This window comes from Aquimarina megaterium XH134 (assembly GCF_000520975.1).
Lineage (GTDB): Bacteria > Bacteroidota > Bacteroidia > Flavobacteriales > Flavobacteriaceae > Aquimarina > Aquimarina megaterium.
Genome location: NZ_JACB01000003.1, coordinates 1 through 57,671 on the forward strand (window position 1 = coordinate 1; position 57,671 = coordinate 57,671).

Sequence of the window (57,671 nt, forward strand, 5' to 3'; positions counted from 1 at the left end):
CTTAGACATAAAAGCGATTTGCTTGCCATTAGGTCAAACTGCAGGATCCACTCACCAGCTTCATTATTTGGTCCTGGCTAACGTAGAAATGTCGCTTTTCTACCATGAGAGAGAATCTTTTTTACTGAAGAACCATCGTTATTCATAATATAAATATGTGATTTTTTATCCTTGTTGGTTGATGAAAAAATTATTTTAGAACCATCAGGGGACCAGGATGGGTGCCAATCATCAACATCATTATTTGTTATTCGTTTTTGATTAGAACCATCTATATTCATCACATAAATTTCAAAATTTCCATCTCTATTAGACATAAAAACGATTTGCTTACCATCAGTAGAAACCTCAGGATGCCATTCTTCAGCTTCATTATCTGTCAAATGGATAATGTTGGTACCATCAATATCTGCTATGCTTATCTCACCTTTTTTATCTTTGTATTCTGAAGTAAATACTATTCTTCCATCTGGAGTAAAATAAGGATTACTACCTTTTAATGATTTTATTTGAGTCCTTTCGCTACCATCTTGATTCATAATCCAAATTTCTGCCTGCCAAACGTCTTCCGAATCTTTATATTCTCTTGCAAAAGCAATTTTTTTTCCATCGGGAGTCCATTCAGGTGCACTATCCCATTTGTTTTTTGCATGAGTTAATCGTTTGCTATTCGTACCATCACTGTTCATTGTATGAATAGACCAAGTCTTTCCGTCATCATGATATACTCGAAAAGCAAATGTTTTTCCATCAGGAGACAACGCTAAGTAATCACCCTTCGTATTTATACTTTTAATATTTGATTTACCTTCTTTATCGCTTGAATAAATTTTTGCTACTCCCTTTGAAGTATAGGCAATTGTATGGGACGATGATTTAGATGTGTCATTTTCCTTATTTTCTTGAGCAAAGATTGTGTTTAGCGATAAAGCACATGTCAATATTAATAATTTCGTTGTTTTCATGTTTTCTTCTTTGTGTTTGCAATTTATAATTTCAACCCGCCAGCGGCTCGTTCACTAAAAAGGTCTATTTTGAATTGATGTTTATGAATTAAAAAGACAAACATACTTTTTGAGAGATTACCAGTCTTGTAAAATCTTGCTATTCTTTTTATAATTACCAGGAGTTACTCCAACGTATTTTTTGAAACTATGAGTAAAATGACTTTGGTCATAAAACCCTGATTCAAGCGCAATTTCTACCAAAGGAACATCACCATAAAAAAGCTTTTTTGAGTTTTCTATTCTAATGGTAGTTAGATATTCTAAAGGTGTTAAACCAATGTTCTTTTTAAAGCTTTTTTGTAGTTTAAATTTATTCACTTTAAACTTTTTTTGTAGTGTTTCTAAAGTGATTGATTCGTTATAATTTAGAGACAAGTAATTTAGGATATCGTCAAAAGATTCGTTAGCATATTTTTTAAAATAAGGTTGATGAACATCATTCAAAGTATCCAGAAAAAGGTTTTCAATGATTTTAAAAATTGATGCTTCGTTTATGTCAAACTCACTGTTACGATATGAGATAAAATATGGAAAGCTTGCCAGATAAGAATAATCGGCATTTATTTTTTTTGCAACATTTTTGATTACGTCATCGCTTATATAAAGTGCCTTATAGGCCCAGGCATTGTTTTTATTGCCCCAGTTTTTATGAATTGAGTAAGGGGGAATTAATTGCAAAGCATTCTTGCTAACCAAAAACTCCGAATTGTTAAACGCTATGTTTTCGCTTCCGTATTCTACATAAGCCAGACTCCAAGATTGATGAAAATGCGAAGGAAAATTTTTATCGATGAACACAGCAGACTTAAGCTCAATACCGTCTAACATTGATAGTTTTGTTGTCTTTACTTTGTTTATTTTGATCATTTAAATTTTCAATTAAGTATTTGTTTTCTTGAACAAAGACAATATTTAGCGATATAACAATTATTAATATTACTAATTTAGTAGTATTTATATTTCCTCCTTTTGTCTATATGTTTGGTAACGTCTCTTTTATGGTGCGTTTGCTTCCCAAAGGGTGCATATGCACTATACAAATTGTTAGCTATTGTTTTAATTCTTCAGTTATATTCTTTTCTACTTTTTCAATTACTTGTATAATCAAATCATATCTTCCTAATTTAAATTTTCTATTATTTCTAATTCTCCATAAATAACTAAGGATTTCCTTCTTTTGATTTGTGTCTAATTCATTCAAATTATTAATACTTATCAATTCTCCATTCTTATTAAATTCCATAAACGGATATATAATAGTATTAATTCTTGGAAAATAATTTTTATAGGATTTCATTTCGGGTACATCATATTCTAATTTCTCAATTATGCTGTAATAATAATCGTATAGTGAAATGATTTGAAGTCTTAAAGAGTCGGTTGAAATGATTTTTAAATTATTTGCTTTTAAAGATTCATAAGCAGATTTGTTAATGATTGGGATATAATCTCTAAATAAGATTGTGTAATAAATTCCTATTGAATCTTGTGAAACTTTTTTTCCATTGATTAGTTCCCTAAAAATAGAATCAGCTTTTAAGCTCATTTTATTTCCGTAAATGTTGTTGTTGAAATCTTTAATATCAATCTTAATACTATTCTTTATTTCAGTTAGTATTTTTTGCTCGGAATGTCTATTATTTCTATTATCATTCCAATTATTTAATGCGAATGCTGCAATTACTGCAATGAATATTGATAGAAATTCAAATGCATATTTTTTCCATTTTCTTTTTTTCATTCGACTTTATATTCTTTCTTTTTTTCGATTGCTTTTAAATAATAGCTAACGTCAAATATATGAATCGGAGCAAGGCAAGCAAGCCTGAACCAATCGATTTATCTGCGCATTTTATTTCTTATTCAATTTATAAAAATTTAGCACCATGGCAAAAGGGAAATAACCTTTTGATCTAGTACTAAATTGCTCTGATTTTATATATAATGTTAGGGCAAGTTTTTTTTCATTTCTTTTAGACTTATTTTGTCCTTAATTTTTTCTCTTTTTACTCTTCCTATTTTATCTCCTTGACCTATGATTTTAATGATTCTTTTTGGTTCTATAGAGTTGGATGTGACAATTTGTAAATGTTCCATACTCAAATTTATAAACTCAATATCAGTTAGTATATTACTTAATTTAATTGATTCTTTATCAATCTCTTTTTTAGCAATTTTAATCAAATCTTGAATTGTTAAATCTAAATAATCGTCTCTAGAATGAGCGAGATGTTGACCTAGTTTACATAAAAATACATTTTTGAATTCTTTCTTGAGAGTTTTTAAATCTCCAATTTCTTTTTCAAAAGTATCTTTATTAGTGGCTCCATACCAGTCACCAAAATATGCAGGCATATCAGATTCCGTCAATCTAAAAATAAATCCGTTATATTCTTTTTTATCGGAACCATTAAACATATCAACCCAGAATTTGTCAACATAATGATTACCTGTCAAAGGAAAACAATATAATCCATTTTTATTTTTACGGATTCCATTTTTCTTAATCCTTTTTGTATTATTTACAGGTGACCAATGAATTGCTAACATTTCTTGTTTTCTATTTGCCCTAACAACAGAATATAGGACATATGTCCTATATATTCCATGTATTTTTATTTACAAATCTAGAGGATTTATAATTAACTTAAAATTACCTATATCTATCTTGATATGATAAAAATAGACCTCTATGCTTTTGTTTTTGAACAATAGAACTAAGCAAGAAATTCAATTTAATTGTAATGCAAATCTATTTTTTCTCTAACCGTATCTAACAGGTTGATTAACTGGATGCTTTTTTCGAAACTCATAAGTGTACTTTCTGTACGGTTTTGTAGCAACATTTCCTGTACATGAATAGCTTCATAATTATAACCGTTTGTAGTAACGTTAAATTCTATATGTTCTGATTTTCCTTCTTTTTGAATAGTAATAGAAGAGGGCTCATGAAAACGACTATTAATGATGAGTACTCCTTTTTCAAATTCGAGAGTAGCAGTTGTATCGGTTTCTTGGGTAACGGCACTAAATAGGGAAGCTGTAGCTCCATTTTTATAATGAAGCTGAATACTACAATCTTCATCGACTCCTGTTTTTCCTATAGTAGCCTGGGCATTCACTTCTTCGGGATACCCTAAAATACTTAAAGCAGCAAACAACGGGTATATACCTACATCGAGCAAACTACCCCCTCCCAGTTTTTTGTTAAATACTCTTCCATCGGGATCAAAAGCAGTTGTGAAGCCAAAATCGGCTTTCAGTGTTTTTACTTTCCCAAGCGCATTAGATTTAACAACATCTAAAACATAGGTGTAATGCGGAAGAAAATACGTCCAAAGTGCTTCCATTAAGAATATCTTGTTCTTTTTAGCAACCGCGATCATTTCTTCTACTTGGGCAGTATCCATAGCAAACGGTTTTTCGCAAAGAACCGCTTTCTTATGGGTAAGGCACATCAACGTATTTTCATAGTGAAATACATGTGGCGTTGCAATATATATAACATCAATATCGGGATCCAGACTTAAGGCTTCATAGTTATCATAACAGGTCGAGGCGTGATGCTCCTTCCCAAACTCCTGAGCTTTTTTTAGACTCCTGCTTGCAACGGCATGAAGTTTTGCATTAGGAACCGATTTTAGGTCATCGGCAAACTTATGCGCTATTTTACCACAACCAATGATCCCCCATTTTATGATTTTTTCAACACTCATTAGGTTGTTATTTTGGGTTTAGATCCCATTAACGGTTGTATAAATATCGCGATGGTCATTACCAGAACACATCCAAATAAATTGAGCCATAGATATGGCATCCAGTCATAATACCAGCCAAGAATAACAATTACTTGGGTAATAAGTGCTGCTACAAAGGTAGCGTTGCTATGTACAAATTTTACAAAGAACGCTAATAAGAATATGCCTAGCACATTTCCGTAAAAAATAGAACCAATGATGTTTACTAATTGAATAAGATTGTCGAATAAATCGGCAAAGCATGCTACTATGATTGCTAAAATACCCCATCCCAGAGTGAAAAATTTGGAAGCTGATACATAATGTTGATCGCTTTTTTCTTCGGCTACATTTCGTTTATATAAATCAATTGCTGTAGTTGATGCTAAGGCATTTAATTCTGAAGCTGTAGAAGACATGGCGGCAGATAAGATAACAGCGAGAAGCAGGCCGATAAGCCCTCTGGGTAAATTATTTAGAATGAAATGGATAAATACATAATCCTTATCATTTGTCTCTACTGCGGTATCTGCTTTTTTGATTACTGTTTTTGCAGTTTCGCGGATTTCTTTTTCTTTTTTGTTTAGTTCCTGAATTCGACTTTTATTTTCTGGTTTTTGTTCAGCCAGATATCCTTTAATTATGGCATCTTTTGCATCATGAATTTCTGCAAGTTCGTTTTCTAATGCTGTATATTGCGCTGCATATTCTGTATTAAGTACAGCTTCTTTTCCCTTTGGATTAAAATTTAGAGGAGATGCATTAAATTGATAAAAAACAAATACCATCACTCCAACTAAGAGAATAAAAAACTGCATAGGTACTTTGAGCAATCCATTAAACAAAAGTCCTAGCTGACTTTCTTTTATAGATTTACCCGTTAAATACCGTTGTACCTGACTTTGATCTGTGCCAAAATAGGAGAGAGCCAAAAATGTTCCTCCAATGATTCCACTCCAGAACGTATACCGATTATCGAGATCAAACGAGAAGTCAAGTATTTCCATTTTTCCGCTGGCGCCTGCAATATCTAATGCTTTAGAAAAAGTAATTCCCTCTGGGAGATAACTTATGATAATAAAAAAGGCAACCAACATCCCAATAAAAATAATACCCATCTGTTGTTTCTGAGTAATATTAACTGCTTTTGTTCCTCCAGAAACAGTGTATATAATTACGAGTATACCTATGATAATATTTAATGTAATTAGATCCCAACCTAGTACAGACGATAATATTATAGCTGGCGCAAAAATAGTAATCCCAGCAGCTAATCCTCTTTGAACCAAAAATAGAATAGCGGTTAAACTTCTGGTCTTGAGATCGAATCGACTTTCGAGGTATTCATATGCTGTATAGACATTTAGCTTATGATACATTGGGATAAATACCATGCAAATAACAACCATAGCAATAGGAACCCCAAAATAAAATTGCACAAAGCCCATTCCGTCATGAAAGGCTTGCCCCGGTGCAGAAAGAAAAGTGATAGCACTTGCTTGTGTTGCCATTACCGATAGACCAATAGTCCACCAATGTGCATCGTTTCCTCCTCGAATATAATCTTTTACATTTTTACTGCCTTTGGTTTTCCAGGCACCATATAGTACTATAAATAGTAAGGTTCCTAGTAGTACGATCCAATCTATGGTTTGCATAAGTTGATTGATTAAATTAGTTTATTGATTGATGATTGAGGTTGTTTTCTGTACAGAAGAATTATGAATAGGAATTAGTGATAAAATAAAACAGTAGTATATAAACTGCATTAGCGATTAATACTGCACTATATAATTTTTTCCACTCTCTTTTTTCGTCTTTCTTTTCCATAATAAAAATTGCTAGATTAGATATATTTGATATTTATTTTCCTAAGGAAAGCATATTCGCAAAAAGTCGATATGCACCCGATACTCCTGCCGGAAACTCTCTAAAAAAACTAAGTCCGGTATATACATAATGTCCTTTACCATATTTGGCAATTAATAAGGGGCCTTTTTTTTCAGACTCTCCTTTATCATTGGCCGCCAAAATAGGGGTGTATTCTTTTGACCATTCATTAGGGAAATATAACCCTCTTTCCTGCACCCATCCTTTAAAATCATTAGCAGTGATTTTATTGGGTGAATTTAATACCTGATGCTCTGCTGCCAAAAAGGTAATTTTTGCATTTTCATCGGTTACCCGATCTCTGGATAATTTAATGGGGTATGGACCTAAGTTATCAGTCACTTTTAATCTATGACTGGTATTGTATTGAATGATAAGGTTTCCTCCGTTTTTTACATACTCTAATAAGTATTGTTGTTTAAATTTTAGCTGCTCTACAGTATTATAAGCCCTAATTCCTACCACGATAGCATCAAAAGGTTGCAAACTTTCTGTAGAAATAGATTCTGGATCAATTGTGGTTACTTTATACCCGATTTGCTGTAAACTTTCTGGTACTACATCTCCGGCACCCTCGATATATCCTATGTTTTCCCCTTTCTTTTTAATATCCAAACGCACAACTTTGGTCTCAGACGGTAATACTACAGTTTGGTATGGGATATGGTCATAATCAATAGTAATAACTTCTTTTGAATATAGATTTCCATTGATTTCTATTTTTGGTGAAATGTAACCTTCACTTTGAGTCTGGGGTGATGTAAGGGTAAAAATGATTGTTTTTTCTTCTCCTTTTTGAGAGAGATTAAAATTAATAGCAGCAGGAGTCACTTGCCAACCTTTTGGATGTGCTAATGTAACTTTTCCATTTAAGTTGGCTTTTCCGGCTTTTATAGTAACAGGAATTTGTTTTGAAGCGCCATTTGCATAGATAATTACTTTATCCTTGATACTTGCAGAAATAGTAGGGATGATCTCGAATGGCTTATATACTTCTCCTTTAACCGGGTCGTTTGTCTTGTAGACAACATCTTTAGAAAAAGGGATAGAAACCCCATCGATTACTACTGTAAACAAAGCTTTAATTTTATGATCTGTTTCTGGTTTTCCGATTAGTTTTTGATCACTAACATTATACATTCCCAGTGTACCTTTATTGGTAAGCCAATAAGGATTGGTAAAATCAAAATTGGATGAGATACTACCTTTAAATTCGAAGTTATTTCGGATATTATTTTTTAGAACTTTTTCAGAAACATCATTAATATTAACTGCAGCAATTTTGATAGATTGCAGAGTCATAGTATTTGTACTTCTATTAATTGCTTCTACTTTTAGTGTAATTTCACTCCCTTTAGTAGTGTTTGCTTCGGTTGCAACAGCTTCTAGGTAAAGACCAGCAGCAGCAGCAATGATTTCCTGAATCTCTTTAGTTTTAACTGCTTTCCAATGTTTATTTTCTAATTGTTGAATTAGTTGGTATGCTTTTACTAGTTGAGGAATACTAGCAGAAGGGACCTTGAAATCAAAATCTTTTTCTACCTGATATAGAATATCACCAATAGCTTTACCTCCTTTAACACGATTCCAAGAAGTGTCAATTCCTTCAAAAATATTGGTTTTATCTTTTGGTAAATCCCCTTTAATGAGTTCTATATATTCACTTTGTTGCCCACGACTACCTGTACTACCAAATCCCTGGGATTTGTGCTGGCTACGACTTAATGATGCTATTTCGGTGTTAGAAAGCCCCAGAGAAGGAAAATATATTCCTGTATCAAACGCTAATAAATTAGTTTTATCTGCTTTTGCGAAATTTTCTCTACTACCATAAAACCACCAAGAAGTATTAAAGAATAGTCTTTTTGGTTGCCAGGTTTCTGTATAGTTAAGCTGATCTGGGTATACTGCTTTATCTCCGGTTATATCAAAAGCTTCTACACTTAACATTGCCGAAGAAGTATGATGACCATGAGTACTACCGGGGGTCCTGTGATTAAAACGATTGATGATTACATCTGGTTTAAAATTTCGTATTGCCCAAACGACATCGCTCAATACTTCTTTTTTATCCCAGATAGAAAGTGTTTCGTTGGGGTGTTTAGAATATCCAAAATCATTAGCACGGGTAAACAATTGTTCCCCTCCATCGGTCCTACGGGCAGCTAATAATTCCTGGGTTCTAATTACTCCTAATAATTCTCTAATTTCGGGGCCTATCAAATTTTGCCCACCATCTCCTCGGGTAAGGGACAAATATGCTGTTCTTGCTTTTACCTGATTAGACATATAAGATATAAGTCGAGTATTTTCATCATCAGGATGAGCTGCAACATACAATACAGATCCTAAAAAATTAAGTTTTTTTATAGCTTGATGAATTTCTGCTGCATTGGGTTTATTAGGTTGTTGTCCTTGTATAACATATGGAAATAGTATACCAATACAGGCTATAAAAAATAATTTTCGCATAATTTCTCGGTGCAATTTTTAATTGAGTTTCTCCAAATATAAAAAGATAAAATTCTCAGAATTGTGGTTTAAGGATACTTTAACAGGATGTCCTTATCAATTATCTTTTGGGTAGACAATTTTATATAACTACACTTCTTTTGGGGTTTTGGATCTATAAATTAGCCCTAATAACGACCCTAAAAGCACAGTAATAGCAATGGTAGGAGTGGGGCCAAAGACAAGTATACCAACTATTAACCCTAACAGACCTCCTAAGGCACTGGCCAGAAATCTTCCACTATTTCTTTTTTGTTGGATAACATAGATCATCGCTATAGAAAGTGTCATTCGTAATGCAGCACCTACAATAGTTATATCTACAATACTTCTCCAAAACAAAGCTACTATAAAAGCAACTATAACTGTAATAATAGTAGCATATCGTAAAGATTTTACTTTTTGTTCTTTTTTGGTAGTAGAAACAATATGAGAAGCTACGGCAAAAACAGAGGTATCTGCAGTACTCATTAAACCTGCAAAAAAAAGGACTAGTAAAAGCGGTAGCCATGATTGTGCTATAAAGTTTTGCATAGCATAAACAAATACGGTATCGGGATCTAAATTAGGGTTTTGAATATAGGTGTACAATCCAATTAAAAGCAATAGAAAAACGATACATAAAACAGGGATAATGGCAAGACTCAATCCTCTCTTTAATGATTTTTCATCTTTAGCGGCATAACAAAGCTGGTATCGATCTGCTAATCCAAAAACAGATAAGCCTCCATATAAAACTAAACCTACAACACTACCTATAGTCACATTTTTGTCTGTAGTACTACTAAGGATCATACCAAAATCCTTACTATCAAACATGCCATAAATTAGTATGCAGAGAAATACTATTATTATTACTGCCTGAAAAATATCAGTAACAATTACAGCTTTAAAACCAGAAAATAAAACATATACCATAACTACAATTGCTGTAATCAATAATGCGGTTTCGTAAGGTAGAATTTCGAAGAATGCAATGATCTTTGCACCACCAGCCAGAGATAATAGTATCCAAAAAAACTGAACTGCTATAGTTATAAAATTGGTAACAGTTGCCGTATTTTTATTACTTGTAACAAAAGCAGGTAGATCTCCCTGTGTATAGAACTTACCTTGTTTAGATAACCTTTTTATTTTTGGCGCTGCCCAAAATGCAAATAAAAAATAACCAACTACTGACCCCAGAGACATGGCAAAAAGTCCCCAACCAAATTTATAGGCATAGCCAGTATATGTAATTAGAGTACTAACTCCAATTGCACCTGCGAATTTAGAGAATAAAATGGCGTAAGCACTTTTATTCCTTCCTCCGATAAGAAAATCTTCACTTGATGATGATCTGGATATATAGATCGACAAACCAATGATTAGGATGATGTAAGCACTTAGATAAAGATAGATTTCCATACAGAGTTTATTTTTTTCTTTCTACAAATTCTAATTGATCAATACTTACATTGGTAGTAAAAACTCCGTAATTTACAATAGCTTTTTCTTTTTCTATGGTGTCTATAGTACCTATAGATTTTCCATCAATCATTCGTACTCGATCACCAATTTTTAACGTTACTTTTGGTTTTGCAGCTTCGATTTTTTCTTCTTTCTTTTTTTCTTCCTTTTTCTTTTTACGAATTACCTGTACTTTTTCTATAACTTCTTTTACGACTTTTTTCTCTTTGGCTTTTTCTACTTTTCGTTGCTTAGGGCTTTGTTTTTTTCGTTTGGAGTTTTCTACCTCAACGATTTTTATGAACTCATTGATTAGCTCTCTTTTTTTCTTATTGTTAAAGTATTTTTCGCTAAGATCATCAATTTTTTGACCCAGATAGATCATTCTTTGATTGCTATCATATAACTCCTGGTAGCTTTCGAGCTTACGCTGAATACGCTGATTTGTCTTTTCTAAGCGTTCTTTTTCTTCTTCTGCTTTTTGCTCTTTGGTTTTGAGTCCAGCAGTAGTTTTTTGTAGTTTTGATCTTTCTTTTTGAAGATTAGCAATACTTTTATCAAAACGAATTTTACCGCGTTCTACTTTTTTCTTTGCTTTGTTAATAAGACTATACGGGATTCCGTTTTTTTGAGCTACTTCAAAAGTAAAAGAACTTCCTGCTTCACCTAAGTGTAATTTAAATAGAGGTTCTAGTGTTTTTGAATCGAATAGCATATTAGCATTACTCATATTTGGTAACTCATTAGCCAACATTTTTAAATTGGCATAATGTGTTGTGATAATCCCAAAAGACCCTCTTTCATAGAACACCTCTAGAAAGGCTTCAGCTAGAGCTCCACCAAGTTCGGGATCACTACCAGTTCCAAACTCATCAATTAGAAATAGTGTTTTGTTATTACATTTTCGTAAGAAATAATTCATGTTTTTCAAACGATAACTGTATGTACTTAAGTGGTTTTCTATAGATTGATTATCACCGATATCGGTAAGAATAACATCGAATAGACACATTCTACTGTATTCGTGTACCGGAATAAGCATTCCGCTTTGCAACATTATCTGTAGTAACCCAATAGTTTTTAAGGTAATACTTTTTCCACCGGCATTAGGGCCGGATATAACAATAATTTGATTCTTCTCATTTAATGTTATGGTCTGCGGGAAGGTTTTCTCTCCTTTTATTTTATTGGTATGATATAATAATGGGTGATATGCGTCTTTAAGTGTTAGCTCTCTATCTGTAGTGATTTTTGGTAACACTGCATTAAGTTGACCTGCGTATTTTGATTTTGCAGAAACAACATCAACATCACTTAAGTATTCTTGATAGTGCTCAAATAATTCGGTAAACGGACGCAATTTGTTAGTGAGTGCTTTTAGTATTTTTACGACTTCTTCTCGTTCTTCGTATTGAAGATTACTAAGCTCACGACTAAATTGTAAAGTAGCTTCGGGTTCTATATAAACAATACTTCCGGTCTTAGAATTACCCATAATGGCACCTTTTACTTTACGTCGGTACATGGCCGTTACTGCTAAAACTCTTCGGTTATCTACGACACTTTCTTTAATTTCATCCAGGTAGCCCAAGCTGTTATATCGAGATAAATCTTTTCCGAAACTTCCATTTAGTTTTCCTTGTACACTATGAATATCTTTTCGAAGACGTTGTAGCACAGGAGAAGCATTGTCTTTAACTTCTCCGAATTTATCAATTACCATTTCGATTAGATGAATAACCTCTTTGGTAAATGTTACTCTAGAAGATGTTTGATGTAATGTAGGGTATAGCTCTACGTTTTTTCTAAAAAAATATAATAAATCATTAGTAGTAGTACTAATAGAAATCAATCGTTTTAGATTTGAAGCTTCTAAAAATGTGTTTTCAATATTCAATAATTGAATTTCTTTATTAATACTATCAAATCCATGATTGGGTATACGAGCATCATTGAATAGTGAAGATTTATATTCGAATACTTCTTGTAAAGCAATATGAAGTTGCTCTTCGGTATGGAAGGGAGCAATTTGTAATGCTTTCAACTTACCAAAATCTGTATTGCACTGTTCTGCAATATGTTTCTGCACAGTATCAAATTCTAGATCGTCTAGTGTTTTTTTAGAAATACGAATCATACTTTTTTTTACCCTATTTTTGGGTTATATTCGGTCAGTTTTAGAACAGGGCAAAAGTACACAATTGCTATAATTTTTTGACATCTATATGAATGTAAATATTGAACCTACTTGGAATCAACAACTTAAAGATGAATTTGACAAGCCGTATTTTGCTTCATTAGTAGGTTTTGTGAAAACAGAATATAAAAATAACACATGTTATCCAAAAGGAAATGATATATTTTCTGCTTTTGATCATTGTAGTTTTGATGATGTTAAAGTAGTTGTGATTGGTCAGGATCCTTATCATGGAGTAGGGCAAGCCAATGGTTTGTGTTTTTCTGTTAATAATGGTATTGATATGCCTCCATCATTGATAAATATTTTTAAGGAAATTGAAACAGACTTGAAACTACCTTTTCCTTCAAATGGAAATTTAGAGCGTTGGGCAAAACAAGGTGTTTTATTATTGAATGCTACGCTTACCGTTAGAGCGCATCAAGCTGGATCTCATCAAAACAAAGGATGGGAACAATTTACGGATGCAGTTATCCAAACGATATCGGATACAAAAAAGAATGTTGTTTTTTTGTTGTGGGGTGGTTATGCTAAGAAAAAAGGAGCTAAAATAGATAGATCAAAACATCATGTTTTAACTAGTGGGCATCCTTCTCCGCTAAGTGCTAATAGAGGGTATTGGTTTGGGAATAAACATTTTAGTAAGACCAATTCATACTTGCTTGAAACGAATCAAACCGAAATAAATTGGTAAATATGCTTATGCCGCGTTAGGTATCTCAGAAGATTTCGACTTATCAGATACCGAGTTAATCTGAACTTTTTGTGTTTTTGATTTCTTTTTGTCTGTATCAACAGATCGCATACTTAATTTAAGCAGGACAAAATTGAAGACAATAAGACTTGCGAGAATTATTAGAAAAGTTACCATAATAGATTTGTTAGTTAATTATTAGATGCAATGCACTTAAAAAGGTTGCGTATGCGCTAATAATTAGTTCATTTTATTGGGGGTAGGCTCGGCAAATGTACAATTTTTTTTATTTGTATATACGCTTGCGTTATAGATATTTAAGAATTAATTATTTGCTAAGCGTTTTTCATGTGCATTTTATATATTATATTTTTGATCTTAATTTTTTAAAATATCCTTTATGAAGTAACGTTTTAGATTAAGATATCCCTACCTTAAATTTTCACTTTTTTTAACCTAATATGGGTATATGCAGATCCTAGATGTTATGAATTAGTTTTTCGGGAGCTATTTTTTTGTTAATGATTTGTAGGTTAAATAAATAATCCTGAACCTCTATAAGTGTTTCTTTTTTAATAAGAGACTGGCTCCATTCTGTATGTTGTAACCATTTCTGTATATCTTCTAATTGTTGATCATACCTATAAGCAAGAGTTCTATCTATACTAGGGATATGTTTAAAATCTGTTGTGGTGGTGTTTATAATGTCTAGAATAGCTTTTATTTCTTCTTTTTTGGTATCGAGTATATCTTCTCTTACGGCTATAACAAAACAAGGCCAGGGGGTAGGACAGTCTACAACTCGTCTAAAAACTCCATTATCGACCAATGGTTTTGTAGTAAAATGTTCCCACATAAAATAATCAGCTTTCCCATTAGTTAATGCTTCAACTGCTCCATCCAGGTTTTTTACAACTTCAAATTGTAGGTGGGAGGTATCCCAATTTTGGTTTTGAGCATTTACATAAGCCATTAAATGTGAACCAGATCCATATCTACTAATAGCAGCTTTTGTATTTTGAAGCTCAGAAAGATTAGTATAGTTAGAATGAACACTTACATGAATTCCCCATATAAGAGGTGTTTGAATATATGTTTGTACAATTTTACTAGGATTACCGGCAATAATATCTTTTACGATTCCTTCTGTAAGGATTATTGCCATGTCGATATCCCGATTTCTTAACGCTTCGCACATTGCTCCTGTACCACCAGGATATTCTGTCCACTCTAATTGTATATTGTTTTTTAGATAGCTTCCGTCTTCAATAGTTAAATGCCAGGGTAGATTGAAGTGCTCAGGAACACCACCTATTTTTATAGTATGCATGCTATCTGAAATTAATAAATGTGTATTTCATCGATTATTTGTGTTTTTTAACGATAAAAATAAATGATTTTTGTATATTTGAACCATTACTACTTTAAAGAATTTTATATTTAAAAAGTTTTAACCCCAAATAAAAACAATATTGCTATGAAAAAGAATTTTTTAAAAAATAAAAATACATATGTAAAGGTTGCGAAGTTAAAAAATAATTCTCTAGAGAATGGTATCGTAGTCTTTATTGCAGTATTGTTGCTTACTAATTTATTAATTAGTCTTAAAATATTATTTGGTTAATATGTTTAGAAATAGCTAATTATTAACCAAATAATAAAAAAAGAATGAGGACCTACTACTCATTCTTTTTTATTTTATATAATTATTATTTATGGGTGATAACTTGCTATTTTTTCTAAAGTATATTTGATAAGCTTCTCTACGGTTTCTTTTGGATTTTGACTAAACTCTCCGGTAGCACGATTAGCCACAATAGCATTCATAGATACAGCTTTATGCCCTAGTAATTTTGCCAATCCGTATATACCAGCAGTTTCCATTTCTAAATTGGTTATTTTTTTATTCTCATATACAAAAGAGGCTATTTTTGTATTGAGGTCATGATCTTGTAGTGGTAATCTCAAAATTCTTCCTTGCGGACCATAAAAACCTACATTGGTCACTGTATGTCCTTTTTGAACAATACTACTTAACATATGCTCTCCTAATTTTTTATCATATGCTACTGTATATGGCTTTGATTTATTTTGATCCAGATCTATATGTTTTGCCAAAGCCTCTGAGATTTCTGGTAATTGTACATGGTGACTTTTATAGAAATGTAAAAGGCTATCAAAACCAGTAGCAATTTCTGAAACCACAAAACTATCTATAGGAATATCTTGCTGTATGGATCCAGAGGTTCCTATGCGAATAATATGTAATGTGGTGTGCTCTGTTTTGTTTTTACGAGTGGTAAGATCAATATTTACTAAGGCATCTAGTTCATTACATACAATGTCTATGTTGTCTGTACCGATACCTGTAGAAATTACAGTAATTCTATGGCCTTTATAAATTCCTGTTTGTGTATGAAATTCTCGTTTACGAATTTTGCACTCGATAGTGTCAAAATATTGTGTTACCTGGTCAACCCGATCAGGATCCCCAACAGTTATTATAGTTTGAGCAAGATGCTCTGGTTTAAGGTTTAGATGGTAAATACTTCCATCTTTATTAAGAATAAGTTCAGATTCGGCTATAGCCATATTATAGTTTTAACAGTGTGTGTGTTTCATTATTATACAAGTAATCGTATTTCTTGACACCTCCATAATACCAATCTAATATTTGCGTATTATAAAAGTTTTTTTTGTGTTGTAACGCTAGCTTTCCTCTTTCGGATAATAAAAGTCTATCTTTTGTTTGATCTAAAAACTGAAAAAGTCTTGCAAGCACACGTTTCATTTGCATATCCCCATATCCATAATATCCTTGATACTCTAGAGCATATCCCATAAGTTGTTTGATATTCTTGATGTGATAATTATCTACCATTTCCAGAATATTATGTTCTAGGATATTAAGCCCAGTTAGCATATTAGGAAAACGCTGTAAATGCGCTCTTAGGCATATAGACATATATTCGAAAGAAGAATCTCGTTTAATCTGCCCCGCCATTTTCTGCGGTTTTGATTCGCAGTATAATGTCCAGATATGAGAAGCAAATTCAAGGTCATCTATGGTTAATAAAACCTTATTTTTATAATGTTCTTTTAGTTGTTTTTCAGATAATTCGCAAAGTCCAAATAGTTTTTTTTCGTGCTCAATTCTACCACTACAAACCAAATAAACGGGAATGTCTTTAATTCCTTTACGAAGTAATAAACTAATTGCGGCAATCATATTAATATGGCAGAATAAGTCATATTCAAACCATAGTATGATTTCGCTATAGTTTGTAAGGTGATCTACTTTTTTGAGTTGAGAAACAAATTTTTCTTCATAATCAGAAGAACCGATTCTATAGTATTTTTTCAGAAAAGCTTCTCGTGTTTTGATAGCATCTTCTGTTTCTACTTCAATTTTGGTAGGCCCCTCGCAAAGCATTTCACGCCAAGTCATAAATTCTCCTGTAGCAAGATCTAACTCTTTCATTCTATTAGTTAGACTATCCCCATTAGTGATATGTAATGTGTTTTTCCCCAAAATAGTTATTGATTTATTATCCTCCGACACGTTTTACTTTAAATCCTTTTTCTTTAAGAATATCCATAATTTGATCTCTATAATCACCTTGTATAATTATAGCATCATTTTTAAAACTCCCACCAACACTTAAACGAGTTTTTAATTCTTTAGCAAGTTTTTTAAAATCTTCATCGGCACCAGTATATCCCTCGAGTATAGTGATGGGTTTTCCTTTTCGCTTTTCGTATTTGCAAAGTATTGGATCATTCTGCATCCATATTTGATCCTGATCATCTTGTACATTTTCTTCTGTCTCTTCTGGTTGATGATCAGGAAATAATTTTTTTAATTGATCTTGTATATCCATACAGAGTTTATTTTTTTATTAATCCAATTTCTACAAGTCTTTGATGTAAGAATTCTCCAGCGGTAATATCCTCATAGTGCTTAGGATTACTCTCTGTAATACACTCTTCTAAGCAATTTAGCTTCATGTCACTTCTTGGATGCATAAAGAAAGGAATAGAATATCTTGGTTTTCCCCATTGATCTTTAGGAGGGTTTACCACTCGATGTATTGTAGATCGAAGTTTATTATTAGTATGTCGTTCTAGCATATCTCCAACATTAATAACTAGTTCATCCTCTTCAGGGAGGGCATCAATCCATTGTCCGTCTCTATGTTGTACCTGTAGTCCTCCTGTAGAAGCCCCCATTAGCAATGTAATAAGGTTAATATCTCCATGTGCTCCTGCTCTAACTGCACCTTTAGGTTCTTCTTTAATAGGAGGATAGTGAATAGGGCGCAGGATACTATTACCATTACTTGCCCAATGATCAAAATAATGTTCATCAAGACCTATGTATATAGCTAATGCTCTAAGGACATATATTCCTGTCTTTTCTAGCATTTTATAAGCTTCCATTCCTGTGGTGTTAAAGTCTTTCAATTCGTCAACAATAACATTGTCTGGATATTCTTCAATTAAGTTAGCATCTGCATCTGGTTCTTGTCCAAAATGCCAAAACTCTTTAAGGTCTCCTTCTTTTTTACCCTTGGCATGTTCTTTACCAAAAGAAGTATAGCCTCTTTGCCCGCCTAATCCTTCGATTTCATATTTTTCTTTAGTGTCTGTAGGTAATGCAAAAAAGTCTTTGATCTCCTTATATAAACCTTCTACAAGTTTGTCACTCAAAAAGTGATTTTTCAATGCTACAAAGCCTATTTCTTCATAAGCTTTTCCTATTTCGTTGACAAATTTTTGTTTTCGTGAAGGGTCATTTGATAAAAAATCTGCCAAATCTACGCTTGGTATATTATTCATTAGTCTATTCATTTGTGTATTGAAGAACTAAAATAGGTGTATTTGACCGAAAATTCCTAATAGGACTTCAAATTTATTTATAGCTGCAAAATATCGGTCAAATTTGTTAATTATGGACGTCTAATCCTTAATTCATGGTAAATTTAACTAATTCGTAGAATTGTTTAGGGTAAATTAACAACTACTTAATAATATTGTAATTGGGATGCGAGTTGTGAAGTAAAAATAAGTATTTTTACCTAACAAATTTTCTGCTATGGAGCACATTTCAAAGGAAAAAATAGAACTACATTTTGACCGAAAAGAATACAAAGACGATCAGCTGATCTCATTATATCTCAAAATGCTTAAACCCAGGCTTATTGAAGAGAAAATGCTTGTGTTGTTACGACAAGGAAAAATATCTAAATGGTTTAGTGGTATAGGGCAAGAAGCAATATCTGTGGGGATAACAGCTGCTTTAGAAAACGAAGAATACATTTTACCAATGCATCGTAATTTGGGAGTATTTACAACAAGAGACATTCCCTTATATCGATTGTTTAGTCAATGGCAAGGAAAAGCAAATGGGTTTACCAAAGGGCGTGATCGTTCTTTTCATTTCGGAACACAAGATTATAATATTGTAGGTATGATTTCTCACCTGGGACCGCAAATGGGTATAGCGTGTGGTATCGCTATGGGAAATCTTTTAAAAAAGAACAATAAAGTTACTGCGGTTTTTACAGGAGAAGGAGGAACCAGTGAAGGAGATTTTCATGAAGCACTTAATGTAGCTTCGGTATGGAACTTACCTGTGATGTTCTGTATAGAAAATAATGGTTACGGGTTATCTACTCCAACCAGCGAACAATATAATTGTAAACACCTTGCAGATCGAGGCTTAGGATATGGTATGGAGTCTCATATTATTGATGGAAATAATATATTAGAAGTATACGATAAGATAAGCAAACTAGCCAAAAGTATTAGGATCAATCCACGACCGGTTTTATTAGAGTTTAAAACTTTTAGAATGCGAGGACATGAAGAAGCAAGTGGAACGAAATATGTGCCTAAGGAATTGATGGAGCATTGGAGTGTTAAAGATCCTATTAAAAATTATAAGGACTACCTGATTGATCAGGGAATACTTTCTGATGAAGATGATAGAGAAAAAAAGTCCATTCTAAAAAAGGAAATAGAATCCAATTGGGAACGTGCAAATACTGAAGAAGCGATTGATGTTAATTTGGATAAAGAGTTAGATGATGTGTATACATCGTTTGATTATAAAGAAATAAAACCCAGTACCGATACAAAAGAACAAAGGTTGATCGATGCTATTTCTGATGGTCTAAAGGAAAGTATGCATCGGTATGATGAGCTTGTGATTATGGGGCAGGATATTGCAGAATATGGTGGGGTTTTTAAAATTACCGAAGGCTTTTTAGATGCATTCGGAAAAGAACGAGTGCGTAATACTCCAATTTGTGAATCAGGAATTGTCTCTGCAGGGTACGGTCTGTCTATTAATGATTATAAGGCTGTTGTCGAAATGCAATTTGCCGATTTTGTGTCTTCGGGATTTAATCCAATTGTTAATCTGTTAGCAAAATCAAATTATCGATGGAGTCAATCTGCAGATGTTGTGATTAGAATGCCTTGTGGTGCAGGTGTTGCGGCGGGGCCGTTTCATAGTCAGACTAATGAAGCGTGGTTTACCAAAACACCAGGACTTAAAGTTGTCTATCCAGCATTTCCGTATGATGCAAAAGGCTTGTTGACTACAGCAATAGAGGATCCAAATCCAGTATTGTTTTTTGAACATAAAGCACTATATAGAAGTATTCGCCAAGAGGTTCCCGAAGGGTATTATAATTTACCATTAGGTAAAGCTTCTGTATTAAAGGAAGGAAAAGATATTACTGTTATAAGTTATGGAGCAGGTGTGCATTGGGCATTAGATGTGTTAGAAAAACACACACAAATCAATGCAGACCTTATCGATCTAAGAACATTGCAACCTCTGGATACAGATACTATATACCAATCGGTGAAAAAAACAGGTAAAGTTATCATTTTACAGGAAGACTCACTTTTTGGAGGTATAGCTTCAGATATTTCGGCATTAATTATGGAAAATTGCTTTACATTTCTTGATGCACCAGTAAAACGAGTAGCAAGTTTACAGACTCCGATTCCATTTGATACGAATCTTGAAACTCAATATTTAGGAAAAAACCGATTTGAAGAAGAATTACTATTGTTATTAGAATTCTAGTTTTGATACAAGCTGTTTCTGGTAATAGATATTAGAAAGATATCTGTATAGAACCTTATATTTTATTTTTTTTAACCATTGTAAAATTGTAGTTACTAAAATTTTACAATGGTTTTTTGTTTGTAATTGGTTGTTTATTAGTGATTTGTGTTTGATTATTGTGCTTGTTGAAGATTTTTAAGGTTAACAAAATATTATAAATTTTAAATAGGGGTAAAATCCCCTTTAACATATGTTGTATGTTCTATAAGTAAATCTTAATTTCGCGCTGACTATGCAAAAGTATGGTCTTTTGGACTAAAATACAGGGGGTTAAAATATAATTCATGAACGCGAAACAACTAGAACATCTTCGTTCTTCAACAATACTAGTAACAGGTGCAGCTGGGTTTATAGGGTCTAATCTTTGCGAAGCACTTTTAGAAATTGGAAGTACTGTAATAGGATTAGACAATTTTGCAACGGGACACCAAAAAAATATCGATCCACTTTTAAAGAATTCTAACTTTACTTTTATTGAAGCAGATATCAGAAATCTTGATGACTGCTGTAAAGCATGTAATGGGGTTGATTTTGTGTTACACCAGGCCGCATTAGGTTCTGTACCGAGATCAATTAATGACCCTATTACGACTAACGATGTTAATGTAGGAGGATTTCTTAATATGCTGGTAGCCTCTAGGGATGCAGGGGTAAAACGTTTTATCTATGCTGCAAGCTCTTCGACATACGGTGATTCTGAAGCTTTGCCTAAAGTAGAAGAAAAAATAGGGAAACCATTATCACCCTATGCCATAACCAAATATGTTAATGAGCTGTATGCCGATAATTTTAAAAGAACATATGATTTAAATACAATAGGATTACGATACTTTAATGTATTTGGTCGTAAACAAGATCCTAATGGAGCATATGCTGCAGTTATTCCAAAATTTGTAATGCAGTTTATGAAATATGAATCTCCGGTAATTAATGGGGATGGCTTATTCTCAAGAGACTTTACCTATATTGATAATGTAATCCAAATGAACTTATTGGCAATAGTTTCTGATAATGAAGAAGCTATAAATAATGTTTATAATACAGCATACGGAGAAAGAACAACACTGAACGAATTAACGATTTTGTTAAAAGAATATTTATCTACATATGACGCTGCTATTGCAGACGTAGATATTGTATACGGACCAGAACGTAAAGGTGATATACCGCATTCTTTAGCATCTGTAGATAAAGCAAAAACACTTTTGGGGTATGCTCCAAAATTTGATATCAAATCAGGATTAAAAGAAGCTGTAAAATGGTATTGGAAACATTTAAAATAGACTCTAAATTTCTAGTAAATAAAGAATAACTATGCAAAATATTAAGATTGCCATCATTGGATTAGGATATGTAGGGTTGCCTTTAGCCAGGTTATTTGGAACCAAATATCCAGTAATAGGTTTTGATATCAATGAAAAAAGAATCAAAGAATTACGTTCGGGAACCGATTCTACCTTAGAAGTAGAAGATGAATTATTAAAATCGGTATTAAAGGATAATAGTGGTTTGGATAAAAAAGGACTTTATTGCTCTTCTGATATAGAAGATATAAAAGGTTGTAATTATTATGTAATCACCGTACCTACTCCGGTAGATAAAAATAATAGGCCCGATCTTACACCTTTGTATAAGTCTAGTGAGACTGTTGGCAAGGTATTAAAAAAAGGAGATATTGTCGTTTATGAATCTACAGTATATCCAGGAGTTACCGAAGAAGAATGTGTTCCCGTACTAGAACAAATAAGTGGGCTAAAATTTAATGAAGACTTTTTTGCAGGATACTCACCAGAACGAATCAATCCGGGAGATAAGAAACATACAGTAGAGAAAATTCTGAAAGTTACAGCGGGGTCTACTCCAGAAGTTGGGAAAAAAGTAGATGATTTATATGCTTCTATTATTACAGCAGGAACTCACCTTGCCCCAACTATAAAAGTGGCAGAAGCAGCAAAAGTTATCGAAAATTCACAAAGAGATATTAATATAGCTTTTGTTAATGAGTTGGCTAAGATCTTTAACTTAATGGATATAGATACCAATGATGTATTAGAAGCAGCTGGAACCAAATGGAATTTTCTTCCCTTTAAACCAGGGCTTGTAGGTGGTCATTGTATTGGTGTTGATCCATATTACCTGGCTCAACGTGCACAAGAATTTGGATATCATCCAGAAATTATTTTGGCAGGACGTAGATTAAATGATAGTATGGGACAGTATGTATCATCAGAAGTGATTAAGCTTATGGTGAAACATGATATTCATATAAAAGGTGCTAAGGTATTGGTGCTCGGTGTGACATTTAAAGAAAATTGTCCCGATGTGCGTAATACAAGAGCAGTTGATGTTATTAGACAATTAGGCGATTTTGGAACCGATGTTACCATATATGACCCATGGGCAAATCCTGCAGAAGTAATGCATGAATATAACTTGGAAACAACAACTGATTTACCAAAAGAAAAATATAATGCAGTAGTATTAACAGTTGCGCATAAAGAATTTTTAGATATAGATTTAAAATCTATGCTTTTACCAAACGGTATTCTATACGATGTTAAAGGAATACTGAAAGAAAAGGTACACGGAAGATTATAATAAAATAATCAATCGGTAGCATAACAAAATAACAACTTAAGACCAATTATTTTGAGTCAATTAAAAAAAGGGGCATTACTAACTTATCTAAAGATTTTCCTTACTAATGTTATAGGTATTGTGATTACACCTTTGATCGTTAGTTATTTGGGAAAAGATGAATATGGTATTTTTAATGCAATAGGAGCATTAATAGGTACCATTGCTCTTTTGGATTTTGGTCTTACCAATACAGTTGTTCGGTTTATAGCTAAATATAGAGCAGAAAAAGATAGAAAGGGAGAAGAAAATTTTTTAGCCACCATCGGAATATTATATTTTGTTATTTCTCTACTCGTTATTATTCTCGGAATTGTTTTCTATTTCTTTATAGACTCATATTTTACCAAGTTTAGTATCGAAGAACTCAAAATAGCCAAAGTAATGTTTGTTATTTTGATTTTTAATCTGGCAATTCAACTTCCGGGAATGATCTTTACAGGAATTTGTAAAGGATACGAAGCATTTGTATTTCCAGAATCTGTTAGTGTTATCAGATACCTTTTAAGATCAGTGACAGTAGTAGCTGTACTTTTTTTAGGAGGTCGCGCTATATCGTTGGTAATAGTTGATTCGGTATTTAATATTCTTACCATTTCGGTATCTGCTTATTACGTGATTAAAAAACTTAATGTACGATTTAAATTGCATAAACTCTCTAAAGCATTTATCAAACAGATACTAAAATATTCTAGTTGGATTTTTGTGTTTTCTATTGTAGGAATGTTACAGTGGAAATCTGGTAGTTGGGTGTTGGGGGCTATGAGTGTACCAAAAGTTTTAGGTATTTATGGCATTGGAATCGCCCTTGGAACCTATTACGGAGCTTTTTCTACCGCAATATCCAGTGTTTTTTTACCTAGAGCAACACAAATGACAGTAAGAAATGCAACAGGTGAAGAGTTAACCGATATGATGATCAAACTAGGTAGGTTGTCTTTTATTGTACTAATGTATGTACTTAGTGCTTTTATATTGTATGGAGAACAATTTATTAATTTATGGGTAGGAGGAGAGTTAGAAACCGATGGTAGGTATAATACGCAAGAATGTAGAGAGATATACAGTATTGCCTTGATCATCATGATAGGATATACTTTGCCATTACTGCAAGCATTTGGGAATTCTATTCTCGAAGCAAAAAACAAATTGTCTTTTAAAGCAATTCTATATCTTGTATTTATGATTTTAGGTGCTGTACTGGGAGGATTTCTGGCAATAAAATATAGCGCATTAGGAATGATCTCTGGGTTGGTCGCAGGATGGTTAGTCGTACAAAATGTGATGAATTTTTATTATCATAAAAAAATAGGCTTAAATATCTTTCGGTTTTTTAAAGAGTTATTTCGTAAAACATTATTGGTCGTATTTGTTGTGATTTTTATTGGCTATTTTATTAATTATATTCCTGGAGATGGATGGTTGAATTTTGTGATAAAAGGAAGTGTATATACTGTGATTTTTGGGATACTTATGTATTTTGTAGGAATGCTTAACTACGAGAGAGAATTATTTTCAAAACCAATAGCTGCAGTACTAAAACGAAAATAAATTGTAATGGGAAAACTAACACTTGATACAATATCATATTCTGACGAAGGAAAGAAAATCGTTTACGATTATTCTGCCGAGGTTAATGTGCAGAAATATTTGGTGCAAGATAAGCCGCTTTATTCTACATATGGTATTGATGTAAGTAATGTGCCTGATAGTATAGCAGTAATCCCGTTTTTGTCTAATATTATGCCTATCGCATGGTATGCAGGATTTACTGTTGAGGTAGAAGAAGTTGATGAAGATTTTTATAAAGCCCTAGAACTAGTACACAAAGAGTTTCTAAAGAGAGATTCATTACATACAGTAAAAGGTAAATTAGAAGCTAAAAAACTCATTAAAAACAAAATCATAGGAGATAAATCATCTATGTTGTTTAGTGGCGGAGTAGATGCTTATGCAACGTATATAAGAATTTTTGAAAAGAAACCCGATCTGATAACAATTCATGGAGCCGATATTGAGATAGATGACCATTCTCAATGGGAAGATTTTACCAACTTTATTGAGACAGAGAAACTATTAGAAAAAAATAATCAAGAATATATAGAAACAAATCTTAGAGAATTTTATACCTATCAGGTAGAACTTCTGCTTAAAGATATAGGATGGTGGGGCAAAGTGCAACACGGCCTTGCTCTAATTGGTTCATTGGCACCATTGTCGTTTATATACAAATATTCTTCTATCTACATAGCATCATCATACACAGATCATATTGATATTGATTGGGGATCTACTCCAGAAATAGATGAAAAGATTACATGGGGAGGTGGAGTAAAGGTATTTCATGACGGATATGAACTAAAAAGGCAAGATAAAGTAGATTTGATAGCACAGTTTGCTTCGAATACCAATAATAAGTTTAAACTTAGAGTATGCTATTCTGAACTAAGAACAGAGTTTAATTGTAGCAATTGCGAAAAATGTTTTAGAACAATCTTAGGACTTATTTTAAATGGAAAGAATCCTAATGATTATGGTTTTAATGTCGATGAGACTGTATATGACAAATTTTATCAAGTATTAGAAATCGGTTCAGGAAGCAAAGGAGTAAAATACTTTTGGTGGGAACTCATGGAGAAAGCAAAAAATACAGATCAGTTTTATGTCTTTAAGGATAAAGAAGAAGAAACTTCTCAAATCAATAAAATTAGAGATGGTAAGATCGATCAACTTTTAGAACAAAAAATAAATACCTCTAACAAAGGAAAACAAAGGATTAGGTTTATTATAAGAAATAAATTTCCCTGGTTACAAAAGTTATATAGAAAAATAAGATACTAAACAAAACAAAATTTAAACGTATGAAATACGGACTACTGACATATGTTGAGAATAAGCGGTTTTTTAATGTTGGAGACAATATTCAAAGTTTGGCTGCAAAACAATTTTTACCAAACATCGATGTTTTTCTAAATAGAGAGAAATTAGGCGATTATAAAGGAGAGCCGGTAAAACTTATCATGAATGGTTGGTTTACTCATAATACTCATAATTGGGTTCCTTCAGAAGATATTGATCCAGTATTTGTTTCTTTTCATATGAACAATACAGCTGCACCTGCAATGCTTAGTGAAAAAGGAATTGCTTACCTAAAAAAACACGAACCCATTGGATGTAGAGATCAGTTTACTGCAGATACATTAAAAGCTAAAGGAATTGATGCCTATTTTACAGGTTGCTTAACCTTAACCTTAGATTCTTATAAGGTTGATGATAGTGAACGAGGAGAGGATATCTATATTGTAGACCCTTTATATAGCTACCCCAGACCTGAAAAAGTTTTTTATAGTGCTAAACATACTATAAAAAATATCCTTAACGGTACTGTTTTTCAATTAAATAAAAAGAATAAACATCTTAAAAATTTTATCAGTAAAGATATTTTAGACAAAGCAGAATTCATTAATCAAGAACCACCTTCTAATCAATATTCTGATGAAGAAAAGTTCGAAATGGCAGAAGCACTTTTACGTAAATATGCAAAAGCTAAACTGGTTATTACTTCTAGAATTCACTGTGCATTACCATGTTTAGCCTTAGGTACTCCCGTAATTTTTGTAAATGGTTTTGATAGTTTTGTAGATTCTTGCCGATTTGATGGGATTTTAGAACTCTTTAATCGAATTGATATCAATAGTAAAACAGGAGCGTTTACAACTAATTTTAATTTAGAAGGGAAAATAGACAAAAATACTTCAGTGCAGAACCTTGAAAAACATCATGAATTAGCAAATGCATTAAAAGAAAAGGTAAGAAACCAATTAAATAAATAAATTTTCCAAAGGGGCTATGGACAAAAGTGTTAGTAATAAGATACGTATTCTTTCTTTCTATTCTATTTTTATGGTAGTGGTTTGCCATGCTTATAATTTAACGAATTTGAGCATCGAAACCAATAGAGAGGTAGTTTATTATATTGAGTACTTATTTGCTTTAGAATTATCAAACATCTTTATACCGATGTTCTTTTTTATCTCGGGTTTTCTTTTTTTTAGAAATCATGACCTATCGGTATTTACATTTAAAAGAAAGATTAAAAATAGGTTTAAAACACTGGTGATTCCTTATTTTTTGTGGTGTGGATTGTGGTTTTTAATTGTATATGCTATCCAATTTATCCCGATGCTGTCTCATTTTTTTGAAGAACCATTGCATCAAATGCCTTTATGGAAACAAGCATGGTTGGCATTTGTTGATCCTATAAATTATACATTTTGGTTTATTAGAGAACTCATATTTTATATTTGGGTAACACCACTTATTTATCTGGCAATAAAATATTTAAAGTTTTATTTCTTGATTTTTTTATGTGCCTTACTCTTTTTAGAACAACCTAGCTTGTTTTATGCTAATAATGTTTATTTATTTCAATACCTGGGGTTGTTTTCTTTTACCTGCGGAGCATATACTTCTATTACAAAACTTAACATAATATCAAATTTTAAGACATCAACACATATACTGTCGGTAGTAATCTGGGGTATATGTATTTTCCTTAATTTTTATGTTCGTGATGCTTATGAAGAAACACATATGATTGCTATACTCTGTAAACGAATAACCATGTTTGTTGGATTTTTTACAGTTTGGACAATGTATGATTTTATTAATAAAAGGTATGAACTTACAAATAAACCACTTTATGGGTATCGTTTTTTTATATATGCAGCCCATGGTGTAGCATTAACCTATTTTACTAAGATATATGTAAAATACATTGGAGAAAATGATATTATTTTACTGATATTATTTTTTATAAGTTCAGTATTAGCAACCTTGGCTTGCGTATGGTGTGCAAAGTTGCTTCAAAAAACAACACCAAAAGTATATGCACTTTTAACAGGAAGTAGATAAATGATTAAACTACTCTACATAACTAATAAAACATTTGGCCCAGGAGGTTTAGAACGTGTATTATCTATTAAAGCCAGCTATCTGGCTGATCATTTAGATTATGAAGTGCATATCGTAACATTAGATCAGGAAGATGAAGAAATGTTTTATGACTTTAGTCCAAATATCATTCATCATGATATTGTTACTAGTAGCAATCCGATTCGATTTTTGCGAAGCTATGTAAAAGGACTTAGAAAAGTTGTAAAAGAGATTAATCCTGATGTAATCTCTGTATGTGACGATGGTTTAAAAGGGTTTTTAGTACCATTATTGATCGGGAAACCATGTTCGATGATTTATGAAAGACATGTGTCTAAAAATATCGAGATTAAAAGTGTTACCCCATCCTTGAAAAGTAGGATGTTTACAAAACTGAAATTCGGACTTATGAATTTTGGAGGAAAAAAATATGATCATTTTGTAGTATTAACCAATGGGAATTTAAAAGAATGGAATTTTAAAAACCTTAAAGTAATTCCTAATCCATTGTCGTTCTATCCCGAAGGACAAAGTACATTAAATAATAAAAAAGTATTAGCTGTAGGCAAACAGAGTTACCAAAAAGGATACGATAGATTATTGCAAAGCTGGAAATTGGTTACAGATACATATCCCGATTGGACATTAGATATTTATGGAACCATCAATGCAAATGAAAGGTTAGATAAAATAGCTAGTGATCTAAAAATAACAGAAAAAATAAATTTTTACGAACCCGTAAGAAATATAGCCGACAAATATCAGGAAGCTTCAATTTATGTAATGTCTTCTAGATATGAAGGTTTTGGAATGGTTTTAACCGAAGCAATGGCGTATGGTGTTCCTTGTGTCTCATTTGATTGTCCTCATGGACCATCAGATATTATTTCAGATAAAGAAAATGGTATTTTGATTGAAAAAGATAATATAGAGGATTTCGCAGAAGGTATTATGTTTTTGATACATAATGAAGAAGATAGAAAAAGAATGGGCGATAAAGCCCGAAATTCAGTAAAACGATATCTCCCAGAATCTGTTGTAAACGAATGGGATCAATTGTTTGTTAATCTAACGCGTAAGAATTAATGAAAAATATTTTACTAATCATACCGTATGGCGGTGTTGGAGGGATGGAAAGATTAGCATTTTCTTTTTATAACTTTTATAAAAAAGAAGGGCATTTTGTAAAAGCGGTGAAATTTATAAAACTCCAAAATGATATCATTAATTTTGATGAAGACGAGTTGTATTTTTCAGATCGTGATTTTAGCGAGATGTCAAAAGCCGAACGATTAAAATTCTATGTTTCGGTTCCTTATAAGCTTAGAAAAGTAATCAAAAAACATAAAATCACACATTCGATTGCATTTGGCGCTATGCCCAATGTTTATAGTTCATTAACTTTTACCAAAGATTATAAGGTAGCCAGTATTCATGCATTAAAAAGTGTTGAGCTTAGTAACAACTCCTTACTAAGTAAAATGACCAGATTTGGTTATAAGTATACCTATAAGAATTTAGATAAAGTAGTTTGTATTAGTAATGCGATTAAAGAAGATTTAATAGAAAAATGTGATTTTAAATTTGCCAACAAATTAACGGTTATATACAACCCTCATGACGTCGATGAAATACAAAAACGATCGTTAGAAGATATTACAGAAAAAAATGAAGTAGCATTATTAGCATCGAATTCTGTACTTTTTATAGGAAGATTATCTACGCAAAAGTCCCCGTGGCACTTGATAAAAGCATTTTCTTTGGTGATAAAAAATATGCCAGATGCAAGACTCATTTTTATTGGCGATGGAGATGCAGGAGTATTAAAACATCTTGAAAACTTAATCGATGACCTTGGTATAAATGAGTATATAAGTTTCTTAGGAAGAAAAAAGAATCCATATAAATATTTAGCTAATGCAAAAATGTTAGCGTTGGCTTCTCATTATGAAGGTACTCCTAATGTAATTGTAGAAGCAATGTGTTTAGCTACTCCGGTTGTTTCTTCTTGTTGTACGTATGGTATTGTAGAGTTGATGAGTCTTCATGCTCAAAAAATTGAAGATAAAATGGTAGAAGTAGAAGCCGGGATAATTACTCCAAACTTGTATAAAGATAAGCTTGGAATTCCTTTGACAGATGAGTTTATCGATGAGGAATATGTACTTGCAGAAGCGATAGAATTAGTACTAAAATCTTCTAAATACAAACAAAATTTAGAAGCTAATAAAAATGAATTATTAGTAAAATTTAATTTAGAAAGAGTAGCTAACGAGTATTTGAGTTAAGACAACAGCAGTATAGTAGAACCACTGTGATGTTATTATTAACCTAATAATAAATTGAAATGAATTTAGTTTTTGACATACAAAAATCTATAGAAAATAATTATAATAATAACGCTTTTTACTTTGGTGATACTTATTATAGTTATAAAGATTTTGCTCAGGTAATATCAGATATAAGAAAAGAGATTCAATCCTCAATAAAAGAGAACGAAATTAACATTGGGCTAATTACTAATGATGATGTTCAAACCTATGCTTCAATAATCGCTTTATGGATGGAAGGTAAAGCCTATGTACCACTAAATCCAGAATTTCCTATTAGCAGAAATAGTACAGTTATCGATCAAGCAGATATTAAAACTATTCTTGATTCCTCAGAGACTAAAGTCTTCACCGAGTTTAATGTTATTCTTACAAAGAAATGTGATACTTCTGAAATTGACTTAACACCGGTAGAAGTGACTAAGGATGATCTTGGATATATATTCTTTACTTCTGGTACAACAGGAACTCCAAAAGGAGTTCCCATTACTTTTGAGAATCTATCTGGTTTTATGGATGCATTCTGGGAATTAAATTATACCATTACAGATACAGATAGGTGTTTACAAATGTTTGAGTTGACATTTGATTTATCGGTAGTATCATACTTGGCCCCAATACTCAAAGGTGCCTGTATATATACAATACCAAAAGACGAAATTAAATACAGCTATATATTTGAATTAATGGAAGATCATGAGCTAACTTTTGCATTAATGGTTCCTTCTATACTTCATTATTTAAGACCTTATTTTGATGAAATCGATTGTCCGGCTATGAAATACAGCCTTTTTTGCGGAGAAGCTTTACCCTTAGATGTCACCGAAGAATGGAGTAAATGTGTCCCAAATGCTACAATTGCTAATGTATATGGCCCTACAGAATGTACTATATTTTGTACCGATTATACTTATATAAGAAAAGGGGATAACAAAACGCATAATGGCGTTTTGACGATTGGTAAGGATATGAAGAATACCAAAACTATTATTGTCGATGACGATAATAACGAAGTGAGAGAAGGAGAAAATGGAGAGCTATGCTTAAGTGGTATACAGCTAACTCCTGGGTATTGGAAAAATGAAAAAAAGAATAAAGAAGTTTTTTTTACCAAAAAATATGGCGGAGAAAAGACAAGGTTTTATAGAACAGGAGATTTGTGTACTGTAGATAGTGATGGAGATATACTATATTTGGGTAGAGTTGATTTTCAGGCTAAGATTCAGGGGTTTAGAGTAGAATTATCAGAAATTGAATTTCACGCTAAAGCAGCTTTAGATAAATTAAATGTCGTAGCCATCGCTTTTACAAATAGTATCCAGAATACAGAAATTGGATTGGTAATAGAGGCTACAGAATTTGAAACAAAACAACTGTTGGATGATTTAAAAACTAAACTTCCGCAGTATATGGTTCCTACACAAATCAAATTTATTAATAGTTTTCCTTTAAATACAAATGGAAAGACAGATAGAAAAAAATTAAATAAACTATTCAGCTAACATTAGAGAGCTAATTATATTATTATGGAAGTAGATGTAATAAAGAGTAAAATAAGTGATGCATTGGTATCTATATTAGAACATGATAACTTTGAGTTGCATGATGAATTAACAGCAAAAGATGTAGATGGTTGGGATTCTCTATCGCATATGATGATTATCACCAAAATCGAAGAAGAATTTAGTATTCGGTTTAAGCTAAGAGATCTTAATAAACTAAAAAATTTGGGTTCACTAGTTTCGGTAATTCAAAATAAAATTTAATTTATAAGAAGTGGTTTTTAATTCATTAGATTTTGTTGTCTTTATAATTCCGGTATTTTTATTGTACTGGCTGGTTTTTAATAGATCCAAAGTATATCAGAACATCTTTTTGTTAGGAGCAAGTTTGTTTTTTTATACATGGGCAGATTGGAGGTTTTTGGCCCTACTAATTGGTAGCACACTTATTAATTATTATTTGGGATTAAAAATCTTTCGCACTCCTGAAGATCGTAAAAAAAGCATTTTCTTATATATCGGTTTAGTATTTAATGTTGGGCTTTTGCTGTATTTTAAATATTTTAATTTTTTCTATGAAGGGTTTTATGAAATTTTAAATGCTTTTGGAAGTGAATCGACATATAACTCTCTGGTAATATTACTACCATTAGGGATTAGTTTCTTTACATTTCAAACTCTTGGATATCTAATAGATGTTTATAATGAAGAGATAGAACCAAGTGAAAATCTTTTAGAGTTTTCTGTATTTGTAACGTTTTTTCCTAAAATTCTTTCTGGTCCTATAGAAAGAGCGTCGAGTTTAATTCCACAAATTCAAGAAAAAAGAGTTATCTCATATGAGGTTTCAGTAGATGGATTACGTCAAATATTATGGGGATTATTCGCTAAAATTGTTGTTGCAGAAAATTGTGCATTAATAGCCAATCCGATTTTTAATAATTATGAAAATGAATCAGGTAGTACATTACTTTTAGGAACTTTTTTCTATGCCATACAATTATATGCCGATTTTTCTGGGTACTCTAATATGGCGATAGGTGTTTCTAAGCTATTTGGTATACAATTAATGCGTAATTTTTCTACTCCGTTTTTTTCGACGAATATTAGCGATTTTTGGAGAAAATGGCATATGTCGTTAACAACATGGATGATGGATTATGTGTTTACTCCATTATCATTTACTTTAAGAAGACATCAGAAAAAGGGATTAATCATCTCAATAATTACCACTTTTGTTTTAGTCGGGTTCTGGCATGGGGCTAATTGGACATTTGTTGTTTACGGATTATTACACGGTATTTATTTTGTACCATTAGTGTTTTCTGGAAAGATGAATACATCAGAAATTGTAGCAAAAGGAAAAATGCTTCCTTCTGTAAAAGAAATTATTAAAATGATCCTTTTGTTTGTTTTAATTATGCTTACCGATGTTTTCTTTAGGGTAGAAAGTGTTTCTGTAGGATTTGAATATCTGCAAGGGATTTTTTCTTTAAGTATTATTGATTTGCCTTCTGTGCTATTTACGTCTACTACATTAATTACTATTGCACTAGTTGGTTTTTTTATGTTGATAGAATGGATAAACAGAGAAAAGAAACATGATTTTGAGATAGGTAATTATAATATTTATCTTAGATGGATTTCTTATATATCCATTTTTGTTTTGATATTAATTTTTGGAAAAAGTGCTGAAACATTTATATACTTTCAATTTTAAATGATTATGAAACGATTACTTTTAAAGTTGTGTCTTTTCTTTATTTGCTGCTTGGCAATAACCACTTTTGTGTTAGTAGAATATGGAGGAAATGTAGATTATTTTTATCAAAAATTTACTACCCCAAAAGCTGTATCTATGGTGATAGGAGATTCTAGAAGTATGCAAGGGATACAACCAAGAGTGATAAACGAAAGGTTAAAAGAATTAAAATATGAATTACCCATTTTTAATTATAGTTTGACAATTGCAGAAACTCCGATTGGCCCTTTATATAATAAAAGTATAGGAAAGAAATTAGATGAAACTTCAGAAAATGGAGTTTTTATTATTTCGGTTACACCATGGATGTTTGGATCTGATAAGAATAATGATAATAATAAAGGAGAATTTAGAGAGGCAGATAGACCGCCTCATAATATGAGATTTGTTAACATGAATCCTAATTATGAATACCTTTTCAAAAATTTAACTTATTTTCATTTTAAAGCGCTTTTTAGAAAAACATCAACAATGCATAAAGACGGGTGGCTTGAAGAAAATAACTTACCTACAAATCCAAAAGTTTTTGATGAATGGAAGAAAAGGCAAGGAAGATTATTTGATAAAATGATAAGGAATTATGAAGTTTCTTCTTTGCGATTAAACAGTTTGGATGTTTTAATTAAAAAGTTAAAGAAACATGGTAATGTTTATATGGTACGTATGCCTATTGATCTTGATTTTGTAGCTGTAGAGAATTCATTTTATAAAAATTTTGATAAGGATATGAGTACCGTAGCAACATCTAATCAAATAGAGTACTTTAATTTTAATGTATCGAGTACGCATACAAATTTTAAAACCTATGACGGTCACCATCTGGATAAGCACGGAGGGTTAGAGTTTACTAATATACTTTGCGATTCTATTATAAGAAGTGCAAACACTGTAAAATAAGATAGTATATGAAATCAATACTTATAGCCATTTATAAAATATTTCTTATTCCACACATATTTGTATACAAATTGAGTAAAAATAGAAATAAGATCGATATGGATATAGAGCGGTGGGCCTCTGTAAAAGGAATGAATATGAGTAAAAATGCGTTACTTCTTGATTTTTTGGCAAATTCACCAGATTTTAGAACTATATTTTATTTTAGAACGAGAAGTTTGGTGTCACATATTCTTAACCTATATTGTAGAAAACAGAAAAATTTTATTATTGATATTACTACCAAACTGGGAGGAGGAGTTATTACAGGGCATCCATATTGTACAATCCTAAATGCCGATGCCATAGGAGATAATTTCTATGTAAATCATTTGGTAACCATTGGAGAGGAAAAAGGAAAAAGGCCAACTATAGGCAATAATGTATCTATTTATACAGGAGCAATTGTAATAGGAGATATTACTATAGGAGATAATTGTGTTATTGGAGCTGGTAGTGTAGTCACCAAGAGTATACCCGATAACTGTACCGCGGTGGGTAATCCTGCTAGAATACTGGATAAGAAATAAGAAGAGTTATGAAACAAACAATAAAATAAGAGAGTATGTTTGATTTTATTCCAGTAGAACAATATTTTCCGGTATATATAAATTTATTTCTTTTCCTGGTTTTATTTACTCTTTTACATACTCGTCTATTAAAAATAGATGACCCAAAAAATATTGGGTTTATTAATATAGCTGGTTTCGTGTTAATGGCATATATAATATTATATATGGGACAAAGACCATTAAGCGGTAAGTTTTTTGGTGATATGAGAACGTATACCAGGTACTTTAATTACTATAGATTAGGAGGAGTAGTAACATCAGATACAGATGTGCTTTTTCACCTATATATGAAAAGTTTGTCTTATGTGGCTTCTTCTCGTACATTTTTTACTGTCACAGCAGCAATATATGTATTACCCTTATATAGAATTTCTAAACAACTTTTTAAGGAGTATTGGTATTACGCGTTTTTAATGTTTGCGGTTTCTTTCTCCTTTTATACGTATGGAGTAAATGGTATTAGAAATGGGGCTGCTACATCTTTATTTTTATTAGGAGTAAGTTTTAGAAAAAATACGATAGCTATGATACTTTGCTTTTTGTTATCGGTTTCTTTTCATAAAACGATGTCACTACCTATAATAGCTTTTACCATAACAAGATTCTATAATGATCCCAAAGTGTTTCTAAAAGGATGGTTAGCCTGTATTCCGCTTTCATTGGCAATGGGAGGTTTTTGGGTGTCTATTTTTAGTAGCTTGGGGTTTGATGATAGACTTTCTGATTATTTGACAGCTCAGGCAGAAGAAGGTACTTTTGCCAGTACCGGTTTTCGCTGGGATTTTTTATTTCATAGCGCATTTGCAGTTTTTGCAGGGTGGTATGTTATTTATAAGAAAAATTTTGAAGACCCCTTTTATTTTAGACTTCTAAATACTTATCTAATTTGTAATGGATTTTGGATTTTGGTAATCAAAGCAAATTACTCTAATAGGTTTGCTTATTTATCATGGTTTATGATGGGATTAGTTGTCATTTACCCATTTCTTAAAGAACGATTTTTTAAAGATCACCATTTTATGATAGGAAAAATAACACTTGTTTATTTTATGTTTACCTATGCTATGTATTACGTATATTCTGGATAACAAATTAACCAATAAAAAAGTATGAAATGAGCCATAACAATTAATGTGATACTAACCGAGATGTTCAATGGCGAATTCCATCTGACAACTAAAAAACAATAAAAAAGAACAGATGAAAACGATTACAGTATTTACTCCTACATATAACAGAGCGTATTGCTTACATAAATGCTATGAAAGCCTTATTAAACAATCAAATCAGGATTTTGTATGGCTAATTATTGATGACGGCTCTTCTGATAATACCAAAGAATTGGTAACGTCCTGGATTAATGAAAATAAAATAGATATACAGTATCACTATCAAAAAAATCTGGGAATGCACGGGGGGCATAATGCGGCCTATAGACTTATTGAAACTACACTTAATGTTTGTATTGATAGTGATGATTTTGTGGGAGAGGAAGCAATTCAAAAAATACTGGATTCCTGGGAAACCATTAAAGATAAACCAGAATATGCAGGTTTGGTTGGATTAGATGCAGACGAAAGCGGAGCTATTATTGGAACCAAAATTCCAGAAGGGATTAAAGAAACTACAATGTATGAGTTATATAATACTCATAAAGTATTGGGGGATAAAAAACTGGTATATAGAACCGAAGTAGTCAAGAAATACCCTCCATATCCAATTTTTGAAGGAGAACGTTTTGTTCCACTTGGATATCTATATCAATTGATTGATCAAGATTATAAGCTATTACCAGTTAACGAAGTTTTTTGTGTGGTAGAGTATATGGTGGATGGCTCTAGTATGAATATGTTAAAACAATATCGACGACACCCCAGAGGTTTTGCATTTTCAAGAAAGAGCAGAATGCAATTGGCAACAAACTTTAAGGATAAGTTTAAAAATGCAATTCATTATGTATCAAGTTCATTGTTTATAAAGAATGGTTCTTTTTTAAAAGAATCTCCAAAAAAAATCACTACTATTCTCGCAATTCCTTTCGGAATAGTACTAAATCTCTATATAAGATATAAAACTAAAGAAGGAATTTAATGGGGCCAATTAGAGTATTACAGATTTTTACTATTATGAATCGGGGAGGAGCAGAATCCATGATCATGAACTATTATCGTAATATAGATAGAGATAAAGTTCAGTTTGACTTTTTGGTACATCGAAAAGGAAATGCGGCTTTTGATGATGAAATCAAAAGTTTAGGAGGAAAAATCTATATCATGGATCCAATTAACCCTTTTTTTCCAAAAGAATATTATCATAAACTTAGAATATTTTTTAATGAACATAAAGGGTATACAATAGTACATTCTCATTTAAATACATTTAGCAGTTTTCCTCTAAAAATAGCAAAAGAGTTTAATATCCCTTGTAGAATTGCCCATGCACATACTGCGTTCGAAAATATTAAACTTAGAAATTTTGTACCTAATAAAGAAAACATCACAGAAACGATAAAAAAACTTATAAAATTTAGATTGAGAAAAAAGGTGAGCACCTATGCTACCCATCGTTTTTCATGTGGAGAAAAAGCTGGGCAATGGCTTTTTGGTAAAAAGAATGATTTTTACACAATGAATAATGCCATAGATACCAAAAAATTTGTCTACAACCCTGATACAGATACGAAATATAGAAAGGAATTGAACCTAGAGGGTAAAGTATTAATCGGGCATGTGGGACGTCTTAATAATGCAAAAAATCATTCATATTTACTTCGAATATTCGCAAATATTCTGGAAAAAAGACCAGATTGTATTTTAGTACTTGTAGGAAATGGAGAATTACAACAGGCTATAGAGCAAGAAATTGATGATCTGGGAATTCAGGATCAAGTTAAAATGTTAGGGGTTAGGTCTGATATTTCAGAATTGCTTCAGATGATGGATATTTTTGTTTTTCCTTCATTTTATGAAGGCCTTCCTGTTACTTTAATTGAAGCTCAAGCTGCAGGACTTAAGATTTTGGCATCCGATACGATTACTCAAGAAGTAAAACTAACCGATGATATCGAATTTGTTTCGATTCAAAAATCAACTAGTTTTTGGGTACATAGGATATTCGATATTTTACCATATAAAAAACAAGATAACAGCGATAAAATCGCAAAAGCAGGGTATGATATCGGATCTAATACAGAAAAAATACAAAACTTTTATCTAAATAATAAATAGTTATGGGAAATATGCAGGACAAGATTTATGAACAATCTCCGCATTTTATACAAAATTGGATTGTTTCTATTTATAATCTTTTAGCATATAAAAAAAGGTATTCTGGGAAATATAAATATTTCCTGAATGCGTATTTACAAAAAAGAAATTTGTCATTAGACGAACTGAAAGAGTTGCAAATTGAAAAATACAAAGAGCTTGTATTACATACAAAAAATCATTCTGAGTATTATAGAAATATTTTCTCTACGATAGAGTCTCCCGAAGATCTTGCTAATATAAAACAACTGCCAATAATTGATAAAGAGACCTTAAGGAATAATCTGTCAGATATTTATACAGTTGAAAAAAGCGAAGGTATACTTTCTAAAACAGGGGGTACAACTGGGAAATCTTTAGAAGTAGTATATACTCACGACGATATACAGGAACGATTTGCACTACTCGATAATTTTAGAAATGAATTTGGATACAAACTCGGTAAGAAAACAGCGTGGTTTAGTGGTAAAAATCTTTTAAATAATAGAGATCTGAAAAAAAACAGATTTTGGAAAACAGATCATATCCATAAAGTGAGATATTACTCTACGTTTCATATCCATGGAAAATATCTAAAACATTATATTAACGATCTGATGACGTATAAGCCTCAATATATGGTTGGTTTTCCTTCAACGATGTATGAAATTGCAAAGTATGGAGTAGCTCATAATATAGATTTTCCTGCAAATATTATAAAGGCAATATTTCCAACAGCAGAAACAATCACAGACGATATTAGAGATGTTCTTGAAAATTATTTTAAAACAAATCTATACAATCAATATGCCTCTTCTGAAGGAGCTCCATTTATTTTTGAATGCAAAAATAAAAAGCTACACATGGATTTAAAAAGTGGAGTTTTTGAAGTTTTGAATGAAAATAATGAGCCTAGTAAAAAAGGAAGACTTGTAGTAACTTCTTTTACTACTTATGGTACCCCGTTAATACGATACGATATAGGTGATCAAATTGAGTTAGCAGATGATAATGATACATGTAATTGTGGGAATAATAATCCATTAGTTAAAGAAGTTTTGGGACGTATCTCAGATTATATATATTCTGAAGAAATTGGTAAGATTAATCTTGGTAATATCTCTAATTGTTTAAAAGGAGTAAAAGGAATTATTAAATTCCAAATTCAGCAAGATGTAATCGATAGCCTTTTGGTTTTAATAGAGAAAGATGATCAAATATACTCACCTGAGTATGAAAAGGTGTTTTTAAAAAACTTAAGAGATCGTGTCGGATCTAGTATTGCTATTGATTTAAAGCATGTTGCCGAAATACCAGTAGAGAAAAGTGGAAAATATAGATTGATAAAAAATAACATTAAAGAAGAAATTGGTAGCTAATGTGATATAGCTGGTAAGAATATAGTGTTGTTGTGATAACAGATAATTATATTATAAAATGATCAAAGTTTTACAGGTTTTTACGATGATGGATAGGGGAGGTTCAGAATCTATGATTATGAACTATTATAGGAAGATAGATAGAGAAAAAATTCAGTTTGATTTTCTGGTACATAGAAAAGAGAAATGTGATTTTGATGATGAAATTGAAAGCCTTGGAGGAAAAATTTATAGATTATCACCAATAAACCCAATATTTCCGGGAAAGTACTATGAAGAATTAAGAGCATTTTTTAAAACCCATACAGAGTACACTATTATTCACTCTCATCTCAATACATTTAGTTGTTTTCCTATTAAAATAGCTAAAGAGTTTACTATTCCGATTAGGATTGTTCATGCACATATTGCAATTGAAAAAATTAAATTTTCAGACCTAGTCCCTAGTAAAGAAAACCTTATCGATACGGTTAAAAAGTTGATAAAATTTCGATTGAAAAACAAAAATCGTAAGGATGCTACTCATTATTTTTCGTGTGGAGATAAAGCGGGTCGATGGCTTTTTGGTAAAAACACAGAATTTTTAACCATGAACAATGCTATTGATACCGAAAAATTTGTTTTCGACCCAAAAACAAGAAAAGAATACAGGAAAGAACTGGGAGTTGAAGATAAATTTGTGATCGGCCATGTTGGAAGATTGGATACTCAAAAAAATCATGTATTCTTAATACAAATATTTGCCCGTATTATAGAAAAATACCCCAATGCTAAATTGATGCTTGTTGGGGAAGGCCCCTTGAGAGAGAAAATTGCTGCTGAAGCCAAACGTCTTGGTGTAGAGGATGACGTTATGATTTTAGGAGTTCGATCAGATATCCCAGAATTATTACAAGCATTTGATTCTTTTGTATTTCCTTCGTTTTATGAAGGGCTACCAGTAACACTTATCGAAGCTCAGGCAGCCGGACTTAAGATTTTTGCTTCTGATACTATTACAACCGAAGTAAGTTTAACCAATGATATCGAATTTTTGTCAATTAAAGATACTGCAGAATTTTGGGCAAATAAAGTGGTAAAAGCAATGTCATATACCAGAATAAATAATAAACCTCAAATCGTTAAAGGAGGATATGATATTATTTCGAATACAAAACGAATTGAAGAATTTTACCTTCAACAAATAAACCATTAATTCTTATGCTAAAATCAATATAGATATATGCTTTTTAATTCGATAGATTTTTTCGTATTTCTTTCTTTAGTTTTTATAGGCTATTGGTTCGTTACGTATAAAAGTCTAAAGATGCAGAATGTATTATTACTTCTAGCTAGCTATGTGTTTTATGGTTGGTGGGATTGGCGTTTTTTGTCTTTGATAGCATTAAGTACGATTATTGATTATACAGCGGGGTCTCGAATATATGGGTCTAAAGAGGTTTCGGTCAAAAAGAGATGGCTTTGGGTAAGTATTGTGTTTAACTTGGGAATGTTAGGTTTTTTTAAGTACTATAACTTTTTTATAGATTCCTGGATTGATCTTTTTGCTTCTGTAGGTTATGAACTTCAAAGTACATGGACATTACAAATTATTCTGCCTGTTGGTATTTCGTTTTACACTTTTCAGACATTATCATACTCGATAGATATTTATAAAGAAAAGTTACAACCCACTAAGAATTTTATTGCTTTTGCTGCATTTGTAGCTTTCTTTCCGCAGTTAGTTGCAGGACCTATAGAAAGAGCGACAAATCTGGTACCACAGTTTTTAAAGAAAAGAACGTTTACATACCAAACTTTTTCTTACGGAATAAAGTTAATGATTTGGGGATTCTTTCTGAAATTGGTTGTAGCAGACAGAGCAGCTATTTATGTAAATGCGGTATATAACAATACAGAAAATCATGATGGCTTAAGTTTTATTGCAGCAACAGTATTGTTTGCATTTCAGATTTATGGGGATTTTGCTGGGTATTCGTTAATTGCTATAGGAACATCCAAACTTTTTGGGTTTGATTTGATGACCAACTTTAGGCGGCCCTATTTTTCGGCATCAGTAAGTGAGTTTTGGACCAGGTGGCATATTTCATTATCAACATGGTTTAGAGATTATTTGTACATACCGTTAGGAGGAAATCGAGTAGCAAAACCAAGGTGGTTATTTAATCTTTTTATTACGTTTTTAATTAGCGGATTATGGCATGGAGCGAATTGGACCTTTGTAGTTTGGGGAGCTTTAAACGGCCTCTATCTTATTGCAGAAGTTCTTGTATTCAAGAAAAGAAGAAAAGGAGTATTTAATGTATTGCTCACATTTATATTAATCAATTTTGCCTGGGTGTTCTTTAGAGCAAATAGTATTGAAGATGCTTTTTTTATTATAAAAAAAATCTGTACGGCGCCAGGAAGATTATACATAGGGAGCGGAGATGATATTACTGCCTCATTATATGCAACCTTGGCAATTGCTATTCTGGTCGTAGTAGAATTGAAAAAAGAATACTTCAATACTATGTTTTCGATTTCTAATCATAAGTATGAATTTGTACGATTAACAGGATATGCTGTTTTGATTTATATAATTATGTACTTTGGAGTATTTGGTAAAAGTCAGTTTATTTATTTTCAGTTTTAAATTATGATTAGAAAAGAATATAAGACATCTTTAATCAAGCTTGGAAAATTTCTTGTGATTTTTCTCATAGTTGATTTTGCTTTAGGAATGATCTCTAAACAATTGTTTTTTAGTCAAGAAACCGGAAAATATGCCAGATCTACTTATGCTATACAAGAAACAGATGCAAAAGTATTAATATTTGGAAGTTCTCATGCACACCGACATTATGTACCCGAGGTTATAGAAACAGAATTGAAAAAATCTTGTTATAATGCAGGGGCAGAGGGGCAACAATTATTATATCATGTGGCGCTCCAAAAAATGATTATTAAACGAATGCAACCAGAGTTGATGATCTTAAATATTGATGAAGATTTTTTATATCATGCTAAAGAAGCATATGATAGGCTTAGTGATCTGCATCCATATTATTCGGATTATAGAGATGATTTAAAACCTATATTAGGATTACAATCTAAGCTGGTAGATTTTAAATTATTTTTCAGGGGATACCAAACCAATTCAACAATTATGCATGTTATTCGTTATTATGCATCACCCCAGCTGGATTATAAAGGATACCGACCATTATTTGGAAAAGTTAAACCTTCTAAGCATATAAACGAAGAAGTTCAATCAAAAATAGAAAAAGGAGTAGAGGATATAGATCAAAATTTTGTAGCTGCGCTCCAGATGTTTATTGCAATCGCTAAGGATCATAATATAGATTTGGTTTTTGTTACTTCCCCAACTTATTTTACTGTAGATCATTCTATGAATACTTCTTTTAACAGGATTAAGACGATAGCCGAAAAAGAAAATATCCCTTTTGTAGACTTTTTTAATGATCAACAATTTATGGGTAAACCAACATTGTTTCATGATCCATCACATTTAAATAATGATGGAGCCAAGCTATTTACCAAAAAATTAGCAGACCAGATTAAAAAGTTTAAATAGCGCGAGTTCGATGTTATTATATTAGTCAGAGTGACTTTTTATAGTGAGACGCTTTGTTAAAACTAAAACTTTCTTTTTTTATAAAGTTCAGGATTTAAGCTCATTTTAATCCTTGCAATTGCAGCAAGCACATAGAAATTTATTCATTGAAATTTTTATGCACTTGCTTGATTTTACATTATTAAGATCTGTTTATTGTTTTATTATTTTTAAGAATATAGGAGTCTCTCTTTCTATTTTTATAAAATATATTCCATTAGGAACATCCCTTAACGAAACTTCTATTCCACTATTTAGAATGGAATATGTTTTAGTTAAAACCAATTTTTGCTGTAGATCATAAACATATACATCAACTTTAGTCTCATCTATTTTGATATCAGGAATACTAATTGATATCTTATCTTTAGAAGGGTTTGGGTAAACAATTGACGATTGTTGAATAATTACAGGACATCCTTCATTATCTACTTCTATATCTAAGGAAGTATTAGCACATAAATCTCTATCATTAGTAACACCATCATTATCATCATCTAATTGGCTTTGTGAACATCCGTCTGTATTTACTTGTTCTGCTGTAGGCGTATTGGCGCACAGATCTCTATCATTAGTAACACCATCATTATCATCATCTAATTGACTTTGTGAACATCCATCCGTATTTACTTGTTCTCCCGCAGGAGTACTGGTACATAAATCTTTATCATTAGTAACACCATCATTATCATCATCTAATTGACTTTGTGAACATCCATCTGTATTTACTTGTTCTCCTGTAGGTGTACTGGCACATAAATCTTTATCATTAGTAACACCATCATTATCATCATCTAATTGACTTTGTGAACATCCATCTGTATTTACTTGTTCTCCTGTAGGTGTACTGGCACATAAATCTTTATCATTAGTAACACCATCATTATCATCATCTAATTGACTTTGTGAACATCCATCTGTATTTACTTGTTCTCCTGTAGGTGTACTGGCACATAAATCTTTATCATTAGTAACACCATCATTATCATCATCTAATTGACTTTGTGAACATCCATCTGTATTTACTTGTTCTCCTGTAGGTGTACTGGCACATAAATCTTTATCATTAGTAACACCATCATTATCATCATCTAATTGACTTTGTGAACATCCATCTGTATTTACTTGTTCTCCTGTAGGTGTACTGGCACATAAATCTTTATCATTAGTAACACCATCATTATCATCATCTAATTGACTTTGTGAACATCCATCTGTATTTACTTGTTCTCCTGTAGGTGTACTGGCACATAAATCTTTATCATTAGTAACGCCATCATTATCATCATCTAATTGGTTTTGTGAACATCCATCTATATTTACTTGTTCTCCTGCAGGTGTACTGGCACATAAATCTTTATCATTAGTAACGCCATCATTATCATCATCTAATTGGCTTTGTGAACATCCATCTATATTTACTTGCTCTCCCGCTGGAGTATTGGCACATAAATCTATATCATTATTTACTCCATCATTATCCAAGTCTGACATATTAACCACAGTATTCCCTAACCAAGCTATTTTTTTATCTTTACTAGAGGCAGATACAATATCAATTTTGTTATCATTATTAACATAAGATAAATTTAAGTACTCTACTTTATCCATGTTTTCAGAAATTATTTGACCATTGTCAAAATTTCCTTTTCCATCTATATTTTCGTACCAAACTATTTTATTTAAGAAATCTGTAGTTCCAACTGGCCAACTACTTTTATTGTACAAAGATGAAGCAGCTATTAGATCTTTATCTCCATCATTATCAATATCTCCTGAAACCACAAAATTAGGTCCGGTTAGATCAGATGAAATTACCGTTGCAGAACCGAAGCTTCCTTTTCCATCTAAATTTTCACTCCAATATATCTTGTCTTCTTTACTAGAAACGGATAAAATATCTAAATCATTGTCCCCATCTATATCTTCTACAACAAAAGATTCTATACTGTCTAAAACTAAAACTAATGAATTATCACTATTAAAAGTAAAATTTCCTTTTCCATCTATATTTTCATACCAATATAAACGGCTATCTGTATCAAATATAATGTCTAAATCATTATCACCATCAATATCCGATACCATAACCTGATTTGTTTCATGAAGATCTAATAGACTAGTTACTTCATTAGGATATTCTGCAAATTTTCCTTTTCCATCTACATTTTCATACCATAATATTCTATTTTGTCCAAAACCAGAAGGAGCTATAATCAAATCATTGTCATCATCTCCATCGATATCGGCAATAACAATTGCTTTGACTTGTTTATTAGTAATAGGTCGTCTATCCTCACTAAAATTTCCTTTTCCATCTATATTTTCATACCAAACTATATGCCTTCCATGAGTGGCAGCGATATCAATGTCGTTATCGCCATCAATATCTCCAGTTGCAACAACAACAGCTTTGGTTCCATAGGCATCCAAAATCCCCAAATCTGACGAAATTAATTTTTGAGAAAAATGAATTCCATTACCATCAGTGTTTTCGTACCATGATAAAATACCATCAGTGTTAGAAAAAATTGGGTTTTCCGAAATAGAAATCAAGTCTTGATCTCCATCATTATCAAAATCTGCACTAAGAGCTTGATATGGTTCAAAAGATTTTATGTTTAAAACATTATGATTAGTAAACATACCATTACCCATATTTCTTTGCCAAGCAATTGCATAATAACTTATAGTATTAAAAGATATGATGTCTTCATATCCATCGTCATCCAAATGTGCCGGAATTAAGGTAACTCCTCTAAAACCTTTAGAGATTAAATGGTTTTGGTCAAAATTTTGTCCATCAATATTTTCAATCCACATAGTTCTCTCAAATGATCTATATAAAATATCTAGATCTCCATCTTTATCAATATCTGAAGAAAAAATTTGTCTAGGTACATCTTTTCCATCTGTAGAAACTAAAATTTCTTGATCTATAAAGTTTCCTCCAATATGATTTCGAGATAGAACAATTCGCTCATCATTTCTTCCCACTTTAATAGCAGTTAAAACATCAATATCCTTGTCGTTATCGATATCTAATGCAGTGATTGATCTAATATCATTTGTATAAGTCCCTATATTTCGATCAATAAAAGAAGTTGCGCTATCCATATTCTCTATCCAAAAGACTTCATTATTTGTATGAGCAATTATATCTATATCATTATCAAAATCGACATCTTTTGCTATCATATATTCTGCTGTTTTTGCAGACATCCTCAATACATTTGCCCCATCAAAACTTCCTTTTCCATCTATATTTTTGATCCAAAAAATGCCACTAGTAAATGCCAAAGCTATATCATTGTCATTATCACCATCTACATCTGTAGCGATCAGATGTTTTAAATCCCCTAGATTGATTGGGTACTCTCCTATATCTATTCTTTTTTCATCTCCTAAAATTCCATTCCCTAAATTTTCATATACACGTAATGTAGTAGTAAATCTACTAGAGATAAAAATAATAATGTCTAAGTCATTGTCATTGTCCAAATCCTTAGCTTCTATAACTTTTATATCTCTAATATTTTCTATTAAAACTTTAGACTTGTCAAAATCTCCTTTATTATTTGTGTTTTCATACCATCTTAATTTAGAAGATGCTTCAAAAATGATATCAGTATCGTTATCACCATCTAAATCAAATGCAGTTACTATATCAGTATATGAAAATGGAGGGGTGTTTGAATCAAAAACAGTAGTTTCATCAAACTGAGAATAGCTATTACTATAAAATATAAGCATTAATAAAATTGTGATTTTTTTTATACAATTCATAGATATAAATATAATTGGTGATCCGTAATTTTTGTAATTGTTAATTTTATTTTGAGTGAGTATTATAAAATTATTTCTTTAAGTAAAATTTAAAAAATGGATAACTTAAGTGCATTTAGGTATAAAAAAATAATTTGATTCTGAATGTCATATTTGTTAGTGTCATTACTAAACAAAATGTTACCATAAAAAATTAAATTTAATTTTAATCGACCTATTCCACACACACACACACATTCCTTCTAATCTCATACTGTTGTTTTGGTTAATAAGTGTTTCATTAATTTTTTTCGTCTACGGCTCAGAAATTTTCAAACATTCTATTTTTTTGCGCTTGTAGGTAACGTTTAATATATGTGTCGTAGCAGAGTAAAATGTTACCAAACCATCGACATTTCTGCGCATTGGTTGCTAACTTTTACTTTTTGCAAGCATTGCGCCTTACCAAAAAAATACAACAACCATTCAATTCATCACTTAGCTGCTATGATCACATATATAGTGTTGTACACAGGTTTTATTCTAATAAATTATTTTTAATCAGCGAGTCTAATTCCGCTTCGTATTTTTTACGCCAATCTTTTCCGTTTCTTTTATTCAGATACTTTTCAATTTGGGCGTTATATGAGTCAATTCCACATAATTGAGGTCCAGTTACTAAACAGCCAACATTGGATTCATGAAATCCGTATTCCTCATTCAACCCGATACAAGGAACTCCGCAAGGATAGGAAGGTATTCCAACCATTGCAATTCTAGGAGAATCACGCCAAATGTCAATTTTTGCAGTCAAATAATTAAATCTATTAAATAGCCCGAATTGCCAAAATGAAATTCCAATTATTAAGATTCCGATTCCAATTCTTATTTTCTTTTTAAGTGTCATTTGTCAACTTGTGTACAAAAATGTTGTAATAACAATTGCTATTATATTCCATTTATAAATTTTGAATTTACAAAAATATAAGTCCTAGAACTTTATATAGAACCATTCTTTAAAAATGTGACGAACTTAATCTTATAGAGGATGAATTTTAAACAAATTTACATTAAAGAAATATTTCACTTTTAATAATATCATGATATTATTAAAATAGGTTATACAATAAAAAAACCAGAGTATAACAACTCTGGTTTTTTATAAAATATTTTAGACTAATTAGTTACATGTATTACCTGTATCGGTTACCGCCCCTGGATTAGTAGAATTATTATTTATACATACGAATCTTGCCGCACCTGTTGGTTCAAAGATGGTATTATTAAGCAACGTTACTGATGAGTTATCTCCGAATAATCGAATTCCATCACTCTCTGTAGGGCTAATTTTAGTATTTCCAGAAACTTCTATATTAGAAGCATCTCCAATTTGTAAACCACCATCAACCTTATTGTTTTTAAATATAATACCATTGGTCTTTGTGAAGTTTACAGCTTTAGAAGTCGTAAATGTATTATCTTCTAAGGTTACACGATAGTCACTATATTCTGGCTTATTATTAAGCTGTGCAAAATATACATGAAAACGACCACCATTAACTGTATTACGCTTTAAGGAGATGTTTTTTGCAAAAGAATTTGTAGCACTTATAGCATTACCAGATGTAGTAATGTTATTATCATTAAATTCAGAATTCTTAGATTTTCCAAATTGTAATCCTATAGCACAATCGGTTATCGTATTATTAGTGATATCCGTATCATCGGCATTGGTAGCAATTGCCAGGTCATATCCAGAGATGTTATTACCAGAAATTATATTGTTAAAAGCAGTTTCACCACCATCTGCTGCAAATATGGCAAATCGCTCTTTAGCCTTTTCAGATAATGCTTTAAACGTATTATTAATGATTTTTGTACCGTTGGTGTGTGTAAACACTAATTGGGTTTCAAAATTATTTTCCTCAACAGTTACGGTCTGACCAATAGTTATAGATACACATCCGCCTCTACTACCAGTTTCGGTATTTCCTTTGATAAGGACATCAAAAACTCTTTCAAATTCTCTAAGCTCTCCTGTATCAGGATCTCTTCTTCTTGTGGCTTCAATATTAATAGCATATCCAACTTCACCACCATCAGAATTTGTAGAAACGTTACCAGTATTGGTAAACGTATTATTTAATATTTTGATATCTCTACCTTCTGTCAAAGCGATACTCATTCTTCTACTATTCTCGAATATACAGTTTTGTACAGTTACGTTAGTAGTAGGATTATAGGTATCTGGATTAAAAGAAAAACCAATAGAGTTAATATTAAGAGAACCACTGGATCCATCAATAAATCGAACACCATCTATGGTAACATTTCTTCCAGCATTAATTAACAAAGTATGTGAGCCATACTGTCCTGCTAATTCGCCAGGAGGGTAGGCTCGTATATTTCTATCACCAATTAAATTTCCTCCAGATATAGTAATATTTTCTGCATCACGTACAGCTAATAGGGCTCCTCTTTCATTTTCTGCAACACCAGGAAAAACACGCAGGTTAGTATTATCAGACATTACCAGATTAAAATCAGAAGGGACATTAACTGCTTCAATAGCCTTATGATGAACTATAGTATAAGGTGCTGTTGGATAGTGTATCTGGAAAAAAGCATCAAACTTACCAATCTGAAAAGTCTTAGCTCCATAGCTTTTTGTATACTCAAATAATCGTTCTAGCTCAAAAGTATTTTCTTGAGCAATCTCAGAAGTGGTAGTTCCTTCGACAATACCGTTCCACCGCGAAGCAAAAAATTTAAAGGTAGGTTCTTTAAGTTGTACATCTCCTTCGATTTCTATACTAGAACTTAAAAGTTCACCAGCGATAGTACCACCGGCAAAAATTAATTTTCCATTTTTAACATCACCACCGTCAAATTCAAATTTAACATTAGCTGGTAGTGTGATCGTTTCTCCTTTAAGATCTAAAACACAGTTAAATACGATTGTAGAATTGGCAGCAACAGTAGATAGGTCGAAATCACAAGGAGTAGTAACCACATTTGGTGGTGTATCAGCTATTGGATCAATAACAGGAACTTCTCCTTCAGTATCTGGCGGAGCAACTTCATCAACATTTTCTTTGCTACAGGAAATAGCAATACAGCTCATAAAAATAAGTAGGTAATAAGGTAACTTTTTCATTGGGGGGATATTTATTTGGGTTAATTATTATTCTGTTTTTAAGTTATTTACCATTTTTTTTGAGTTTGTTGTTACTTTTTTGAGTTAGTTATTAAGTGCACTAACGTAAGATTGAGAAATTAATTGTGTAAATTTTATTTGGAAATGTTAAATTTTCTTCAAAAAACGTAAATACTTGATTTTAATAGCGTAAACCTTACTTTTTTTGTTGATTTTCCGCAGAAAACAACAGCATTTTTACTAGTTATTTTGCCTGGCGATTAAAAAATAAAAGAAACCATAATTTAAAGTTTTCAAACACTCACATATAACTATATTTGTATCCGAAAATATTTTAGAATCAACTCATTGTTATTGTAATTACAAATTGATAATGAGTTTACTAGTTATACTTTTTAAGTCTGGGGAAAATGCAAAAAATAATTAGGGTTACTACCGTACCTATATCATTAGGGAAATTATTACAGGGACAATTAAAATTTATGTCTCAATATTATGATATCATTGGAGTATCGGGAAAAGGAGAAGGGCAATTAGATATGGTGTCACAGAATGAAGGGGTGCGTGTGATCCCGGTTGAGATGACTCGTAAGATTACTCCGATCAAAGATTTAAAAGCAGTCTACAGATTATATAAAGTTTTTAAAAAAGAAAAACCGCAAATAGTTCATAGTCATACTCCTAAGGCGGGAACATTGTCTATGTTGGCTGCAAAGCTGGCAGGTGTGCCTCATCGTTTACATACGATTGCTGGATTGCCATTACTAGAAGCTACAGGAGCAAAGAGAGTACTGTTGGATACAGTAGAAAAAGCTACTTATACCTGTGCTACCAAAATTTACCCCAATTCATCTGGGCTTAATGACATTATTATAGCTAATAAATATACGTCATCAAAAAAATTAAAAGTTATCGCCAATGGGAGTTCTAACGGGATAGATACTTCGTTCTTTGATCCGGGACTTTATACTAAAGAAGAAAATCTTAAATTATCTGAGAGCCTTGGTATTAAATCTACAGATACAGTAATTATATATGTTGGTAGACTGGTAAAAGATAAAGGTATACATGAGCTTATTGATGCGTTTAAGAAATTAAATACAGCGTCTGCTACTGTCAAATTATTGTTGGTAGGTACCTATGAAAAGGATTTAGATCCATTATCCCCAGATACCGAAGAAGAAATTAATACCAATCCAAATATCATTACCGTAGGCTGGCAGAATGATGTACGGCCTTATTTTGCAATTTCTGATATATTGGCATTTCCCAGTTATCGCGAAGGGTTTCCTAACGTAGTGATGCAAGCTGCATCTATGGGATTAGCAAGTATTGTAACCGATATTAATGGCTGTAATGAGATTATAACAGAGGGAATAAATGGCAAAATCATCCCGGTAAAAGATGCAGAACAGTTGTTTCAGAATTTAAAAATGCTGGTAGAAGACAAGACCCAACGAGATACCTTGGCCGGCAATGCTCGAGAATCGATCACTAGTCGATATGAACGAAAGGTAGTTTGGGAAGCGCTGCTGGAAGAGTATCGCACGTTGTAATTATGGAGGACAGATACAAACTTATATATAAAAATTGTATCTGTTTTTGCACATAATTTTTTAATAACAATTCCTTGTTAAAAAAAGTTAATTCAATGAGGTAAAAACCGAAATATTGATTGTATATTTACTCTCGATTTTAGATATAGAATCATAGACAAATTATTAGCTTCATTCCCTGGTAGTATAAATAATATTTGTCTGTTTATTCCCCCAATTTTTAGTGTTATGTGATTGTCCTGGATACATTTTTAGGATCATATCATTTTGTTGTTAATATTAATGATTGTAAAGGAGATAGTAATTCTTTTATTTCACTTTTTAACAAATGGTTTATACATTTGTTGGAGTAAATAATAGAGTCCCTTTTATGGCCGTCTAAACTTTAAAAAGGTGTATAAGTTTTTTATAAAAAGAAGTCTTGATTTTAGTGTGTCGCTACTATTCCTGATCTTTATTTTACCTGTATTTATACTATTGATTCTTTTTCTGGCTATTGCAAATCGAGGCAAACCATTTTTTGTTCAAAGAAGACCAGGTAAAAATGAAAAGATTTTTAGCATCATTAAGTTTAAGACTATGAATGATAGAAGAGATGCACAAGGAAATTTATTGCCAGATAAGGATAGAATAACCAGAGTAGGAGCATTTGTAAGAAAAACTTCTTTAGACGAAATTCCACAATTGATTAATGTAGTACTAGGAGAAATGTCCCTGATAGGGCCTCGCCCCTTGATAATAGAATATTTACCTGTGTATAATGATGTTCAAAAAAAGAGACATAATGTAAGACCGGGTATTACCGGATTGGCCCAGGTTAATGGAAGAAATTCTATTACCTGGAAAAAAAAGTTCGAATATGATGTATGGTATGTAGAAAATTATAGTTTTTTGTTAGATCTAAAAATAATCGGATTAACCTTAAAAAAGGTAATACAAAAAGAAGATGTGAATCTATCCAACGATCTGACATCAGAATATTTTGACGGTACAAACTAGTTATATTTCTTAGGAATAATAGATGAATAAAAATTTAAACATAGTAGCCTTAACCAAAAAAATGCTTAGAGAAGGTATAGAAAAAAATACCTATTGGAAAGGAAATCTTACCCCATTACCCAAAAGTAAAGCATTATGGTTAGTTTCGAATTCGAGAATAGAAGAGGAGGACTATTGTGGAGTTATTGGTTATGAAGGCGAAAAAATGATCTCTTTTGTTTTTATGTTCCCCGATCTACTTAATAATGGAATTGGAGAACCATCAAAAGTGTATTGGATGATCTCCTGGTGGGTGCATAAGGATTATAAAGATACAGTTCTGGGAACCTATATTTATAACGAAGCTGTAAATCTAACAGGAAAACAAATACTCATAAAATCGTATGCAGAAAATGTAACTACGTTTTACGAAAAACAACCTTTTACTGTAATAGCATCAAGATTAAGACATACTATCTTCCTTAGTCTCGATGCATCTATGCTTATAGGAAGGTTTCGGTTTTTAAAATCAATTAAATTTATCTTAGATAGAATCGATAATACAGTAGCATCATGTATTAGGTTACTAAATAGACCTAAAGCTAGAAAAAGAACTAAAACACTTTCTTATGAGTATATTAATCAGTTGGATGATGCGACCTGGCAGTTTATAGATCCGCTTTGCAAAAATGACCTGATCTATAAAACAAAGGAATATGTGAATTGGCAGATTAATGGGATGCAGTATATGCAAACTCCAATTGCAACAAAACATCCATATATATCATTGCAAACAGGAACCAGTAATAATATTTATATTCATAATCTTAAAATTATAAAAGAAAATGAAATTATTGGTTTTTTATCTTATGTGATAAATTATAATGAGTTTAATGTTAAATATTTTTTGGTAAAAGATGAGAAAAATTATGATGTATGTATCGATGCTTTAATAGAGAATTTTATCCAAAAGAAAACGAAATTCATTTTTACAGACGATACCAAATTATCAGATAATATAACGAAACGATATAGGACTATTTTTACCCATAAAGTAATAAAAAAAGGATTAGCACACGATGAGACTAGGCTCGATTTTGAAAATTCAAATATGTTAAATAGAGATGGTCATTTTTATTAAATCAAAAAGATGAAATTTGTAAAAACACTACAAGAATCGATAGAAAACCATTCTGATCATAATGCATTATGTATAAATCATACGTTTTATACATATCATGATTTTGCTATTGAAATATCTAAAATAAGAAATGCCATAGCTAATACTGTAGAAGATTCTGAAAAACTAATTGGTTTAGTTACTAATGATGATCTTCAGACCTATGCAAGTATCCTTGCACTTTGGCTCGAAGGGAAAGCATACGTTCCTGTAAATCCATCAACACCAATTGAGCGTAATAGTAAAGTTTTTGAATTAACAGAAACACAATATGTTATTGATTCTTCTGAAACCTCAATTTATAAGGATTATAAAGTTATTGCTTCGGGAGCATTAGATACTACAGATATTAACCTGAAGCCTAAGGATGTTTCTGGAGATCAGTTAGCATATATATTATTTACATCAGGTACTACTGGGCTTCCTAAAGGGGTTCCTATTACTTTTGATAATGTTAATGCACTTGTAAATGCGATTGATGCTGAACCAGAATTTAATCTGGTTCCTTCAGATCGATGTTTACAAATGTTCGAACTTACTTTTGATTTTTCTGTAGTAACCTATTTATTTCCTTTCTTATCAGGTTCTTGTATCTATACGATACCAAAAGGAGCAATTAAGTACTTTTATATTTTTAAACTTATTAAGGAGCAGAAACTTACGGTTCTTACGATGGTACCTTCGATCATAAATTATCTAAGGCCGTATTTCCCCGAAATTAATGCTCCCGATGTGAGATATTGTAGTTTTGGTGGAGGAGCATTGCATAGTGATATTGCTAAAGAATGGAGCGAATGCCTTCCTAATTGTAAAATATTTAATTATTACGGCCCTACAGAGTTTACTGTTTATAGTGGCTTTTATCCATATCATAAAGAAACTCACCAAAAAGCTCATAATGGAATAATAGCTATAGGGACGCCGCAAGAAGATACATTGTATCTTGTTGTAAATAAAGATAATGAAGAAGTGCCGGTAAATGTAACAGGAGAACTGTCCTTGGGAGGACCACAGATAACTCCTGGATATTGGAAAAATGAAGAGCGAAATGCTCAAAGTTTTTTTGTGAGAGAAGAAAATGGAAAAAAACAACGTTACTATAAAACCGGAGACCTTTGTTTTAAAGATGAAGAAGGAGATTTTTTATATGTTGGTAGAGCAGATTTTCAGGTAAAAATTAGAGGATATCGAGTGGAGCTGGCAGAAGTAGAATTTCATGCAAAAACAAAATCAGAGAGAAAGGTGAATATGGTTGCTTTAGATATTACCAATGCATTAGGTAATGCAGAGTTAGGCTTGGCTATAGAATCTGAAGAATTTGATACTGAAGAGATATTCAATTATATGAAAACTAAAATGCCTGATTATATGATTCCGGGACATGTACGATTTATAAAAGAGTTTCCGCACAGTATCAACGGAAAAATTAACAGAAAAGAATTAAGAACATATTTTGACATAAATTAAATAATCAATAATGAGTAAAGAAGAGATTTTATCAAAAGTAAAAGAAGCTTTTATATCTGTATTAGAACATGATAATTTTCAGCTTGCCGATGAAACTACAGCAGATGATGTTGATGGGTGGGAATCTGTAACGCATATGATGATTATTTCTGAAGTCGAAAAATCTTTTGGGATTAAATTTAAACTAATGGATTTAATGAATATGAATAATGTTGGGGATTTAATAAGAACCATAGAATCAGAATTATAACTATATAAAGTACTTTTGTAGGTATACCAAGGAATAATTTATAAAAAAACGTGGATGGATAAAGTTTTGATAATTGGTGCTTCGGGTCACGCTAAAGTGATTATAGAAACTATTGAGTTGAATGCAAATTATCAAATTCATGGTCTTATAGATACGTTTAAACCAAAAGGCGAAAAATTACTGGGTTATGAGATTCTTGGTACAGAAGATTATATTAAAGATCTTGTAGAACAAGGGATCAATAAAGGAGTTATTGCAATAGGAGATAACTGGACTAGGTTTTTAATGCAAGCGAGGATAAAAAAAATATCTCCGGATTTTGAATTTATTACAGTAATTCATCCTTCAGCAATAATTAGTCCGACTGTTGTGATAGGTAAGGGAAGTATAATACTGGCTTCTGTTACTATTAATGCGCATGCAAGGATTGGAGATTTTTGTATCATGAATACCGATGCTAATTTTGATCATGATAGCGATATACAGGACTTTTCTAGCTTAGCGCCAGGAGTTACTGTTGGAGGAAATGTTAGTATAGGTACATGTACTGCAATATCATTGGGCGCAAATATTATTCAAGGTATTACTATTGGAAAACATAGTATTATTGGAGCAGGTTCTTTGCTTCTAAACGATGTGGATGATTTTAAACTAGTGTATGGTGTCCCTGGGAAAGAAATAAGAACTGTTGTAAAAGGAGAAAACTATTTGTCTAAGTCCTAAGAAAAGAGATTGTGATTTTAGAAATAACGATAAGTTTAAAGAAATAAAGCGTTGTTAATTAAATTTATAAAAGCAATAAAAAATATATGTACAACCCATATGTAAAACGATTATTAGATTTTGTACTTTCCTTTTTGGGTATAGTAATGTTATCTCCCATTATACTAGTGTTGATTCTAATATTAATTGTAGTTAATAGTGGTAAGCCATTTTTTTTTCAGTTAAGACCGGGAAAAAATGGTCGACTTTTTAAAATCATTAAATTTAAAACAATGTCTGATTTAAGATCAGAAGATAAAGGTGATGTGCACAATGTTTCTCGTATAACAAAAGCAGGAGCATTTATTAGAAAATACTCCTTAGATGAGATTTTACAACTTATTAATGTTTTAAAAGGAGATATGAGTTTAATAGGTCCAAGACCTCTTTTGGTCGAATATTTACCTTTGTATAATGAGACGCAAAAGAAAAGACATGATGTAAGGCCAGGTATAACAGGATGGGCGCAGGTAAAAGGTAGAAATACAATATCCTGGAGTCAGAAATTTGAATATGATGTATGGTATGTAGAAAATCTAAGTTTTATCTTAGATATTAAAATTTTATTTTTAACCATAAAGAAAGTAATTAAAAAAGAGGGTGTAAACATAGATCAAAACACCATTATGCCTGCTTGGAAAGGAAATAACTAACAAAAAAACTTTTATAAAAGTTCTGTAGAACGACATAATTCACACAACCAACAAATCAACTTAAATTTAGTAATGAGTAAAATGAAAATAACTGAAGACCCCAAAAAAATAAGGATTTATGGAGCTGGCGGGCATTCTCAAGTCATACGAGAAGTATTAGAAGAGAACGGTTATGAAGTAACCGAAACTTTTGACGATAAACCTTCTGGACGCCATCATGCGTCTAAGAATGTAACTTCTGGAGCAAGAAGAAATCTAAAAGAATTTCCACATAAAGGATATCCTGTAATTGTGGCAGTAGGTATAAATGCAGAAAGAGCAGAAATAGCTGGTTTCCTAAAAAGTGATTTTGAAAAGGCG

Annotated in this window: 47 protein-coding genes (1 of these 47 running past the window's edge); 30 read left to right on the plus strand and 17 right to left on the minus strand. The window is 31.8% G+C overall.

The window, feature by feature from the left end; translation table 11 throughout:
* Positions 1-77: 77 nt before the first annotated feature.
* The 9 genes from Z053_RS0102845 to Z053_RS0102885 all read right to left on the minus strand — a co-directional run bounded on the left by Z053_RS0102845 (position 78) and on the right by Z053_RS0102885 (position 12,731).
* Positions 78-965: a TolB family protein gene (locus tag Z053_RS0102845; RefSeq protein ID WP_025663519.1), complete on the minus strand. Its 888-nt coding sequence runs from the start codon at positions 963-965 to the stop codon at positions 78-80.
* 117 nt (positions 966-1,082) lie between these two features.
* Positions 1,083-1,835, minus strand: a complete 753-nt coding sequence (locus Z053_RS29775) for an AraC family transcriptional regulator (protein ID WP_206539203.1) — start codon at positions 1,833-1,835, stop codon at positions 1,083-1,085.
* 220 nt (positions 1,836-2,055) lie between these two features.
* Complete coding sequence (locus Z053_RS0102855) at positions 2,056-2,748, minus strand: hypothetical protein (RefSeq protein ID WP_025663521.1); 693 nt, start codon at positions 2,746-2,748, stop codon at positions 2,056-2,058.
* Between the two features lie 206 nt (positions 2,749-2,954).
* Complete coding sequence (locus Z053_RS0102860; RefSeq protein WP_025663522.1) at positions 2,955-3,557, minus strand: hypothetical protein; 603 nt, start codon at positions 3,555-3,557, stop codon at positions 2,955-2,957.
* 185 nt (positions 3,558-3,742) lie between these two features.
* On the minus strand, positions 3,743-4,723 hold the full coding sequence (locus Z053_RS0102865; protein WP_025663523.1) for a Gfo/Idh/MocA family protein: 981 nt from the start codon (positions 4,721-4,723) through the stop codon (positions 3,743-3,745).
* Positions 4,723-6,402 (minus strand): sodium:solute symporter, encoded by a 1,680-nt coding sequence (locus tag Z053_RS0102870; RefSeq protein ID WP_025663524.1) that lies wholly within the window; start codon positions 6,400-6,402, stop codon positions 4,723-4,725. Before Z053_RS0102870 ends, Z053_RS0102865 begins: the two co-directional genes overlap by 1 nt.
* A gap of 205 nt (positions 6,403-6,607) precedes the next feature.
* Positions 6,608-9,106, minus strand: coding sequence for a PIG-L family deacetylase (locus tag Z053_RS0102875; protein WP_025663525.1), 2,499 nt, complete (start codon positions 9,104-9,106; stop codon positions 6,608-6,610).
* Positions 9,107-9,235: 129 nt separating this feature from the next.
* Positions 9,236-10,552, minus strand: a complete 1,317-nt coding sequence (locus tag Z053_RS0102880) for a sodium:solute symporter family protein (RefSeq protein WP_025663526.1) — start codon at positions 10,550-10,552, stop codon at positions 9,236-9,238.
* Positions 10,553-10,559: 7 nt separating this feature from the next.
* A complete protein-coding gene (locus Z053_RS0102885) occupies positions 10,560-12,731 on the minus strand; it encodes an endonuclease MutS2 (protein ID WP_025663527.1) in 2,172 nt (723 codons plus the stop codon).
* Between the two features lie 88 nt (positions 12,732-12,819).
* Here Z053_RS0102885 and ung point away from each other — a divergent pair, with 88 nt between their 5' ends.
* On the plus strand, positions 12,820-13,485 hold the full coding sequence (gene ung / locus Z053_RS0102890; RefSeq protein ID WP_025663528.1) for a uracil-DNA glycosylase: 666 nt from the start codon (positions 12,820-12,822) through the stop codon (positions 13,483-13,485).
* A gap of 478 nt (positions 13,486-13,963) precedes the next feature.
* On the opposite strand, the gene Z053_RS0102895 is transcribed toward ung, so the two are convergent.
* The 5 genes from Z053_RS0102895 to Z053_RS0102920 all read right to left on the minus strand — a co-directional run bounded on the left by Z053_RS0102895 (position 13,964) and on the right by Z053_RS0102920 (position 18,324).
* Positions 13,964-14,815: a substrate-binding domain-containing protein gene (locus Z053_RS0102895; protein ID WP_025663529.1), complete on the minus strand. Its 852-nt coding sequence runs from the start codon at positions 14,813-14,815 to the stop codon at positions 13,964-13,966.
* 383 nt (positions 14,816-15,198) lie between these two features.
* Positions 15,199-16,077: a nucleoside phosphorylase gene (locus tag Z053_RS0102905; RefSeq protein ID WP_025663530.1), complete on the minus strand. Its 879-nt coding sequence runs from the start codon at positions 16,075-16,077 to the stop codon at positions 15,199-15,201.
* Position 16,078: 1 nt separating this feature from the next.
* Complete coding sequence (locus tag Z053_RS0102910) at positions 16,079-17,047, minus strand: DUF1835 domain-containing protein (RefSeq protein ID WP_241459805.1); 969 nt, start codon at positions 17,045-17,047, stop codon at positions 16,079-16,081.
* The gene (locus Z053_RS0102915; protein ID WP_025663532.1) at positions 17,034-17,366 is read right to left on the minus strand and encodes a translation initiation factor; all 333 of its coding nucleotides are present in this window, start codon (positions 17,364-17,366) and stop codon (positions 17,034-17,036) included. The genes Z053_RS0102910 and Z053_RS0102915 overlap by 14 nt, the downstream gene beginning before the upstream one ends.
* A gap of 7 nt (positions 17,367-17,373) precedes the next feature.
* On the minus strand, positions 17,374-18,324 hold the full coding sequence (locus Z053_RS0102920) for an isopenicillin N synthase family dioxygenase (protein WP_025663533.1): 951 nt from the start codon (positions 18,322-18,324) through the stop codon (positions 17,374-17,376).
* A 256-nt stretch (positions 18,325-18,580) separates the two neighbouring features.
* Between Z053_RS0102920 and Z053_RS0102925 the strand changes: the two genes are divergently transcribed.
* The 21 genes from Z053_RS0102925 (at position 18,581) to Z053_RS0103025 (ending at position 43,504) form a co-directional block, all read left to right on the plus strand.
* Positions 18,581-20,587 (plus strand): alpha-ketoacid dehydrogenase subunit alpha/beta, encoded by a 2,007-nt coding sequence (locus Z053_RS0102925; protein WP_025663534.1) that lies wholly within the window; start codon positions 18,581-18,583, stop codon positions 20,585-20,587.
* Between the two features lie 326 nt (positions 20,588-20,913).
* The gene (locus Z053_RS0102930; RefSeq protein WP_025663535.1) at positions 20,914-21,912 is read left to right on the plus strand and encodes an SDR family oxidoreductase; all 999 of its coding nucleotides are present in this window, start codon (positions 20,914-20,916) and stop codon (positions 21,910-21,912) included.
* Positions 21,913-21,943: 31 nt separating this feature from the next.
* Positions 21,944-23,227 carry a nucleotide sugar dehydrogenase gene (locus Z053_RS0102935; protein ID WP_025663536.1) on the plus strand — a complete coding sequence of 428 codons (1,284 nt, stop codon included), beginning with the start codon at positions 21,944-21,946 and terminating at the stop codon, positions 23,225-23,227.
* Positions 23,228-23,278: 51 nt separating this feature from the next.
* Positions 23,279-24,817, plus strand: coding sequence for an oligosaccharide flippase family protein (locus tag Z053_RS0102940; RefSeq protein ID WP_025663537.1), 1,539 nt, complete (start codon positions 23,279-23,281; stop codon positions 24,815-24,817).
* 6 nt (positions 24,818-24,823) lie between these two features.
* Positions 24,824-26,107 carry a hypothetical protein gene (locus Z053_RS0102945; RefSeq protein WP_025663538.1) on the plus strand — a complete coding sequence of 428 codons (1,284 nt, stop codon included), beginning with the start codon at positions 24,824-24,826 and terminating at the stop codon, positions 26,105-26,107.
* A 20-nt stretch (positions 26,108-26,127) separates the two neighbouring features.
* Positions 26,128-27,099 (plus strand): polysaccharide pyruvyl transferase family protein, encoded by a 972-nt coding sequence (locus Z053_RS0102950; protein ID WP_025663539.1) that lies wholly within the window; start codon positions 26,128-26,130, stop codon positions 27,097-27,099.
* Positions 27,100-27,115: 16 nt separating this feature from the next.
* Complete coding sequence (locus tag Z053_RS0102955; RefSeq protein ID WP_025663540.1) at positions 27,116-28,180, plus strand: acyltransferase family protein; 1,065 nt, start codon at positions 27,116-27,118, stop codon at positions 28,178-28,180.
* Positions 28,181-29,287, plus strand: coding sequence for a glycosyltransferase family 4 protein (locus Z053_RS0102960; RefSeq protein ID WP_025663541.1), 1,107 nt, complete (start codon positions 28,181-28,183; stop codon positions 29,285-29,287).
* The gene (locus tag Z053_RS0102965; RefSeq protein WP_025663542.1) at positions 29,287-30,489 is read left to right on the plus strand and encodes a glycosyltransferase; all 1,203 of its coding nucleotides are present in this window, start codon (positions 29,287-29,289) and stop codon (positions 30,487-30,489) included. Before Z053_RS0102960 ends, Z053_RS0102965 begins: the two co-directional genes overlap by 1 nt.
* A 59-nt stretch (positions 30,490-30,548) precedes the next feature.
* Complete coding sequence (locus Z053_RS0102970) at positions 30,549-32,033, plus strand: AMP-binding protein (protein ID WP_025663543.1); 1,485 nt, start codon at positions 30,549-30,551, stop codon at positions 32,031-32,033.
* Positions 32,034-32,057: 24 nt separating this feature from the next.
* Positions 32,058-32,297: an acyl carrier protein gene (locus Z053_RS0102975; protein WP_025663544.1), complete on the plus strand. Its 240-nt coding sequence runs from the start codon at positions 32,058-32,060 to the stop codon at positions 32,295-32,297.
* Between the two features lie 10 nt (positions 32,298-32,307).
* Entirely contained in the window at positions 32,308-33,753 is a 1,446-nt protein-coding gene (locus Z053_RS0102980; RefSeq protein WP_025663545.1) for an MBOAT family O-acyltransferase, read from the plus strand.
* Between the two features lie 6 nt (positions 33,754-33,759).
* Positions 33,760-34,692, plus strand: a complete 933-nt coding sequence (locus Z053_RS0102985) for a hypothetical protein (RefSeq protein ID WP_152538251.1) — start codon at positions 33,760-33,762, stop codon at positions 34,690-34,692.
* A gap of 8 nt (positions 34,693-34,700) precedes the next feature.
* Positions 34,701-35,261: a serine O-acetyltransferase gene (locus tag Z053_RS0102990; RefSeq protein WP_051475981.1), complete on the plus strand. Its 561-nt coding sequence runs from the start codon at positions 34,701-34,703 to the stop codon at positions 35,259-35,261.
* 35 nt (positions 35,262-35,296) lie between these two features.
* Positions 35,297-36,391, plus strand: a complete 1,095-nt coding sequence (locus tag Z053_RS0102995; RefSeq protein ID WP_025663548.1) for an EpsG family protein — start codon at positions 35,297-35,299, stop codon at positions 36,389-36,391.
* Positions 36,392-36,503: 112 nt separating this feature from the next.
* Positions 36,504-37,394 (plus strand): glycosyltransferase family 2 protein, encoded by an 891-nt coding sequence (locus tag Z053_RS0103000; RefSeq protein WP_025663549.1) that lies wholly within the window; start codon positions 36,504-36,506, stop codon positions 37,392-37,394.
* On the plus strand, positions 37,394-38,530 hold the full coding sequence (locus tag Z053_RS0103005) for a glycosyltransferase family 1 protein (RefSeq protein ID WP_025663550.1): 1,137 nt from the start codon (positions 37,394-37,396) through the stop codon (positions 38,528-38,530). Before Z053_RS0103000 ends, Z053_RS0103005 begins: the two co-directional genes overlap by 1 nt.
* A 2-nt stretch (positions 38,531-38,532) precedes the next feature.
* Complete coding sequence (locus Z053_RS0103010) at positions 38,533-39,927, plus strand: phenylacetate--CoA ligase family protein (RefSeq protein ID WP_035094865.1); 1,395 nt, start codon at positions 38,533-38,535, stop codon at positions 39,925-39,927.
* Positions 39,928-39,985: 58 nt separating this feature from the next.
* On the plus strand, positions 39,986-41,122 hold the full coding sequence (locus tag Z053_RS32120; protein ID WP_025663552.1) for a glycosyltransferase family 1 protein: 1,137 nt from the start codon (positions 39,986-39,988) through the stop codon (positions 41,120-41,122).
* Positions 41,123-41,233: 111 nt separating this feature from the next.
* The gene (locus tag Z053_RS0103020; protein ID WP_323753639.1) at positions 41,234-42,562 is read left to right on the plus strand and encodes an MBOAT family O-acyltransferase; all 1,329 of its coding nucleotides are present in this window, start codon (positions 41,234-41,236) and stop codon (positions 42,560-42,562) included.
* Between the two features lie 3 nt (positions 42,563-42,565).
* Positions 42,566-43,504 carry a hypothetical protein gene (locus tag Z053_RS0103025; protein WP_025663554.1) on the plus strand — a complete coding sequence of 313 codons (939 nt, stop codon included), beginning with the start codon at positions 42,566-42,568 and terminating at the stop codon, positions 43,502-43,504.
* 192 nt (positions 43,505-43,696) lie between these two features.
* Here the strand turns inward: Z053_RS0103025 and Z053_RS29780 are convergent, their stop codons facing one another.
* From Z053_RS29780 to Z053_RS0103040, 3 genes are all read right to left on the minus strand, one after another.
* Complete coding sequence (locus Z053_RS29780; RefSeq protein ID WP_081748204.1) at positions 43,697-47,329, minus strand: T9SS type A sorting domain-containing protein; 3,633 nt, start codon at positions 47,327-47,329, stop codon at positions 43,697-43,699.
* 517 nt (positions 47,330-47,846) lie between these two features.
* The gene (locus Z053_RS0103035; protein ID WP_025663556.1) at positions 47,847-48,215 is read right to left on the minus strand and encodes an FEKKY domain-containing protein; all 369 of its coding nucleotides are present in this window, start codon (positions 48,213-48,215) and stop codon (positions 47,847-47,849) included.
* 273 nt (positions 48,216-48,488) lie between these two features.
* Positions 48,489-50,465, minus strand: a complete 1,977-nt coding sequence (locus Z053_RS0103040) for a right-handed parallel beta-helix repeat-containing protein (protein WP_081748205.1) — start codon at positions 50,463-50,465, stop codon at positions 48,489-48,491.
* Positions 50,466-50,875: 410 nt separating this feature from the next.
* On the opposite strand from Z053_RS0103040, the gene Z053_RS0103045 reads away from it, so the two are divergent.
* The 8 genes from Z053_RS0103045 to Z053_RS31310 all read left to right on the plus strand — a co-directional run.
* Complete coding sequence (locus Z053_RS0103045) at positions 50,876-52,021, plus strand: glycosyltransferase family 4 protein (RefSeq protein WP_025663558.1); 1,146 nt, start codon at positions 50,876-50,878, stop codon at positions 52,019-52,021.
* 393 nt (positions 52,022-52,414) lie between these two features.
* Positions 52,415-53,020, plus strand: a complete 606-nt coding sequence (locus Z053_RS0103050; protein WP_025663559.1) for a sugar transferase — start codon at positions 52,415-52,417, stop codon at positions 53,018-53,020.
* 22 nt (positions 53,021-53,042) lie between these two features.
* Positions 53,043-54,140 carry a hypothetical protein gene (locus tag Z053_RS0103055; RefSeq protein ID WP_025663560.1) on the plus strand — a complete coding sequence of 366 codons (1,098 nt, stop codon included), beginning with the start codon at positions 53,043-53,045 and terminating at the stop codon, positions 54,138-54,140.
* A 9-nt stretch (positions 54,141-54,149) separates the two neighbouring features.
* The gene (locus Z053_RS0103060; RefSeq protein ID WP_025663561.1) at positions 54,150-55,646 is read left to right on the plus strand and encodes an AMP-binding protein; all 1,497 of its coding nucleotides are present in this window, start codon (positions 54,150-54,152) and stop codon (positions 55,644-55,646) included.
* 10 nt (positions 55,647-55,656) lie between these two features.
* Entirely contained in the window at positions 55,657-55,896 is a 240-nt protein-coding gene (locus Z053_RS0103065) for an acyl carrier protein (protein ID WP_025663562.1), read from the plus strand.
* Positions 55,897-55,950: 54 nt separating this feature from the next.
* Positions 55,951-56,619 (plus strand): acetyltransferase, encoded by a 669-nt coding sequence (locus Z053_RS0103070; protein ID WP_025663563.1) that lies wholly within the window; start codon positions 55,951-55,953, stop codon positions 56,617-56,619.
* An 86-nt stretch (positions 56,620-56,705) separates the two neighbouring features.
* Positions 56,706-57,311 carry a sugar transferase gene (locus Z053_RS0103075; RefSeq protein WP_025663564.1) on the plus strand — a complete coding sequence of 202 codons (606 nt, stop codon included), beginning with the start codon at positions 56,706-56,708 and terminating at the stop codon, positions 57,309-57,311.
* Between the two features lie 81 nt (positions 57,312-57,392).
* On the plus strand, positions 57,393-57,671 hold the start of the coding sequence (locus Z053_RS31310) for a NeuD/PglB/VioB family sugar acetyltransferase (RefSeq protein WP_160170044.1). The gene runs 1,956 nt beyond the window's last position; the window shows 279 of its 2,235 coding nt (coding positions 1-279); its start codon is at positions 57,393-57,395; its stop codon lies beyond the right edge, outside the window.

Bases quoted from the DNA above. Each gene is read 5' to 3' on its own strand.
- Z053_RS0102845 (WP_025663519.1), bottom strand. From the start codon at position 965: ATGAAAACAACGAAATTATTAATATTGACATGTGCTTTATCGCTAAAC.
- Z053_RS29775 (WP_206539203.1), bottom strand. From the start codon at position 1,835: ATGTTAGACGGTATTGAGCTTAAGTCTGCTGTGTTCATCGATAAAAAT.
- Z053_RS0102855 (WP_025663521.1), bottom strand. From the start codon at position 2,748: ATGAAAAAAAGAAAATGGAAAAAATATGCATTTGAATTTCTATCAATA.
- Z053_RS0102860 (WP_025663522.1), bottom strand. From the start codon at position 3,557: ATGTTAGCAATTCATTGGTCACCTGTAAATAATACAAAAAGGATTAAG.
- Z053_RS0102865 (WP_025663523.1), bottom strand. From the start codon at position 4,723: ATGAGTGTTGAAAAAATCATAAAATGGGGGATCATTGGTTGTGGTAAA.
- Z053_RS0102870 (WP_025663524.1), bottom strand. From the start codon at position 6,402: ATGCAAACCATAGATTGGATCGTACTACTAGGAACCTTACTATTTATA.
- Z053_RS0102875 (WP_025663525.1), bottom strand. From the start codon at position 9,106: ATGCGAAAATTATTTTTTATAGCCTGTATTGGTATACTATTTCCATAT.
- Z053_RS0102880 (WP_025663526.1), bottom strand. From the start codon at position 10,552: ATGGAAATCTATCTTTATCTAAGTGCTTACATCATCCTAATCATTGGT.
- Z053_RS0102885 (WP_025663527.1), bottom strand. From the start codon at position 12,731: ATGATTCGTATTTCTAAAAAAACACTAGACGATCTAGAATTTGATACT.
- ung (WP_025663528.1), top strand. From the start codon at position 12,820: ATGAATGTAAATATTGAACCTACTTGGAATCAACAACTTAAAGATGAA.
- Z053_RS0102895 (WP_025663529.1), bottom strand. From the start codon at position 14,815: ATGCATACTATAAAAATAGGTGGTGTTCCTGAGCACTTCAATCTACCC.
- Z053_RS0102905 (WP_025663530.1), bottom strand. From the start codon at position 16,077: ATGGCTATAGCCGAATCTGAACTTATTCTTAATAAAGATGGAAGTATT.
- Z053_RS0102915 (WP_025663532.1), bottom strand. From the start codon at position 17,366: ATGGATATACAAGATCAATTAAAAAAATTATTTCCTGATCATCAACCA.
- Z053_RS0102920 (WP_025663533.1), bottom strand. From the start codon at position 18,324: ATGAATAATATACCAAGCGTAGATTTGGCAGATTTTTTATCAAATGAC.
- Z053_RS0102925 (WP_025663534.1), top strand. From the start codon at position 18,581: ATGGAGCACATTTCAAAGGAAAAAATAGAACTACATTTTGACCGAAAA.
- Z053_RS0102930 (WP_025663535.1), top strand. From the start codon at position 20,914: ATGAACGCGAAACAACTAGAACATCTTCGTTCTTCAACAATACTAGTA.
- Z053_RS0102935 (WP_025663536.1), top strand. From the start codon at position 21,944: ATGCAAAATATTAAGATTGCCATCATTGGATTAGGATATGTAGGGTTG.
- Z053_RS0102945 (WP_025663538.1), top strand. From the start codon at position 24,824: ATGGGAAAACTAACACTTGATACAATATCATATTCTGACGAAGGAAAG.
- Z053_RS0102950 (WP_025663539.1), top strand. From the start codon at position 26,128: ATGAAATACGGACTACTGACATATGTTGAGAATAAGCGGTTTTTTAAT.
- Z053_RS0102955 (WP_025663540.1), top strand. From the start codon at position 27,116: ATGGACAAAAGTGTTAGTAATAAGATACGTATTCTTTCTTTCTATTCT.
- Z053_RS0102960 (WP_025663541.1), top strand. From the start codon at position 28,181: ATGATTAAACTACTCTACATAACTAATAAAACATTTGGCCCAGGAGGT.
- Z053_RS0102965 (WP_025663542.1), top strand. From the start codon at position 29,287: ATGAAAAATATTTTACTAATCATACCGTATGGCGGTGTTGGAGGGATG.
- Z053_RS0102970 (WP_025663543.1), top strand. From the start codon at position 30,549: ATGAATTTAGTTTTTGACATACAAAAATCTATAGAAAATAATTATAAT.
- Z053_RS0102975 (WP_025663544.1), top strand. From the start codon at position 32,058: ATGGAAGTAGATGTAATAAAGAGTAAAATAAGTGATGCATTGGTATCT.
- Z053_RS0102985 (WP_152538251.1), top strand. From the start codon at position 33,760: ATGAAACGATTACTTTTAAAGTTGTGTCTTTTCTTTATTTGCTGCTTG.
- Z053_RS0102990 (WP_051475981.1), top strand. From the start codon at position 34,701: ATGAAATCAATACTTATAGCCATTTATAAAATATTTCTTATTCCACAC.
- Z053_RS0102995 (WP_025663548.1), top strand. From the start codon at position 35,297: ATGTTTGATTTTATTCCAGTAGAACAATATTTTCCGGTATATATAAAT.
- Z053_RS0103000 (WP_025663549.1), top strand. From the start codon at position 36,504: ATGAAAACGATTACAGTATTTACTCCTACATATAACAGAGCGTATTGC.
- Z053_RS0103005 (WP_025663550.1), top strand. From the start codon at position 37,394: ATGGGGCCAATTAGAGTATTACAGATTTTTACTATTATGAATCGGGGA.
- Z053_RS0103010 (WP_035094865.1), top strand. From the start codon at position 38,533: ATGGGAAATATGCAGGACAAGATTTATGAACAATCTCCGCATTTTATA.
- Z053_RS32120 (WP_025663552.1), top strand. From the start codon at position 39,986: ATGATCAAAGTTTTACAGGTTTTTACGATGATGGATAGGGGAGGTTCA.
- Z053_RS0103020 (WP_323753639.1), top strand. From the start codon at position 41,234: ATGCAGAATGTATTATTACTTCTAGCTAGCTATGTGTTTTATGGTTGG.
- Z053_RS0103025 (WP_025663554.1), top strand. From the start codon at position 42,566: ATGATTAGAAAAGAATATAAGACATCTTTAATCAAGCTTGGAAAATTT.
- Z053_RS29780 (WP_081748204.1), bottom strand. From the start codon at position 47,329: ATGAATTGTATAAAAAAAATCACAATTTTATTAATGCTTATATTTTAT.
- Z053_RS0103035 (WP_025663556.1), bottom strand. From the start codon at position 48,215: ATGACACTTAAAAAGAAAATAAGAATTGGAATCGGAATCTTAATAATT.
- Z053_RS0103040 (WP_081748205.1), bottom strand. From the start codon at position 50,465: ATGAAAAAGTTACCTTATTACCTACTTATTTTTATGAGCTGTATTGCT.
- Z053_RS0103045 (WP_025663558.1), top strand. From the start codon at position 50,876: ATGCAAAAAATAATTAGGGTTACTACCGTACCTATATCATTAGGGAAA.
- Z053_RS0103055 (WP_025663560.1), top strand. From the start codon at position 53,043: ATGAATAAAAATTTAAACATAGTAGCCTTAACCAAAAAAATGCTTAGA.
- Z053_RS0103060 (WP_025663561.1), top strand. From the start codon at position 54,150: ATGAAATTTGTAAAAACACTACAAGAATCGATAGAAAACCATTCTGAT.
- Z053_RS0103065 (WP_025663562.1), top strand. From the start codon at position 55,657: ATGAGTAAAGAAGAGATTTTATCAAAAGTAAAAGAAGCTTTTATATCT.
- Z053_RS0103070 (WP_025663563.1), top strand. From the start codon at position 55,951: ATGGATAAAGTTTTGATAATTGGTGCTTCGGGTCACGCTAAAGTGATT.
- Z053_RS0103075 (WP_025663564.1), top strand. From the start codon at position 56,706: ATGTACAACCCATATGTAAAACGATTATTAGATTTTGTACTTTCCTTT.